We start from the raw sequence: 56,871 nt of genomic DNA, 5'->3' as shown, positions 1-56,871 counted from the left end.
AAGGAAGCACCGCGCTCGCATAGAAGCACGTTGGGGTTGCCGCTCTCGGTGAGCTTTGCCAGCACGTTCTTCATGTCCCAGGGCGCCAGGAACTGGCCCTTCTTGACATTGATGACACGGCCAGTCTTTGCGGCTGCGACGAGCAGGTCGGTCTGCCGCGAAAGGAAAGCCGGAATCTGCAGGACGTCGACAGTGGGAGCGACCTGGCCGCACTGCTCTTCCGTATGCACGTCGGTAACAACCGGGAAACCGTATTCCTTCTTCAGATCGGCAAAGACCTCCATTGCCTTTTCCAGGCCGATGCCACGCTTGCCGGCGAGAGAGGTACGGTTGGCCTTGTCATAGGAGGACTTGTAGACCAGTCCCACACCAAGCGCGCGGCACATCTCGACGAGCCTTCCGGCTATCATGAAGGCGTGGTCGCGGCTCTCCATCTGGCAGGGGCCTGCCATCAAAACCAGCTTCTCGTTCTGTGAAAAGACGACCTTGCCGAGCCCTTCGCCAGCAGTGACAATTGCGTTCGTTTTCATTGTCATTCTCCAAAAACGAAAAGGGCACCCTGCCCTGGAGCGGGCGCGACGATCAGGCAATTGCCACGCTCGGTGAATTCAATGTCATTGCGCTCAAAATGGCGACGGCAACGCGCCATGTCCGCGACGCGGAAGACCACCGCTTCACCCTTCAGGCCGCGATCGCCCCCAGCGCCCTCGATGCCGTAGAAGCCGCGCATGCCGGCGCTGTTGAGCACCGTGATCCGTCCGCGCGGCGTATCCACACTCATCCCGAACGAATGCGCTTCCACCTCGCGTTCGTCGGCGGCCAGCTGGACGAGGTACTGGAAATCCGTCGGATTCTGCTCCGAGAGCACGACTTCAGACAAGGCCACGACGCCGTTCTGGTGCTGCTCCAGCGCCGCACGGTCCGACGGCAGCGCCGCGACGCGCTGCGAGGCGAAAAAGAAGAAGTCGGGAGCGCGCAGATCGGCGGCAAATGCCAGCCGGAAACTGCCGGTCGCGCTGCGGCCGTCCGGCAACAAAATGTCGCGTGAAAACTCCAGAACCTCGCCAGCCGAACAGCCTTCCGCGCTGTAGCGCTGATCGTCGGCCCATGCGTCGCCGGTCGTCATCGCGATCGCAGAAAAGCCGTCCGCACCGCGCCGGAACCGAAAGGCCTGGTCGCGAGCGATAAAAGCGTTGCCCGCCCGCGCCGCCGCCTCGCATTCTTCCCGGTTGGCAATGCCAAGCGGCTCAAGGTAGCAGCCGTCCGACAAGAAAACGCAGCAGTTTTCCGTGCCGAACGGATGGCGCGCATCTGCCGCGACGGTAAATCCGAGCCGCGTTAGCCGCTCGCGCGCAACAGACAAATCGCAAACTGGCATGACCAGATGGTCGATCGATCGCGGCGTCGTTGGTTTTGCTTTCATGACGGCATCCGGGCTTCCATTTGCCGCGTGCTTTGCCCTTTTTGACGCGTCTTGGCAAGGGCAGGCCACCGTGGGAGCCACTTGCGCAACTCACGCAGCGTCAGGTGGAAATGCGTCGAGGCAACGCAAAAAAGTTGTTAATTACTCTTAACTCGCGACGCGGACCGCCGCCACCATTTTGACAAGATTGCCCGGAGCGTCTTACCTGCCGGTCCAGGTCAATGACGTCGCCGCCCGAACTGAAGATGCTGAAATACTGAAATATTTAAGCAATTTGAAGCCGCTGGGAAGTGTAGTCGCAGGCTGCAGAAATTTTGACTTTTGGACCCGGGGCGCAAGGGATGGTCATGAGTTTTTTTCGTCGCAGTGAAGACAATGGCAGGGTGGCGGCAAAGTTTGACGCGCAACGCCCGACGGTGAGCGCGCGGGGCAGCACTGCCCAACCCGTCGAAACCAGTGTTCCGGCCGCCTCAGCGGAAATCGTCGACTATGAAGCCTTCGGCCTGGCGCTGGAGGAGAACAAGCAATCCTCCGAGGAACTGGTAGCCAGCCTCTCCTTCGTGCAGGACCGTGTGACAACCTTGCTCACAGCCCATTCCCGCTCTTTGAACGAGGCCGGAACGCTGCGTATCGAATGCGCGCGGCTCGGTTCGCTGCTGGAATACGAAGGCACCACGCGCCGCAAGCTCGATCACGACAATGGCCGACTTGCCGTCGAGAACAAGGAAGTCCGGACCGACAATGCCCAGCTTCGGGTCGAGATCGACGCAGTCCGCCAGGAATATGTCAAGCTGCAAGCCCTGCATGGCGTGACCTGCGAAGAGCTGTCGATCATCGAAACGCGGCTGGCGGATGCCGAACGCGAAATGTCCGACCGAAGCGGGCAGTTCGACGAGGCGACCGCAATGGTGAAGCGGACGCAGCAGGAACTCGAATTGCGCGGCCGCGAACTGGCGACCTTGCGGGAAAAGCTCGACATCGAGAGCACCGCCCATCAGTTGCTGGCCGAGACGTCGCGACGGGAAAGCGCCGCTCAATCGCGCGAAATGACCCGTCTGAACGAGGAGAAGAACCAGCTCAAGAACACGCTGTCACAGCAGGAGGTCCTATTGCGGAGCCTGCAGGCCAGCGCGGCCGGGCTCCGTCAGGAGATTGCGGTTCTGGAGGAGAAAAACCGCCACCTCGAGGAGGAGCTGGAGGGACTGCAGAACTCGACTGCGCTGCAGATCGCGCACATGAACACGCGGCAGGAAGCCCTCGGCTCGAAAGCGGAACTGGCGGAGAAGCTGCTCGCAACGGCGAACGGTCGCAACCGCATGACGGACGAAGAGCTTCGCTCGGCCCGCGCCGAACTGAAGCGGCTGAAGTCGGACCTGCATTCGACCACTTCGCGCACCGAGCGGCTGTCGGAGGAGTTGTCGCGCGCACGGGCAACGGGCGCGGAAAGCGAGAACGCCCGTCGCAATCTCGCCGCGCAGAACAGCGAACTGGCCCTGAAACTGCGAGAACTGGAAGGCCTGCGCAACCAGCGGGAGCGCGACTGGGAAGGATCTCGTCGCGATTTTGAAACGCGATCCGAAATGGACCGGCACGAAATCGGGCAACTGCGGACGAGCCTTGAGATCGCGAAAGCGGAAATCCGCCAGCTCCGCACCGAAAGAGCGATCTTGAACGGTCAGCTTGAAGCCGCCCGTGGCGAACGGCCGGGTTCCACCTCGCTGCGGCAGGACGACGAACTGGAGCAATCGCTCCAGGCGGCCCGGGCTGCCCAGCCAGTCATCGACATCTCTGAAAAATCTCTGCGCGGCCGCGCCAATCCGGCCAGCGCCGAAGGAATCGGTGACAAACTGCAGACGATGGATGTCAGCGAGTTGCCGCCGGCCGAATGAGCCGGATTGCCGGCGGGGGACATGACGTGCTCCGCCGGCAACTATGACCAACCTCCGAGCATCATTCGTGCTCCGCCGGCAACTATGACCGACCTCCGAGCATCATTCGTTCGGCGAATAGTCGTGCTCGACAAGAATCGCTATGGTTGCGTCCTGCCGCATTTGCCCGATGGTCGCACCATGCTGATTGCCATTCTTTCAGACATTCATGCCAACCGCGAGGCCCTTGAATCGGTGCTGGCTTCCAGCGAGGTCGCGGGCGCTTCGGAGGTCGTTATCCTCGGCGATCTCGTCGGCTATGGCGCCGATCCCGTATGGTGCACCGAGCGCGCCATGGCGCTGACGGAAAGCGGTGCGATCGTATTGCGCGGCAACCATGACGAGGCCGTATCGGACACCGCGACCAGGATGAACCCTACCGCCGCGCTGGCGATGGAGTGGACGCGCCGGCAACTTGGCGAGGAAGCACGCGCTTTTCTCGCTGCCCTGCCGATGGAGGCGCGGGAGGGAGGCCGCTGCTATGTTCATTCTGATGCAACGGCCCCGGATCGATGGAACTACGTCCTGGACAGCGCGGATGCCCATGCACACCTCGCAGCTTGCCTGGAGCGTGTCAGTTTCTGCGGCCACGTGCACGTCCCGGCGCTTTACTGCACCGGCCCGACGAACAAGACGACGCCGTTCGAGCCGCGCGACGCCACGCCCATCCCGCTCCTGCCGCAACGCAAGTGGCTGGCGGTTGTCGGATCCGTGGGGCAACCCCGCGACGGCAATCCCGCCGCCGCCTTCTGCCTTCTCGATACAGAGACCAACGAGCTTCGTTTCATGCGCGCACCCTATGATGTCGAACTGGCCGCGGAGAAGATCCGTGCAGCCGGGCTGCCGCGCTCGCTCGCAGATCGCCTTCTGGAAGGGCGTTGACGGATGTCCAACGGTCGCGTCCACACCGGTGATGTCGTCGATGGTTTCACGATCGGCGAACTTGCCCATACCGGCGGCATGGCCCGCCTGTGGAGCGTGTCGCGCCCGGACATCGATTTTCCACTCCTGATGAAGATCCCGATGCTCGGTGAAGGCGACGATCCGGCGGCGATCGTCAGCTTCGAGATGGAGCAGTTGATCCTGCCGCGGCTCTCGGGGCCGCACGTGCCGCGCTTTGTAGGCAGCGGCGACTTTTCCTCATTGCCCCATATCGTCATGGAACGGGTCCCCGGCGCCTCCCTCGCCACGCTCTCGGACCGCCTGCCGCTGCCGCCCGACGAAGTCGCCCGACACGGCGCAAGCGTCGCGATTGCGCTCGATGCGCTACATCGCCAACACGTCGTCCATCTCGACATCAAGCCCGCCAACGTGTTGATGCGCGAAACCGGAGAAGCGGTGCTGATCGACTATGGCCTCGCCCGCCACAATCTGCTGCCGGACCTGATGCAGGAGGAATTTCGCCTGCCCTACGGGACTGCGCCCTACATGGCGCCCGAGCAGGTTCTCGGCCGGCGACACGATTACCGCAGCGACATTTTCGCCCTCGGGTCGATGTTGTATTTTTTCGCGACCGGCGAGCATCCCTTCGGCGATCCGCAGCGCCTTGGCGGTCTCAAGCGACGGCTCTGGCGCGATCCGTGGCCGCCTCGCGCCCGAAACGACGCCATCCCGCACGCTCTGCAAGAGGTCATTTTGCGCTGCCTCGAGGTCAATCCGGCCTGGCGGTACCTCACCGCGGCCGAACTTGCCGCCGACCTGCAGGACCTGTCGCGGGTCAAATTGACGGCACGCGCCTCGAGGATGAAAAGGGATCCCTATCTCGAGGTGATCCGCCGTCGTTTCAATCCCGGTCCGATCGAGACTTTGAACCCGCATCCGGATATCGCGCAGAAGGCGGACCCGCGCATGGTTCTCGTCGCCCTCGACCTTGGAGCGGCAGCGTCTGCCACGGCAGGCCCGCTGCGGCGCGCCGTCGCTTCGATCGTCGACGGCATGCCGGGCGCCCGCATCGCGTGCGTCAACGTTCTGCGCATCAATCGGGTCGCAATCGATATGTCCCTCGACGACGAGGGGCGCAACAAGCGCGTCCTGCGGCTTGCGGAATTGAATTCCTGGGCCGCGCCACTGAAGGCGCGCGGCGGGCCGATAACATTCCACGTTCTGGAGGCCGTGTCGCCAGCCGATGCGATCCTGGAATTTGCCCGGCAGAACCGCGTCGACCAGATCATCATGGGCGCCCGCAGTGAATCGCGGATGCGCTCCATGCTCGGCAGTGTCTCGGGCGCGGTGGCCGCCCACGCACCTTGCACGGTCACGGTTGTGCGGCAGCGTTTCGAGACAGATGGTCAAGCACCTGCAGACAAAGTGCCGATCCCCGGAACGGCGCCGCCCGTCACGACGGAATAATCCACGAATTCCAAACGTAAATGACAGGAACCGGGCATCACCGGTCAGAACAACAAGCAACAGCTGGCAGATCTCCACGTGGCGACAACCTTCCAATCCTCCGACGTCACGCCTGGCTCAGCTCGCCTCCGTTCGCTTGTGGCCCGCCCGGTCGCGATCTTTGTTCTGCTCTTTGCCCGAGCGATTACGGCCGTGCGCGCCGTCTGGTCGGACGAGGGGCCGCCGTCAGGGCAATGCATCTACTTCGCCAACCACAGCAGCCATGGCGATTTCATTCTCATCTGGACGGTGCTGCCACCCAGGCTGCGCCGGCAGACGCGACCGGTCGCCGGTGCCGACTACTGGCTCAAATCGAGGCTCAATCGCTTCATCGGGCGCGACGTGTTCAACGCCGTGCTGATCGAGAGGAACCGGGAAGCGCGCAGCGAGGACCCCGTCGGCCGCATGGCGCAGACGCTCGACAAGGGCGCCTCGCTCATCCTCTTTCCGGAAGGCACGCGCAACCAGACCGACGATCCGCTCCTGCCCCTCAAGAGCGGCCTCTTCCACCTCGCCTCCACCCACCCCGAAATCGATCTGGTCCCGGTGTGGATCAGCAATCTCAACCGCGTCATGCCGAAGGGTGAGTTCGTGCCGATCCCGCTCATCTGCACCGTGACGTTCGGCCAGCCGATGCGGGTTCGCCCCAACGAGGCGAAGGACGCCTTCCTCGCGCGCGCCCGCGCCGCCCTGCTGGCACTCTCACCACATCCGGACGCGATTGCATGAGCCAGGCCCGTTCGGATCTCCTCGCCCTCGTCCTCGGCATCGGCATCTTCCTGATTGTCGCCTCGGTCATCGGACAGGTGCTGCAGCGGCGCCTGTCGCCGGATCGGTCGAACGCGGCGATCGAGAACCTGAACGCGCGCATCAACGCCTGGTGGGTAATGGCGACCCTGCTGGGCGTCGCCTTCCTCGCTGGTCGAGCTGGCGTCATCGTCCTCTTTACCTTCTGCTCCTTCGCGGCCCTGCGGGAATTCGTGACCCTGACAAGCACCCGTCGGGCCGACCACTGGGCGCTCGCCGCCGCCTTCTTCGTCGTCCTGCCCGTGCAGTACTACCTTGTGGCAACGGATTGGTACGGCCTCTATGCGATCTTCATTCCGGTCTATGCCTTTCTGCTGATGCCGATCATTGCCGTACTGAGGGGCGACACGGAACGTTTCCTCGATCGCGTCGCCGAAGTGCAGTGGGCGCTGATGATCTGCGTCTTCTGCGTGTCGCATGTCCCCGCCCTGCTGACGCTGCAGATCCCGGGCTACGAAGGCCGCAATGTCCTCTTGATCGCCTTCCTGGTTATCGTCGTGCAGATGAGCGATGTGCTGCAATACATCTGGGGCAAACTTTTCGGCCGGCACAGGATCGCGCCGAAACTGTCGCCGTCGAAGACGCTCGAAGGCTTTGTCGGCGGCGTGGCGAGCGCCACGCTGATCGGCGCAGCGCTGTGGTGGATCACGCCGTTTACGCCGCTGCAAGCGGGGCTGATGGCGCTCGTCATGACGCTGATGGGCTTCTTCGGGGGGCTCGTCATGTCGGCGATCAAACGGGATCGCGGCGTGAAAGACTGGGGTCACATCGTCGAGGGGCACGGCGGGCTGATTGACCGGCTGGACTCGGTCGTGTTCTCGGCGCCGATCTTCTTCCACATCGTACGCTATTGGTGGTCACTGACATGAGCCGCCTCCGGCGCCTGTCTGACAGCAGCATGACGCGCCTGAGCCACCTGTAACTATTCGCTTTATCGCCGGAGCACCCTACGCCATGACCGACAGCGGAGACCGCCGCCCCCTTGCCAGCCGCGACACCCATTGGGCGCAGTCCATTGCCCGTTGGCTCGCCAAGCGATCGATCACGCCGAACCAGATCTCGCAGGCGAGCATGGTCGCCGCAGCCTTGGCGGGCCTCAGTTTCTGGATCGGCGGTTTGAACGAGGGTGTCAACCACACCGCCCTCCTCCTTGCCGCGGCCCTCTTCTGCCAGTTGCGGCTGCTGTGCAATCTCTTCGACGGCATGGTTGCCATCGAGGGCGGCAAGGGCGAGGCGGATGGCCCGTTCTGGAACGAGTTTCCCGATCGCGTAGCGGACATCCTGATCCTGGTTGGCGCGGGCTACGGCGCGAGCACGCCGGCGCTCGGCTGGGCGGCCGCGGCGCTCGCCATCCTGACGGCTTACGTTCGCGAACTCGGGCGCGCGACAGGGGCTGCCGCCGACTTTTCCGGCCCGATGGCAAAGCAGCACCGGATGGCCGTCATGACCGCTGCCGCGGTGATCTCTGCACTTGCGGCTACGTGGGACGATCGCTTGCCCGTTGTGGAGATAGCGCTCTGGATCGTCGCTGTCGGTGCTGCCGTCACAGCCTTGCGACGCGGGCGCAATCTCATAAGCCATCTCAAGGGCTAACGACGTCGCATCGAGCAGGCGTGTTTCCGCGGTAACACCCGGCGGCTCGCCGATGGATTGATATAGCCGACATGTACCAGCGCACGTTGACAAGCAAATCATTGCATTCGCATATCGTCACCATTGAGGGGTTATCGGGAAATTTCATGCGCAGGCTGACAGCAGGCATTGCCGCTTTGGCGGTCCTGGGCGGTGTTGCGCCGGCCTTCGCGGATCCCTATCCGCGCATCTCGGCTGCAGATGGTTCGGTGATTTCCCGCCGCTCCGGCGAGGAAGTGCGTTTCAACGATGTGCCGGATTGGCGCGGTGTCGAGGTTAACCAGGACCTGCTCGCCGGCGATACGCTGCGCACCAACGCCTATGGCAGCCTGGCCATTCTCTTCTCCGACAGCACGCAGATGCGCATGGGGCGCAACACCACACTGATCGTGAAAAAGATCGACGGCCAGTCGAACGGCGAGGTCGAGTTGTCCTCCGGCGTGATCTGGGCACGCGCCAAGCGCGGCGGCAGCGGCCTCATCGTCGAGACCCCCGCCGCCGCCGCCGCCATCCGCGGTACGGACTGGACGCTGCGCGTGGATGGCAACCAGACGACGCTGACCGTTCTGGAGGGAACGGTGGAACTCGCCAACGCGCAAGGCTCGGTGACCGTGAACCAGGGCGAAGGTGCCATCGCCGCGATCGGACAGGCGCCCCGCAAATATACGCTCGTCAACCTCGAGGAACGCGAGCAGGTCCTGCTCTATGGCGAACTGCGCGGCGCCTTCGCCACATTGCCGGCAAGCGGGATGGACGGCCCTAGCACGCGCGCCGAACGCGCCCGCATCCTTGCCGTTCCCGAAGCCGAGCGCACGCAGGCCGACTGGCTGGCGCTCGCCGAGGCCGCACTGTCCCTCGATGGCCGCGCCGCCGCCAGAACGGCACTGTCGCATCTCAAGCGGCCGCTGCCCGCCATGCTGGAAGCGCGGGCAAAACTCGTCGAGGCGATGATTGCCGGACAGGAATTGCGCTATCCCGAGGCGGCGCGCCTGTTTGCCGAGGCCCTGCCCGGCCTGCCGGCCGATCGCAAGGCATCGGCGACTTACGGCCGCTGGTTCGCGGCAACGCTCGCCGATCCCGACAGCAAGGCAAGTCCGCCGCCCGAGAACGCCTTTGCCGCGGACCCGGCGGCCGTGATCGCGCGCGCGACCGCCCTTGCCCATGTCGGCGGGACAACGGCTGCGATCGATCTTTTGCGGGAGGCAGAAAAGCGGTTTCCAAATGACGCGCGGCTGCCCGCGATGCGCGCCGGGCTTGCCTATGAACTCGATCGCCGGGATGAGGTGCGCGAGGCGCTCGAGCGCGCCCGCGGGCTCGATCCCGACGACCCGACCCTGCTGCTGATCAGCGCGCGCTCCCGCGCGACCGTTTCGAGCGATCTCGACAGCGCGCTCGCCGATCTCCGCCGCGCGGCCGAAGTTGCACCCGGCGCCGACGCGATCTGGAACGAGCTCGGGATCGTCTACCAGGACCGCAATGCCCCGATCGAGGCAAACGCGGCGTACCGGGAAGCGATCGTGCTCAATCCCGAGAATGCGGTGCTCTACGCCAACTATGCCCGTTTCCTGATGGACAACGACCAGGTGCAGGCGGCCAAGCAGCAGATCGACATCGCCGAGAAGCTGGATCCGACGTCCTATGCGGTTCTGGCGGCAAAGGGGCGCTATCTGCTGCGGATGGGCAGGACCGCCGAGGGCGAGCAGGTGCTGCTGCAGGCCTCCGCCGTCAATCCGACCTATGGCGACGCGCTGATCGGCCAGGCGATCGCCTCCTATCAGCTCGGCTCCGAGGTCGAGGCCGCCCAGGCGCTCGACAATGCCGACCGCTTCGACCCGGAGAACCCGTCGATCCCGCTGATCCGCTCCGGCATTGCGCTGGACCAGTATCGCGCCGACGAGGCCATCATCGAGGCGCGCGAAGCGCTGCGGCGCCGCATGGCCCGCGGCGGCTACTACGCCGGCTATGATCCCAACCGCCAGACCTCCTCCTTCCTGGGGATCACGCTGGAAAACATCGGCCTGGACGACTGGGGACGCTACTACGCGGACCGGGGCGCCGATCCCTTCATGGCCTCCACCTATTTCGACGAGGCTGCGAGCGGCCGCCTGAGCCCCTTTGTCCGCGAACCGTTGAATGGTGTGGAGCATGTGCAGTTGGGCGCCACAGACCGATCCGCGGAGATCCAGGGCCTGCTGCTCGATCCGCTGGCGGTGGCATCCGAGCAGAAGCGCAACTCGCTCGAACGGCGCAGCTTCTTTGAGACCGCGCTTGGCGCCGGGCTGCTCTCCGATAGCGGCAACACGGGTTGGAACGGCAACATCCTCGTCCAGGGGACCAGTTATACGGGCTTTCCGGTCAGCTACTTCCTGCAGGCGGACATCTCGCGTCCAGAAAACGAACGCGAGCATGACCGCTTCGATTTCGAGGGGGGCACCTTTCAGATCGGCCTCCGTCCGACCCTTGCGGACGGCATCGTTCTGTTCGGCGACACTGTGAATGTCGATCGGGACTTCCCTGGACAGATTTCGTTCCCGACCCCGTTCGATGAAGAAACAAACCAGGTCAGAACCATCGGTGGCGCGTGGAGCCACACCATATCCGACCACAGCATCCTGCAGGCCCTTGCCGTGGCGGCGAAAACAGAAACCGAAACACAGGTCGATCTGGAAGATGAATTTGGCCCCTTTCGGGTCAACCAGGAAGACGACAGCGACACCTTTACGCTCGGTCTGAGCCACCTTGTGGGCCTGGGCCCGGTGACGCTTCGCTACGGTGCGGAGGCGATTGCCAACCGCAGCGAGTTTACAAGCGTCTCCTACGACCTGATCCGCGACTTTTTCTTCAACCCAATCAGCGAATCAGACGACTCCTGGGCAGGCCGGACCTATGCCGACGCGATCTGGGACGTATCCGGCAATCTCCAACTCCAAGGCGGCGTCTACGTCAATTTCGACGGCGGCCGCGATACGGCCTGGGGACCGGTCGACCCACGCCTCGGTGTCGCCTGGTCGCCGGTTGAGGACCACTGGCTGCGTGCCTATTTCCGCCAGGACACGCAGCTGGGCAGCAACTACACGCTGTCCCCGATCTCCACCGTCGGATTGACGCCTCTCGAACTGCCGCTTTTCCTCGGCGGGCAAAGCCAGACTGCCGCCGTGCGCTGGGATGCGGAATGGAACGAGCGCTTCTTTACAGCGGCCGAATACCAGCACCAGCGGTTCGACGGGCTCAATCTGCAAGTCCCGGATCTGCTCGGCAGCTTCGATACGTGGAGCGGGAACCTCGATCGCATCCGCCTGAGCGCCAATTACTGGGTCGGCGACGGACTTGGGCTGTTCGGCTCCTTCAGCTGGAACGAGAGCCAGGACACGACGCCTTTCATCGGCCAGGACGAAGACATTCCGCTGGTCCCCGATTACATCGGCCGCATCGGCCTGACCTATGTCAGCCCGTGGCGCATCCAGACGACGATCGCCCAGACGTTCGTCGGTTCGCGCGTCGGCGCCCAGGGCCTCGACAGGAGCGGTGAACGGATCATTGTCGACCTCGACCCGTACACGACGACCGATGCCTCGATCTCCTGGAAGTCGCCGAGCGGCCAATTGGAACTCGGCTTCCTTGCGCAGAATATCTTCGACACGGACATCGAGATGGCGCTCGATATTCCTGCGCAGGGTCGAACCTTCCTGGCGACGATGCGGGCACGGTTCTGAGACAGGCCGCTGCGAAGTCGATCCGGAAATGAAAAGGCCCGGCATTTCGACCGGGCCCTTTATTCATGATTTGCCAATCGAGCGTCAGACCAGCCGCGACTGTTCCAGCGCCGCCTCGATGAAGCTTGCGAACAGCGGGTGCGGGTCGAGCGGTCGGCTCTTCAGTTCCGGATGATACTGGACGCCGATGAACCACGGATGGTCGGGGTACTCGATCGTTTCCGGCAGAACGCCGTCCGGCGACATGCCCGAGAAGACCAGACCGCAGCTCTCGAGCCGATCCTTGTAGTCGACGTTCACCTCGTAACGGTGGCGGTGGCGCTCGGATATTTCGGTAGAGCCATAGATGTCGGCAATCTTGGTGCCCGCCTTCAGCGACGCCCGATAGGCACCGAGCCGCATTGTGCCGCCGAGATTGCCGGAAGCGGTGCGCTTCTGCAACTCGTTGCCCTTGACCCACTCGGTCATAAGCCCAACGACGGGCTCCTCGGTCTTGCCGAATTCCGTGGACGACGCCTTCTCGATGCCGGCCAGGTTGCGGGCCGCCTCGACCACCGCCATCTGCATGCCAAAGCAGATGCCGAAATAGGGAACCTTGCGCTCGCGCGCGAACTTGACCGCCTGGATCTTGCCTTCCGAACCGCGTTCCCCGAAGCCGCCCGGAACGAGGATGCCATGCACTTTCTCAAGATACGGCGCCGGGTCTTCCTTCTCGAACACCTCGGACTCGATCCAGTCGAGCTTGACCTTCACGTGGTTGGCAATGCCGCCGTGGTACAGCGCCTCGATCAGCGACTTGTAGGCGTCCTTGAGCCCCGTGTATTTGCCGACGATCGCGATCGTCACTTCGCCTTCCGGCGTCTTGATGCGATCGGAAACGTTCTGCCAGGGTTCGAGACGGGGCTTCGGCGCCGGCTCGATGCCGAACGCGGCCAGCACCTCGTCGTCGAGGCCTTCCTTGTGATAGGCGAGCGGCACGTCGTAGATCGAGGAAACGTCCAGCGCCTGGATGACTGCAGAGGCACGCACGTTACAGAACAGCGACAGCTTCCTGCGCTCGGCCTCCGGGATCTCGCGATCGGCGCGGACCAGCAGAATGTCGGGGTGGATGCCGAGTGCCTGCAGTTCCTTGACCGAGTGCTGCGTCGGCTTGGTCTTGAGTTCGCCGGCAGCCGGAATGTAGGGCATCAGCGTCAGGTGGACGTAGACCGCAGTGCCGCGCGGCAAGTCGTTGCCGAGCTGGCGGATCGCCTCCATGAACGGCATGGCCTCGATGTCGCCGACCGTCCCGCCGATCTCGCAGATGACGAAATCGTAGTCCTCGTTGCCATCGGTGACGAAGTCCTTGATCTCGTTCGTGACGTGCGGGATCACCTGAACGGTGGCGCCGAGATAGTCGCCGCGCCGTTCCTTGTCGATGATGTTCTTGTAGATACGACCGGTGGTGATGTTGTCGGTCTTGGTGGCCGAGCGGCCGGTAAAGCGTTCGTAGTGGCCGAGGTCCAGATCCGTCTCCGCGCCATCGTCGGTGACGAAAACCTCGCCGTGCTGCGTCGGGCTCATCGTGCCCGGGTCGACGTTGAGGTAGGGGTCCAGCTTGCGAAGCCTCACCCGGTAGCCACGGGCCTGAAGCAACGCTCCGAGAGCGGCGGCCGCAATTCCTTTTCCGAGGGAAGAAACCACGCCGCCTGTGATGAATACATATCGCGCCATGGGAGTCACCGGATACCTTTTCACTAATGATTCCGCCACCGAAAAATCACCTTAGGGAAATTTTTCGTGGGGAACGCCTGGTTTTCGCACAAGAAGACGGCCGGCGGGCGAAGGCGCCGGCCGGCCGGATCACATCGTTCGCTCTGTTACTGACCGGTTGGAACGTCGGTCGACTGGCTCGGAGCTGCAGGCGCCTGGCTGCCGCCCGTGGCCGGAGCGGTAGCCGCGCCGCTATCGGTCGGAACGGCGTTGTTGTTTGCCGGAGCAGCGGGAGCGGCCGGAGCCGGGGTCTCACCACCGAGCGAGTCCAGAACCCCCGCGCCGTTGCCAGACGTGCCTGGGATCCGGTCAAGGATGTCCGTCGGCTTCGACTCGTAGCGGGACAGGATGCCCATGGCGAGCGCCAGCACGAAGAACAGCGTGGCCAGGATCGCCGTCGTGCGGGTCAGGGCGTTGGCGGCGCCACGGGCCGACATAAAGCCGGAGCCGCCGCCGATGCCGAGACCGCCGCCCTCGGACCGCTGGATCAGCACGATGCCGATCAGAGCCACGACGACCATGAGATAAATGACAAGCAAAACGGTCTGCATTTTGATATCCCGCCCGAAGGCACAAGAAAGGAGAATGCGGCTCAATATACCAAGCCGCCGGTCATTCCAAGCCCTTGCCCGGCAAAAGCCGGCGTCAGGCCGTCAACGCGTCGTATGCGCGGTAAATGGCGAGAAAGTCTTCAGACTTCAAGCTCGCCCCACCGATCAGGGCACCGTCGACGTTGGCAATGCCCATCAGTTCCTTAGCATTGCCCGGCTTGACGGAGCCGCCATAGAGAAGCCGCATCGTCGCGCCCTCCCCGCCGAACCGTGCCTTCAGTTCGTCGCGCATGAAGGCATGGGCCTCGGCAACGTCTGTAGCCGTCGGCGTCAGGCCCGTGCCGATCGCCCAGACCGGCTCATAGGCGATCACCGTATTTTCCGCCGTCGCGCCGTCCGGCACGGAGCCGGCAAGCTGAGCCTTCAGCACGTCGAGCGTCTTGCCCTCCTTGCGCTCGTCGCCTGTCTCGCCGATGCAGATGATCGCAACCAGTTCGGCCTCATAGGCCCGTTCGGCCTTCACCCGCACCAAGGCGTCGGTCTCGGCATGATCGGTGCGGCGTTCCGAGTGTCCGACGATGACGTGGGTTCCGAAACAATCGGCGATCATTTCGGCGGAAACGTCGCCGGTATGGGCGCCGGAGACCTTATGATGGCAGTCCTGCGCCCCGATCATCAACGGGCTGTCGTCGCAGAGCGCGGTCGCGACATAGAGCAGCGTCGCCGGCGGGCAGATCAGCGTCTCCACCTTGTCCGACAGCGGCCCCTTCACCCCTTCTGCCATCGCCTTGATCTGGTCGAGCGAGGCCCGAGTGCCATTCATCTTCCAGTTTCCGGCTACAAGCGGGGTCACGTCCGGGGTCATGCTGCCTCCAAGGGTATCGATCGTTTCGAGCGACCTAGCAAATCTGTGCGATCAATGTAAGGGCAAAGCGCAGCCGCTTCGCGCGCCGCACTCCCGGATCTTATTGCGCTAGGATCCAGTTAAGCGTCTCGCGCCAGTCCGTCATTCGAATCGGCGTGCCGTGCGATCCGGCTTGAAACAGAACGAACTGCGTGGGGATGCCGACTTTCAGGAGCCCGCGGAACAGCGCGATCTGGTCGTCAGCAGCGTAAACCTTGTCGCGGTCGCCGTGGGTGAAATAGATCGGCAGCTTCGCCTTGTAGGCGGCACTGTCGGCATAGTTCGGATCGGCAGCCCCACCCATGATGACCATACCGGCCAGGTCCTGCACCGCCTCGGCATCGCGCGCGATCTGCCAGCAGATGAAGCTGCCCATCGAGGCGCAGGACAGGACGACGGGCGCGCCGGGCGAGTTTCGCCGTGCTTCCGCGATGAGACCGGCAATGGGTGCGGCTCCCTTCTCGTCGAAGCTTTTGACGCTTGCGGAGTAGTAAACGCCACCGTTGCGCATCGCGAGGTTCTTCAGCCGGTTGAAGTTGCCGCCAAAGCTCCAGTCGTTGTTGCCGAGCCTTCGGTCCCCGCCGCGGCCGTGGATGAAGATCACGGTGAAAGCGGCCCCCTTCTGCTGTCCGGTCACCGCCACGTCGAGCGGCCCGCCCGGTGTATCGAGCGTCAGGTTCTCCTGTTCGCGCTTCACGGCGGTGGAAACGTATGGCGCCTTGGCGCGTCGCTCCGGCACCTGATCGCGACCGTTGATGTCGCGCATTTCCTGGTAGTCGATCACGCGCAACGCACCGCCGTCGGAGGTTTCGAGTACCGCGGGATAAGAGAAAAGCTCGTCCTTCCAGGGCTGCAATGCTGCCGCCATCGCCGTGTACGGTAGGGCGGAAAGCAGGATTGCGGCCAGAACAAGCCGTGGGCGGCAATGAATTGTGGACTGAGGCATCAAGTCTGGCTCCCTTGGGCCGGCAAGTCTTGCCATTCCGGGCCTCGCGGCGCAATCCTCGCCGGAAATTTGATCGGCGCGCGGAAAGCCTCGAAAGAGAACGAATCGCGAAACCAGTCGAATTCTGGCAGACTTGCAGTGATTCGCCGGACCGATGCGAAGCCTTGCAATTGCCAGCCAACTCGGCCTATTTCGAGGCCAACCCGGAACAAAGTCTGAACGCCCGATGGACGATAACAACGATCTTTTTGCAAACGTCGAAAGCACGCCTAAAACTGCGGCAGCAGCTGACGCAGCACCACGTCCCGCGCAGCCGGGCACCGCAGCAGCACCGGCTGCCGCGCGTCCGGCCCCGGCAACCGGCGATGGCGGAAACTACGATGCGTCAGCGATCCGCGTCCTCGAAGGGCTCGAACCGGTCCGCATGCGTCCTGGCATGTATATCGGCGGCACGGACGAGAAAGCGCTGCACCACCTCTTTGCCGAGGTGATCGACAACGCGATGGACGAGGCCGTCGCCGGCCATGCCAACTTCATTGAGGTGAGCCTCGACGCCGAGGGCTTCTTGACCGTCACGGACAATGGTCGCGGCATTCCGGTGGAAAACCATCCGCAGATGCCGGGCAAGTCCACGCTCGAGGTCATCCTGACGGTGCTACACGCCGGCGGCAAATTCGACGGCAAGGCCTACGAGACCTCGGGCGGCCTGCACGGCGTCGGCGTCTCCGTCGTCAATGCGCTTTCCGACCATCTCGAGGTCGAAGTCGCCCGCAACCGCAAGCTCTACCGCCAGCGCTTTTCGCGCGGTGTTGCGCAGGGGCCACTGGAAGAGGTCGGCGACGTGCAGAACCGTCGCGGCACGAAGGTGCGATTCCATCCGGACCCGGAGATCTTTGGCCCGCACGCTCATTTCGACCCGGGGCGCGTGTTCCGCATGGCCCGTTCCAAGGCCTATCTCTTCGGCGGCGTCGAGATCCGCTGGAGTTGCGACCCGTCGCTCTTGCAGGAGGGCTCGGACACGCCGGACAAGGCCGTCTTTCACTTTCCGGGCGGCCTGAAGGACTATCTGCAGGCCAACCTCGGCAAGGAATACACCGTCACGCGCGAGATCTTCGCCGGCAAGACCGAGAAATCCGGCGGCCACGGAGCGCTCGAATGGGCGGTCACCTGGTATGGCGGCGATTCGCTCATCCATTCCTATTGCAACACGATCCCGACCGGAGACGGCGGCACGCATGAGGCCGGCCTTCGCATCGCCCTGACGAAGGGACTGAAGAACTACGCCGAGCTGACGCAGAACAAGCGTGCATCCGTCATCACCACCGACGACGTGATGATCTCGGCCGTCGGCATGCTGTCGGTATTCATCCGCGAACCGGAATTCGTCGGCCAGACGAAGGACAAGCTTGCCACAGTCGAAGCCCAGCGCATCGTCGAGAACGCGCTGCGCGACCCGTTCGACCACTACCTCGCCGACAACCCCGCCGAAGCAGCCAAGCTGCTCGAATGGGTCATCGAACGCGCCGAAGAGCGCCTTCGCCGCCGCAAGGAAAAGGAAGTCAGCCGCAAGACGGCGGTGCGCAAACTGCGCCTCCCCGGCAAGCTGGCCGACTGCTCGCAGAACTCCGCCGAGGGCGCAGAGCTCTTCATCGTCGAGGGCGATTCGGCCGGTGGCTCCGCCAAGCAGGCCCGCAATCGCGCCAACCAGGCGATCCTGCCGCTGCGCGGCAAGATCTTGAACGTCGCCAGCGCCGGCCGCGAAAAGCTTGGCGCCAACCAGCAGATCGCCGACCTGATCCAGGCGCTGGGCTGCGGGACGCGGTCGAAGTATCGTGAAGAAGACCTGCGTTATGAGCGCGTCATCATCATGACCGACGCCGACGTCGACGGGGCACACATCGCCACGCTGCTGATAACCTTCTTCTACCAGGAGATGCCGGACCTGATCCGCGGCGGGCACCTCTATCTCGCCGTGCCGCCGCTCTATCGCATCAGCCAGGGTGCGAAAGTGGGCTATGCCCGCGACGACGCCCATCGCGAGGAACTGATGCGGACGGTATTTGCCGGCCGCGGCAAGGTCGAGATCGGCCGCTTCAAGGGCCTCGGCGAGATGCTACCGGCGCAATTGAAGGAAACGACGATGGATCCGCGCAAGCGCACGCTTCTCAAGGTCGAGGTCGATGACGTCGATTTCGAGGGTACGCGTGAGGCCGTGGACAACCTGATGGGAACCAAGGCCGACGCGCGCTTCCGTTTCATCCAGGAACGCGCCGCCTTCGCCGAAAACATCGACATTTGACCGTGTCCATCGTCGTTCCATAGCGACGGTTGGTCGGGAAATAGCACCCGGACGGAAACACCCGCAAAAAGCAAGAAACCGCGCAAAAGCCTGAGCTACGGAAGCCGGCTGCGGAAGTCAGGCGGCGACTTGGGCCTGCAAGGCAAAGGCCCGCGCGGATTGACGCTGTTCGGCGCGCGAAAATCCTTCGATCATCTCCAGCAACTCCCGCGAGGCGCCGCTGACCGCCTCGCCGGCGCGCGCGGCAAGCCGCGCGGACACGGTGGCTGGCGCCGCGCCGCGCCTTGCGTCCTTGCGCCAAAGCATGACCGCGTCGGCAAACAGGGCGCTCACATCACGCCCCAGGCCCGAGGCCTCGAACAAGGCCCGAATGGCGGCCTGACGGCCGTCGGCCAGGATCGACCGGACGCGACGTTCCTGCTGACCGGACAGGTTGACGATGGCGGAGGCAAAGAACTCGATGCGCCCCGCGCAAAGGGCCTGCATTAGGAACAGCGGGGTGAGACGACCGCAGACGCGAAGGTGCTCCACCAATTGGTCGATCTCCCCGGCTTCGGCATGGGCCGCCAAACCGATCGTCGCCACATCGCAAGCCTCGCGCGTGACGCGTTGCACGCGGCTCGTCCCGATCGCGGCCTGCACCAGAAAAGAACCAGCCAGCGCCGTTCCGACCTTCTCGACGAGCGCGTGCCGGGCGTCGCTGGGAAGATCTTCCCGCTCCAGGAGCAGGGCCCGGACCTCCGCATCGTCGCCGTGCCGCTCGCAAATCCGCTTCAGGCTCCGCTTCGAGAACGGGGCGCCGTCATTCGCCAGCAATGTCAGCACGTCGAACACGCTGCCGATCTCGATCAGAGCCGCGCAGACTGCCCGCGACAGGACGGGGCGGTGGGCAATCAGGGACCGCGTGACGTCGCCGCACTTGGCGGCAAGATCGACAAAGTCGGCGTCCGTTAGCACCTGCGAACGCAGAATGACCTGCGCGGCGATCTCGGGCTGATCCTCCGCCAGTGGCACGATCACCGCGCGGGGCGCGTCTGCGCAGTCGGCGAGCGCCTCGGCCAGCGCCAGGCGCACCTTCGGCGCGGGGTCGTCCAGCAGGAAAAGCATCGCCATCTCGGCGGCTTTGCGCTCGTCATGGCCGATGGAGCCGCTGGCATAGGCCCTGGCGAGCGCACCTGCAGCCCTCGACCGGTCGCTGGTCTTTGCGGTTTCAGCCCATCTGAGAAAGGCGTGGATGATCACGTGGCGCCCCAATGATTCAGAGTCTATCTGCGATGCGTCAACGCTAGCCAAAAATGGTTTACGATTGGTTCACCATGTCTATTAACCGCCATCCCGCCCGAAACGCGACGGCGGAGAAGCGGGTTCTCCGTCCAGTCAGTTCCGGGAAAACTCCGGCACATTGCAGACGACGGCCAGCGGACCTACAAGGAAACATGCCAAAATCGTTTCACTCGTTGCTGCTTGTCGACAAAGACGCCCCACCAGACGGCGGCGGTGCCGATGCGGTGCTGTGCAGTGCGTCGCTGGCACCGCGCTTGCCCCCCGGATTCGGCATCTTCCTCACGCTACCGGACGAGGATGAGCGGACCCTTCGCTCGCTGGTCCGGCTCGGCCCGACCGGTGTCGTCCTGACGAATTGCCATGCAGGCGCTGATGTCCAGAGGTTGGACGTGCTTCTGTGCGTCGCCGAGGCCGAAGAAGGTGTAACGCAAGGAACGACACGCATCCTGGCCTTCACCGACGGCCTCCTGCCGCCGCCGCTTTCAGAAGCCGGATTCTCCCGAAAATCGCCGCGTCTGCACGGCCTGGTCTGGGACTGGCGCGCGCTGGCGCAAACACTGGGGGCCGCACGACATCAGCAGGCGGACGGCCGCTGGACAGACGCCTTCGCCCGGGCCCGCGCTGCCACCTTGATAGCGGCGAAGGCGGCCGGTGTTTGTGCCTATGACGTCACCCCGAATCCTGTCGGCTGGGATTTTTTAAGCCAATGCCAGGCGGCACGAGCCGACGGCTTCGATGGCCGCGCAACTGTTGAGCACGGACAAATTGCGGCAATCAATGCGGCGTTCAAGGCCTAGGCCTGACGGGAGCCGGCGGCGCTGAAGCGCTACCGACGCGCTGGACGCATCATCTCGAACACGTCGCCGGCATCGCAATAGTCCATATAGCCCATGCGTCCGATCGGCCGGGCGACCGACATGTCGAAACGGCCGTCTCGCACGGCTTCGTCCTTGATGTGGATGCCGACCACCTGGCCGAAGACAACCCAGTTTTCCGACGGCAGCCCATCCAAACCGCGCGGCCGCATCACCTCGGTCATCCGGCATTCAAGCGCGGCGAGGGCTTCGGCGACCAGGGGCGCGTCAACGAGCCGCGCCGGCATCGGGGTCAATCCAGCGATCTCGAATTCGCTCTCGCCGTAGTCTGCGGGAATCGATGTCATGTTCATCTGGTCGGCCAGGCTGCGACTGGCGAAACTGCAGGTAAAGACTCCGGTCTCCTCGATATTCCGAACGCTGTGCTTGTGGCCGCTCGAAGAGAACATCACCAGCTTGGGCTTGTCGCTGATGGCGTTGAAAAAGGAATAGGGCGCGAGATTCAGACTTCCGTCCGCGCCCTTCGTGCCGATCCAGCCGATCGGCCGTGGCGACACGATCGCCTTGAACGGATCATGGCTCAAACCATGTGCGTTGGTCGCCGTGTCGTAAAACATATCCCTTTCCCTCAGTCAGGCTCCCCGACCCAGGACACGATCTCCTTGAGATCCGGACGCGGCCGCTCGGTCGGCGGAACCATCGCGGTGCCGATGTGGATGAAGCCGGCAATCTTCTCGCCCGGCTTGACGCCGAGCACCGGGTAGGCGCGCTCGTCGAAAGCGTACCATTCCGTCAGCCAGTTGGAGGCGAACCCATGGGCGTTGGCTGCCATCAGCAGGTTGAGGCACACAGCACCGGCCGACATCAGTTGTTCCCATTCGGGGATCTTCACGTGTGGTGCCGCGGTGCTGACGACAGCAACCACGACCGGGGCACGCGAAAGCCGCGTGTTTTCAACAGCAATCATTTCCGCCGAAAGATGAGGCTTGTCCGCAATGGCTATCTTGAAGAGTTCGGCGCTGATGCGTTCACGTTCGCTGCCGCGATAGACGATGAAGCGCCAGGGCGCCAGCTTGCCGTGGTCGGGCACGCGCGAGGCAAGGCGCAGCATCGATTCGACTTCCGCTTGGCCTGGTCCCGGCGATGCCATCTGAAAGGCCGGGATGGAGCGACGGTTGGAAAGATAGTCGAAAAGTCTGATATCGGTTTTCATCTAAGGGAAGTTCCACTAACGTGCGGCCGTCGGGCGGCCATCAAATTGCCATGTGCCGGGCATTCAAGTGGAGCCAACGAGTCAGGAAGTCAACCTTCGCCATGCCCACCCAACGCCTTTCCGCTTTTGCCGGAACACTCTCTCTTTGCGCCTGCATGGCAGTGGCCAGCGCCGCGCTCGCCCAGGATACGCTGGAGAGTTTTTCGCAGATCACGACACCGAAGAAGAGCGGCAAGCTGACGTCCTTCAATCCCCTCGTCACCGGCGAGTCCGAGCCGCAGAACCTGCGCGACGTCAACTGCGACGCCCTGCTGACCGAAGACGGCTCGCCGATGCAGCACGGTCTTAGCTGGCGCATTTTCTCACCCATCCCGGGTGCCGACGGCAAACTGCCGCTGCTGGCAACGTCCGAGGGTGGTTCGGCGGCGTTCCGGCTGGTGCCGGGCGAGTACTTCGTCAATGTCGCGTTCGGCCGTGCCGCGGCCACCAAGAAGCTGCTGGTGCCCGAATCAGGCTCCGTCGACAAACAGGTCATGGTGCTGGATGCAGGCGGCATCACCCTGAACGCCGTCTCCGGCTCGGACGTGCGCATTCCGCCGAACGACCTCACCTTCTCGATCTACGCATCGGAGGTCGGCGAGGACGGCGAGCGCAGCCTGATCGTCCCAGATGTAAAGCCGAACACGGTGGTTCGCCTCAACGCCGGCACCTATCACGTCGTTTCGGACTACGGCACCGTCAATGCGGTGATTCGCGCCGATATCCAGGTCGAGGCCGGCAAGCTGATCCAGGCGACCATCCAGCACCGGGCGGCGCAGCTGACACTCAAGCTCGTCTCCGAAGAAGGCGGCGAAGCGATCGCTGATACGGCCTGGTCTATCCTGACGTCCTCCGGCGACGTGGTCAGCGAAAGCGTCGGGGCCTTTCCGACGCTCGTGCTCGCCGAAGGTCAATATACGGCCGTGGCCCGCAACAAGAAGCAGATCTACCAGCGCGACTTTACCGTGACGGCCGGGCAGAACACCGACGTGGAGGTGCTCTTGACAGAAAACCCCGACCAGCAGGCGCAGGTAATAACCGACTAATTTGATTGCGTCTCGTCCCGCCGCATCGGATGGCTGCCGCCTGAACGAGGCGGTCGTTTCCGGATCTCGTCCTATCCAGATGCTGCGGAAAGTCCTGAAGTCCCAACAACGATAGAAGTCAGGCTCCACCTTCGTGACGAAGGCGGAGCCCGAGTGCGTTGCTTCAGGCGATAACGCGGGTTGCCTTCCGTTTCAGGTCCGGTGCCGTTGCCTCGTCCGTCAAGGCTGCGATGGCCTCGTCGAGCGACAGCGACGTCTGGTTCTGCGAGCCGAGCCGGCGGATGTTGACCGTCCGCTCCTCGGCTTCGCGCTTGCCGCAGACGATGATGACCGGCACCTTGGTCACGGAGTGTTCGCGGACCTTGTAGTTGATCTTCTCGTTGCGGAGGTCGGTCTCGACCGCCAGGCCGGCATCGCGCAGTTGCTCGGCGACGTCGCGGGCGTAGTCGTCGGCCTCCGAAGTGATCGTGGCGACCACCACCTGTAGCGGCGAGATCCACAGCGGCATGTGGCCGGCGAAGTTCTCGATCAGAATGCCGAGGAAGCGCTCCATCGATCCGCAGACGGCACGGTGGATCATCACCGGCTGGCGCTTCTCGGAGGCCTGGTCGATGTAGAACGCGCCGAAGCGTTCCGGCAGGTTGAAGTCGACTTGGGTCGTGCCGCACTGCCATTCGCGGCCGATCGCGTCCTTCAGCGTGTATTCGAACTTCGGGCCGTAGAACGCGCCCTCGCCCGGCAGGATGCCTGTCTTAATCTTGCCGCCGGACTGCGCCTCGATCTGCTTCAGCACGTCCATCATGACGGCCTCGGCGCGGTCCCAGAGTTCGTCGGAACCGACGCGCTTCTCCGGCCGGGTCGAAAGCTTGACCACCACCTCGGAGAAGCCAAAATCCTCGTAGACCGACAGGATCAGGTCGTTGATGCGCAGGCACTCGGCCGCCATCTGCTCGTCGGTGCAGAAGACGTGCGCGTCGTCCTGGGTGAAGCCCCGGACGCGCATCAAACCGTGCAGGGCGCCGGACGGCTCGTAGCGATGGACGTTGCCAAATTCCGCAAGCCGGACAGGAAGTTCGCGGTAGGATTTCAAGCCATGCTTGAAGATCTGCACGTGACCTGGGCAGTTCATCGGCTTCAGCGCGAAGACGCGGTCGTCGTCGGTGTCGTCACCGGCAACCGTCACCTTGAACATGTTGTCGCGGTACCAACCCCAGTGACCGGAGGTCTCCCACAGCGACTTGTCCAGCACCTGCGGCGCGTTGACCTCCTGGTAGGTGTTGGCGAGACGGCGGCGCATATAGGCCACCAGCGTCTGGAACATGCGCCAGCCCTTGCCGTGCCAGAAGACGACGCCCGGACCTTCCTCCTGGAAATGGAACAGGTCCATCTCACGGCCGAGGCGACGATGGTCTCGCTTTTCTGCCTCGGCAAGGATGTGCAGGTAGTTGTCGAGTTCTTCTTGGGTATGCCAGGCGGTGCCGTAGATGCGGGTCAGCATCGGGTTGTTGCTGTCGCCGCGCCAGTAGGCGCCGGCCACCTTCATCAGCTTGAAGGCGGTGCCGATCTGGCCGGTCGAGGCCATGTGCGGGCCGCGGCACAGGTCGAACCAGTCGCCCTGATAGTAGATCTTCAGGTCCTGGCCTTCGGGAATCGCGTCGACGAGTTCGACCTTGTAGGCCTCGCCCTTGGCAGCAAAGACTTCCTTCGCCTTCTCGCGCGACCAGATCTCCTTGGTGAACGGCTTGTTGCGGGCGATGATCTCCTTCATCCGCTTTTCGATCTTCGGCAGATCGTCGGGCGTGAAGGGTTCGTCCTTGGCGAAGTCGTAGTAGAAACCGTTTTCGATCACCGGACCGATGGTCACCTGCGTTCCCGGCCACAGCTCCTGCACAGCTTCGGCCATCACGTGCGCTGCGTCATGGCGGATCAGCTCGAGCGAGCGGGCGTCTTCGCGAGTGACGATCTCGATGCGGCCGTTGGCGACCGGATCGGACAGGTCGCGCAGTTCGCCGTCAAGCGCGATCGCAACCGCCTTCTTGGCCAGCGACTTGGAGATCGACTCGGCCACATCGCGGCCGGTCGCACCGGCTGGGAATTCGCGCAAGGAGCCATCGGGAAAAGTGAGAGAAACAGTATTCGACATCATGAACTCCTATCCAGTCCCGCCAACGAATGCGGGTGGTCGAAATAACAGATGACCAGTCGGGTGATTGATCTGCCGCCTGATTAGTTTGTTTCAGGACGCGAGTAAAGAATTTGCTCTCTGCTGCCACCAGCGCCGCGATGGCACCGAGCTCAACACCAGTTCAGAGTGTGCCGACTGCTTTGCTGGACGACACCCGCCACAGCCGCCAGGGCGCCCACCAGACAAAGCGCGTGGCCAGGCGCTCCGGAACGGGGTCGAAACCCGATGTTCCGCCCGGCCCGCAGCGGACAACGCGAAACAGGGTCATCCAGCCGCCGGACCAAAGGCCGTGCCGGGCGATCGCCTCGTAGCCGTATTCCGAGCAGGTCGGCAGATGCCGGCAGGAATTGCCGATGAAGCCGGACAGGGTCAGTTGGTATAGGCGGATGAACCCCATCCCGAACAATCGTCCCAGGGTTTTGGCGAAGGGGCCGGACCAGTTGCGGCCGCGATTTCGGGGGCGATCGGAGGTGTGGTCGCAGTCGGGGGCGTTACACATGCCGCAACGTCTCCGTCATGCCTGCCTCGAGCCGACATCCTGCAGCGCCGCGTCTGCGGCGCAAAAGTCTCGTCCGCGCTCTAGGACTTGAGCGCGCTGGATCCCGGCTCTCCGGCCGGGATGACGGAAAGGCAGGAAGCGCCCCCTCACCCCACTGTCTCCAGCCGCTTTGCCTCGATCTGGCCGATCGCGTCGACGACGGCGTCGAAGGTCAACATCGTCGAGGCGTGCCGGGCCTTGTAGTCGCGCACCGGCCGCAGGAAGCGCATGTCCTCGAAGCGTCCGCTCGGCCCGTCGCCGTCGGTCTTGAGCATCGCCAGCATGTCTTCGCGCGCCTGGCGCACCTCCATCGCCGTCGCGCCGATCACGTGGCGCGCCATGATCGATGACGAGGCCTGGCCGAGCGCGCAGGCCTTCACGTCATGCGCGAAATCGCTGATCCGGTCGCCGTCCATCTTCAGCCAGATCCGCACCCGCGAACCACAGAGCTTCGAATGCGCGGCTGCCTCCGCATCGGCGTTGTCCAGCGTCCCGATGCGCGGGATATTGCCTGCAAAATCAAGAATGCGACTGTTGTAGATATCGTCCATCGGACTTCGCGATTTCCCTGTCTCGGTTTCTGCCTTGTGCGCGATTTTGCTCCAGCCGGGCACAATTTTCCAGCGCGGCCGTGAAAAAAGCATTCGGTGTCGCCCCTGGCCTCTTCCACAGCCATCGGCCGATACTATATGCTATGTCGTGTTGGGGCGACCGTTTTGCAATCCGAAAGGTCGCCTGTTGTTTGGGAAACCGTGCCGGACGATCGAGTGCACTGAGAAGCCGAGATCTGAAAGCCCCGGAGCCCGCCAACGGAACCCAAGCCTGCAGGGTTAGGCGAATGGCCAGTGGCGAGTCCGACATTGACGCGAGTCAACCTGCAGAAAGGCCATGGATACATGGACGCCGTAATAAAGAATTTTCCGGTCGGCGACGACAAGTCCGGCCGCCCCTCGCAGAAGGAGGCGGAGGAAGCCGTTCGCGTGCTGCTGCGCTGGGCCGGCGACGATCCGGAGCGCGAGGGCCTGCTGGACACGCCGTCCCGCGTGGCAAAAGCCTACCGCGAGCTGTTTTCCGGCTATGACCTCGATCCCGAGGAGGTGCTGGGTCGCACCTTCGAGGAAGTGGCGGGGTACGACGACATCGTGCTCGTCAAGGACATCCCGTTCTATTCGCACTGCGAGCACCATATGGTGCCGATCATCGGTCGCGCCCATGTCGCCTATCTGCCGGCCGGCCGCGTCCTCGGGCTTTCCAAGATCGCGCGCGTGGTCGAGATCTTCGGCCGCCGGCTGCAGACCCAGGAAACGATGACGGCACAGATCGCCAACGCCATCGACGAGACACTTCGTCCGCGCGGCGTCGCCGTCATGATCGAGGCCGAGCACATGTGCATGGCGATGCGGGGCATCCAGAAGCAGGGCTCGACGACGCTGACGACCACCTTCACCGGCGCCTTCAAGAGCGAGCCGACCGAACAGGTTCGTTTCATGACCATGATCCGGGGTCGCGGCTGAGGCCGCCGCCCCGCCCAACCGTGAATGACGATGCAGTTTCACACCCCCTCCACCGACAAGACCGAACTGGAAAGCGGCAGAGCCTTTACGCCGCGCTTCGATGAACACGGCCTCGTAACGGCCGTCGTCACCGATGCCCGCGACGGCGAACTCCTGATGGTCGCGCACATGAATGCCGAGGCGCTCGCGCTCACGATCGAGACCGGCATCGCCCACTACTGGAGCCGTTCGCGCAAGGCGCTGTGGAAGAAGGGCGAGACGTCCGGAAACCTGCAGACGGTCGTCGAACTGCGCACGGACTGCGACCAGGATGCGGTTTGGCTGAAGGTCTCTGTGGCCGGGCACGACGCCACTTGCCATACGGGGCGCCGCTCCTGCTTCTATCGCACGGTCGCCCGCAGCGGCGGCGAAGCACAGCTCACCGTCGCCGACGATCGCATCCAGTTTGATCCGAACGATATCTACGGCAAGAAATAGCGCCAACGACCAAACCCGTTCCGAATCCGGACGAGTTCACCAATTGGCAACGCATTGGGTTCGTAATGTCTCCGACGCGCCAACGGCGCGGACGCAATCAACCTGCGTGATGCTTGTGAGCCGATTTCGGCCTCGGGCAACGCGCTGGACGGAAGACAGCCATGGCAGCCGATTTACATGACCACGCGCCGATATTTCCCGGTTGGTCTAATTCGATATTTTCCTGCGGATTATTGCCCGCTTGCCCTGACTACACCTTATTGATGAGCCAAAGCCAACGGTATTGCCTCAACGAGGCAGTTTGCGTTCATCCCGAGCCCGGTGCCACGACGCCTTCTTTGCATTATTCTTTGCAAAGAGGTGAGACGGCTGGGGAACTCATGCGCGTGTCAAATCTTCTCCACATCGGAGGGCCGTCATGTTGAACTGGAGTTTCAGCCGAAGCACGGCGGGTACGTCTGATCCGGGTGATCCGTCCGTCAACAGCCTGCCTCCGCCTGCCCCTACCGTCGACACCCGCGCGCGGATCGCGCTGGCGCTCGGTGGCGGTGCGGCCCGTGGGTGGGCGCATATCGGCGTGTTGCGCGCACTCGACGAGGAGAAAATCGAAGTCAGCATGATAGCCGGCACCTCGATCGGCGCCCTGGTCGGCGGTTGCTACCTGGCCGGCAAGCTCGACGAATTGGAAAGCTTCGCCCGGTCGCTCACCATGCGCCGGCTTGCCAGCCTGCTCGATTTCACGATCCGCGGCAGCGGCCTGTTCGGCGGCATGCGCCTGACGCGGCGCATGCAGGAGCATCTCGAAAATCTCTCGATCGAATCCCTCGGCCGGCCCTTTGTCGCGGTGGCGACCGAGATCAACAGCGGCCACGAGGTCTGGATCGGTGATGGCTCCCTCATCACGGCGATCCGTGCGTCCTACGCCCTGCCCGGCATTTTCGAGCCGATCAAGTGCAACGGCCGCACGCTGGTCGACGGCGCGCTTGTCAACCCGGTGCCCGTGTCCGTCTGCCGTGCCTATGAGCAGCCGCTCGTCGTTGCCGTGAACCTGAACTACGACCTCTATGGCCGTTCCGCGGTCATCAAGCATGTCGCGAGCGCGCAGCCGGTGGACACTGCTGCACGACAGGAGAGCGGTGCGGCACGCCTCGGATTGACCGGCGTGATGGTGCAGTCGTTCAACATCATCCAGGACCGCATTGCCCGAGCACGCCTGGCCGGCGACCCGCCGGATCTGGCCCTGCATCCACGCTTGAGCGACATCGGATTGTCCGAATTTCATCGCGCCGGAGAAGCCATCGACCGGGGCTATGTCGAGACCAAGTCGAAGATCGCCGAGATCAAGCGCATGCAGGAAGCGCTTGTACGATAGCCGCCCGCGCGCTGGCTTTCTCGCCGTCCAACACCATGCAGCGCCGCCTGCCCCAGTCGGGCACGCCAGACGCTAATCGTTTTTCAGCCCGGCTCAGCGGGAAATGTAGGCTTTGATTTCTTCCGCTTCACGTTCGATCGAGCGAATATGGGCCTTGACGACGTCACCGATCGAAATGATCCCCACGAGGCGACCGTCCATCTCCACCGGAATGTGACGTGCGCGCAACCTGCTCATCATCTCCATGATCTCTTCCACGGTGGTATTTTCTTCACACCGATGGACATTGCCCCACATCACCGAGGAAATAGGCCTATCCAGACAATCGGCCCCGCTCTTGGCGACTGCGGCGACGATGTCGCGCTCCGTCAGGATGCCGGCGATCCGATCATTTCGGTCGACGACAACGATGGCTCCGATGTGATTGTCTCGCAGGTAGACGGCAGCTTGACGAACTGTCAGTTGCGGACCAGCAGTAACGACATTCCGGCCCTTTTCATCAAGTATCGATTTTACATACATGCCTTCCTCCTGTGCAACATGACGCAGAGTGGCAGGAAATCCGACAGGATCGCCCTGCCAGCAGAAGGGTCCCCAACGGGGGCCTCCTTCCCTTCCGGCCTGCATTCGCAAACGGGAAACCGTGCCATGGTGCGCCACGAGACCACCGAATGCAAGTCAGCCAGTTGACCGGCCGTCAGCTCGGTCGGCGCGGCGCCTCACCTTCGGAGCGAAGACTGTCGAACAGCGGAAAGCAGAAGAAGCCGAACAGAAAACCGCCGATATGCGCTTCCCAGGCGATCGTGGCGCCATCGGTACCGCCGAAGAACTGCCCGAATCCGATTGCGAAGTTGGTCAAGAACCAGATGGCCGAAAAGACCAGGACCGACCGATTCGACAGGGATTCGCGCACTGACAGCAAGCGGTTGAGGTGGGCGAACTGGCGGCTGATGCGACCGCTTGGCGAAAAGACGAAGCGCGCGGCGGCGCCCATCAGGCCGGAAACAACGCCTGATGCGCCGATGACGACAACCATCTCCCCCCAATGCAGGGCGCAGTGGAGGGCAACCGACGCTGCGGCCGACAGACACCAGAAAAGGATGAAGCGCAGGGGACCGATGCGACGAACGACAGGTGCGCCGAAGGCCACCATCCAGAACCCGTTGAACAGCAGGTGCTCCCAACTGCCGTGCAGAAACGAATAGGTCACCGGTGTCCAGATCCACGCCCAATCCGCCGCCATCAGTTGGGGCACGTAGCGGGCAGAGATGAAGGCGAATTTCAGAAGCACCCACTCGTCCGTTTCAAGCGAAAGCAGATAGGTGCGGACCACATGGATGAATGTGAGAACCGACAGCGCGAGGACCAGGCTTCCGGGCAGATTGAATGCAGGTTCCCGCTTACGGGCCGCTCCGGGCAAAACGTCCTTGCTGTCAGTATCCATCGTATCCGCCGCTTCCCGGAAGGTGAGCACGGCGGCGTTTAACAGATAAAAGACGGGCCGTACAGCTTTCGCAGTACGGCCCCGAGCCCCCAAAACCCCGGCCCGACAATTGTGCTGAAGGTTTCCCTTCGAGATGGGGATGGTGTGCCATGGCCCGCCGCCACGCACAATCGAAACCAATGATTAACCTTAACACCGCTGTTGGCACGATCTTCGCTACGAATCGTTCAGACGGAGACCGCCGGCACATGACGTGTCGCATCGGCACACCGCTGAATGGAAATGCAATGCAGACGACAACAGCACAAACGGTCTACGATTACTGGTCGCGGGTACGCGGAGGCCGGGACGTTCCCGATCGGCGCGACATCGAGCCCGCTGATCTCCGGCATTTTCTGCCCGATCTCTTCATCCTGGAACAGGCCAACGATCCCGGCGCCCTCTTCCGGCTTGCGGGAACCCGCGTGTGCACCCTGTTCGGCCGCGAGCTTCGCACGACCAGCTTTCCGGGGCTGTTCGCGCCCGACGTCCGCACCCAAATTTCGCGGATCTGTGCCAACATCCTGGCTCAGCGCACACCGGCAGCACTGAAGGCCAGCGCCTACGGGCGCGCAGCCCAGCCGACCGCAATCGAGATCCTGCTCCTACCGATGACCTCGCAATCGGCGCATGCGGATCGCATCTTCGGCGCCTTGTGTCCGGTCGGCCCCGTCCAGCCGCTGGACGTTCCGTTTCGGTACATGACGATCGATACGGTCGGGGTCATTGATCATGAACAGCAGAACGCATTCCTGCAGGCACGCCCGCCGATTCCCATGCCGCGATCATCGATGGCCGTCAGCAGGCACGACTTCGGCCAGGTGGTGCGCCGCGTCCTGCACCTGCGGGTCTTCGACGGCGGAAGATAGTACCTGCCAGCCGACATGGTCGTTCAGACTGCTAACAACGACAATGCCGCGGAACGAACTGTTAACCTCGAAAGGTTACAAGTTGGAAAGAGATTTCCATCAGGCCCTGTCTGCCCATGTATTCGTTTCAGCAAGCATCGCCGGCAGACCGCAGACCGCATCCCGAACAGCGGAACTTCCAGCGTGTTTCGGTGAATCTGCCGGGCCGCCTCATGCTGCCCAATCATGAGGAATACGACTGCGTCGCGCTCTCCATGTCGCCGGGCGATGTCTTCTTCGCCTGCCACGCCCGTCCCCGCGCCGGCGAGCGGATCATCGCCTATGTCGACCACCTCGGCCGCATCGAGGGTACTGTCGAGAGGCTTACCGAAGATGGCTTCGTCATCACGGTCAACGCCACGGACCGCAAGCGGGAAAAGCTGGCGGCACAATTGACCTGGATTGCAAACAAGCACGAGCTGGGCCTTCCCGAAGACCGCCAGCACGATCGTTTGACGCCGCGCAACACCCGAACCGAACTGGCGCTCGACGACGGCCGCCACTACCCGTGCCGCATCATCGACCTGTCATTGTCGGGCGCCGCCGTCGATATCGAGGTTCGGCCGGCCGTCGGCACGCCGGTTCAGCTCGGCAACATGCGCGGACGCGTGGTTCGCCACTTCCAGGAAGGCGTGGCAATCGAGTTCTCCAGTGTGCAGCCGAAGGAAGCACTCACCGAATTCCTGTAACCTTGGCGACGGCGACTTGTATCCCGGGGGCTTCACGCCCCTTTTTCTTTTTCCCGCATGACACTGTGAATTTTCCCGCGTGGCCGGCGGCGACCGGATCCAGCACGGATTGATGCATCATTCCGACCATCTGCTGTCGGCCGAAAGTCCCTGCTCGAACACCGATCCGTCGGGCGCGCCCGCCGATAACCTCAACGCGCGAACCCGAATCTGCTTACAAAGCAAGCGATTTCAGCAGGTTACAGATTCGCTCAAACGAGCAGCCGCGCCTTGGCCAGCATATTGATCGTTACAATTTTAGACAAATTTGCATCAACTTAAAATCAAAGTTGATTTTGATTTTATTCTTAATTGACTACAGATCATCGAAATTTTGCACTTAATTATACTTCGGAACTTCGCGTGAGATAAAAAAATACCTGTCATTGTCCAACCAACACGGGGACAGGACAATGACAAAAAAAGCAACTTGGACAGGGATATTCGGGGTTCTCGCTTCGCTCGCATTCGGCTCGGCTGCCCAGGCGCTTCCGGCAAGCATGACGATCACCGGCCCGACCAACCAGCCGATCGGTCATTACGAATTCTGCAAGCAGTACGCCGACGAGTGCAGCGCCCAGTCCGCCGGCGATCCACTTGCGCTGGATGAGACGAACTGGAAGCAAATCCTCGAAGTCAACTACACCGTGAACAGCACAGTCGAGCCGCTCACCGATGACGAGATCTACGGCGTCGAAGAGCGCTGGACCTATCCGGGCGTCGCCGGCGACTGCGAAGACTACGTCCTGCTGAAGCGCAAGATGCTGATCGAAGCCGGCATTTCCCCGTCCGACCTGCTGATTACGGTCGTGCTCCAGCCCAATGGCGAAGGCCACGCGGTTCTCACCGTGCGCACCGATCGCGGCGACTTCGTTCTCGACAACATGCGCGACAAGGTCCTGCTCTGGTCGGAGACCGAATACCGCTTCCTCAAGCGCCAGTCCGTGCGCAACGCCGGCAAGTGGGTCAAGCTCCAGGACGGACGCGCCACCGCGGTCGGCAGCGTCCGGCAATAACCCGCACCCTGCAAACCCGCCGACGGCTTGTACCGGCTGGATGGCAAAGGGCTGGCCAGATCGAAACAAAGAGTTCCGGTCATTTCCCAGACCCGTGCCGACCAAGGTCACTTGCGGCCGGCTCACCTGTCCCTGAGCCGGACGCTTTTCGACTGCCGGGCCGCCTTTGGCTTTACGGCCGCCGGGCGCTCCTCCCGGTTACCGATTGTTAACCACGATCAGTGAAGCTCCCCGTCATCGAGCAAGCTCTGCGCCGGACCACCGCACTACTGAGTCTGGTGTGTGCGAGGCTGCTGCGGGAGAACCATGCACGCCAAATCCCATCTCCGTGAGACCGACGAGGCCGCGCTGTTCTCGCCCCGCTTTCTGAAGCGCCTCACCATCGGAATCGCCGCGCTTGCAACCCTGACGATCGCCATCAGTCTTGGCGGCCGCACCCTTGGCGAACACATCGCCCTGGCTGGCCACACCGAAAGCCGCGAGATGCACGAGATCCTGATCGGTCAGGATCGCCTTCGACTGACCGCCAACGCTATCCGTTTCGAGGAACAGCGCCACAGCGGACGGACGGACCGCGTCGACCTCTATCTCACATGGCCTGAAATGGAGGGCTACTCGAACGCAAACCGGCTGCGCTTCAACGATGTCGGGCGTCCGGAGAGCCTTGTGTTCGTGCAACTCTCGCAAAGCACCATGTCGCGGGACATGTCCGGCCGGGTCGAACCAATTTTCTCGCACCTGCTCCAAGGCGAACCGGAAACTGGCCCTGGCGGCCTGACGCTGCGTCGCCTGAAGCAAGATTCCGGCTATGCCGACGAGGTCTTGCTGCTGGGAGCTTTGCCGGGTGGCACGACCTACGCGGTGCGTTGCGTCCTACCCGAAGCCGGACAGCCGTCCACCGGCGCGGACTGTCAGAGGGATATCCACATCGGCGACGATCTGTCGCTGCTCTATCGGTTTTCGAGCAGACTTTTGCCGCAGTGGCAGGAGATGGAACACGCCATCCGAAATTTTGCCCAAACCGCGCTCGCGGACCCCCACCTCTTGGGCAAAAGCAGCCGATAAAAACCGAACCAACCGCACAACGAATGATTCATCATAAACCGATTGGTAACCCTGCCCCGATAGTCTCTCTCCAATCGCCGCCCGCGACTCTCATCCGGCCGGCCCAACAATCCGAGACCTGAAGAGTAACAGCGTGTTCCGTTCCCTATCCTCTGTCATCTTTTCACGCGCAACCGGGATCGCAGCTGCCGCAGCCAAGGCTCTCCTCGTGGCTGGCGGCCTGGCCGTCGCCGCGTCTGCCGGCACCGCGTACGCAAACCCGAACTATGCCGGGATCGTGATCGACGCGAAGACCGGCAAGGTGCTCTATAGCGAAGCGCCGGACGAGCAGCGCTATCCCGCCTCGCTCACCAAGATGATGACGATCTATCTTACCTTCGAAGCACTCGAGGCTGGTAAGATTCGCAAAGACACGCTCGTTCCGGTTTCAAAAAACGCGGCGCAGGAACCTCCGTCCAAGCTCGGGGTGCGCCCCGGCAGCAAGCTGACGGTGGAGCAGGCGATCCAGGCGCTGGTGACGCGGTCGGCCAACGATGTCGCAACGGCGCTTGGCGAGTTTTTGGGCGGCTCCGAAGAGCGCTTCGCTCGTCTGATGACGCAGAAGGCCCGCGCGCTCGGCATGACCCGCACCGTCTATCGCAACGCCCACGGCCTTCCGAACACCGCGCAGGTCACGACGGCCCGCGATCAGGCGCGCCTTGGGCTGGCGCTGCGCCAGCATTTTCCGCAGTACTACGGCTATTTCAATACCCGCAGCTTTAGCTACGGCAAGGCGACGATCGGCAACCACAACAGGCTGCTCGGGGTTGTTCGCGGGGTCGACGGCATCAAGACCGGTTACACCCGTGCCTCGGGCTTCAACCTGGTCACGTCCGCCCAGGCAGACGGCCGCAGCGTCGTCGGCGTCGTGCTCGGCGGGCGCTCGGGCGCCTCTCGCGACCAGCAGATGAAGCAACTCATTGCCCGCTACATGCCTACGGCCTCCCGCCGCGGCGGTGGCAATCTGATCGCTGAAACTGCCGATGCCCCGACGCTCACGGCAAGTGCGGCGGCAAACACCGTGCCCGCAAACGCAGGCGGCGCTGTAGAGACCGCCCGAACCTTTGAACTGCCCGAAAATGGCCCGGTACCTGCCTACCGCTACGAAGAATCGCGCATCGAGATGGCCTATGCCGCGACCACCGACACAAGCGCCGCTCGCGTCGTCGGCAAGGACGCGCTTGCGGCAACCCTTCGCGTCCAGCGTAACGTCGCCGCACCCACGCCAACCCCAGCAGAAGCGGTCGTGGAAGAAGGTGATATCGATCCGGCAGTCGACGCCTTGACGACCTCGTCCACTGCCGCTTCGAAAGACAAATCCATTCCCTCCGGCTGGGTCATCCAGATCGGCGCCACCCCGGATCGCGATCAAGCGCAGGCACTCCTTAACAAGGCGCAGGATAGCGGCGGCAAGGCGTTGCGTGGTGCCCAACCCTTCACCGTCGCCTTCGGCAGCGGAAGCGAACAGCTCTACCGCGCCCGGTTTGGCGGCTTTTCCGGCCAGGACAGCGCAGTCAACGCCTGCAAAGTTCTGAAGAAGAAAGGCATTGCCTGCTGGGCGAGCCAGCAGTGACGAGCATGGCTGCGTGGGACGCTTTTTCATGAACCAGCGCAGCAAAGATATCAGCCTGGCCGCGACAGCCACCGGATGGGTCAGATTACCGGTGACGGCGGCAAGGCCGGGGACGCCCGACAGCGGCGTCCGCCGTCCTCGATAGAGTATTGCGTACGAGGCACGTTATGGCGATGAACGAGAATGTGATTGGCTCCCCGCCCGGATCGGGTGGCAAACGCGGCAACAGGAACGGTCTTCACCCTCTCCACGAGGCAGCGCTTCGGATCGCCGACATTGGCCTCGCGCGCTCGCGCAACAGGACCAAGGACCTGGTCGGCATGCTGCTGGCCCATGGCGCGCGCGCCTGGCGCACCGGACAGCCACAGGCCGGAATTCACCTGCATGTGGGCCGTTCCGGCGGCTGCCATCCTGTCCGGATGCGCCTGCGTTGAATTAACCTGCGGCTATCGTCTCTGGATGAGGCGCTTTAGCGCTCGGGGGCGATCCGGCCGGAGCGGCTGCGCTGGCGAAGCCAGCCTTTGCCACAGCAGGCCTTGTACTTTACCCCCGATCCGCATGGGCATGGGTCGTTGCCGCGACGCTGCAGTCTGCCGATCAACGGCAGCAAGATCGCCGTCGGCAGAACCGATGCCAAGAAAGCCGTCAGCTTCGCGGATACACCCGGCACCACCAGCCGGCGGCCGGCCTTGAAGGCTCGCCAGGCGCTTTCGGCCACATCGACGGCGTCCGCTCTCGGCAGCACCTTGAACAACATTGCCCGGCCGGCCCCGGATCGATCGAGAAATTCTGTCTCCACCGGGCCGGGCGCCACGCAGGTCACGGTGACGCCGGTGTGGCGCAACTCTTCATGCAGGGCGTCGGAGAAAGAGCGCACGAAGCTCTTGCTGGCATAATAGAGCGCCATGTTGGGGCCGGGGGTAAAGCCGGCAATCGAACCGAGGTTGATAACCCCTCCACGCCGGCGCGCAAGCATGCCCGGCAGGAAACGAAGCGTCAGCTCGCTGAGTGCCCGTATGTTGAGATCGACGATCCCCAGTTGCTCGCCGATCGGCAGGATTGTCGCTGCGCCGCGCAGGCCATAGCCGGCGCTATTGACGAGAATATCGCACGACAGTCGGTTTTCGGTGAGGAACGCCTGCAGACGCAGCGACGCATCGGCCGAAAACAGATCAAGTTCAAGGGTGAAGGCCTCGCCGCCTGCCGCTTGCACTTCAGTTGCGGCCGCCAGCAAGCTCTCGTGCGAGCGAGCGACAAGCACCACGGGACCGCCCTCCCGCGCCGCGACGGTCGCGATCGCCTTTCCAATACCGCGGGAGCCCCCGACGACGACGACCGCCGGCCTCAACTGGGAATCGAGGCTCATCCGGCCGTCCTCGCCGCCTGGACAGGTCCCGCCCCGTCCTGGGCAAGGCCATTCACTTCCATGGCGATTTCTCCGTTCAATATCTCCTCGAAACGTTCCAGCGCCCGCGCGACATTCGCCCCGTCCATGACCCTGTGGTCGTAGAGGATGCGGACATTGACCGTGCCGTCTTCGGCAATCGGACCATAGTTGAGCAGGGTGGTCAGCGGCGTGAGCGGATTGAACGACTCCGCCCCGAGACCGGAATAGACGGAGAACTGGAACGTGCCGAAATGGCGGCCGCGCTGCCGGGCGATGTTCAGTCCCAGCCACATCAGCAGCCATCTGACCGGCCCCGGCAACCGGGCGAACTTCAGCGCGCGCCGGAATTCCTTGATCTCGAGGACCGGACGCGCGCGGGCTGCTGCGATCATCGCCTGGAGGTCGGGTATGGTGCGGCGCTCGGGAGCCTTGATGGTCGCCAAAAGGACGATTCGCTCCCCGTCATGTTCACGCTCATTCGCGACGGAGGCGACACTGACGGGATACTCGTAGAAATGCGGACGCGGGAGCTTGACATAGGCTCGGCGCAGTTCCGGCGTCTCCTGCGAAAGCAGCCCGTAACCCTTCAAAAACAGCACGGTCCATGACGGCCGCTCCGGCTGCGCCGCCCTGGCGCTAACAAGCGGGCCGAGGTTCATTTGCCGCTGCACCGTGACACGCGGAATGCCGATCGAGAACCGCATGAGGTCGCCGACGAGGCGTCGCGGTGCCGAAATCTTCAAAGCGCGGCCGCGCATCATGCCACCTCTAGTAGATGTAGGGGATAAGTCTCTTGGTCCGATCCATGTAATCGCGATAGCTGACCCCGAAACTGTCCAGCATCATACGCTCCTCCTTGTCGACCCTCAGGAAGAACAGGAACGCAAATCCGACAAAGCCGGCCAGTGCGACGATCCAATTCGGCAGCAGGAAAGCCTGGCCGAGCGCCATCAGCAGAAACGAGGTGTACATGGGGTGGCGAACCAGCGCGTATGGCCCGCCGCTGACCAGTTGATGCTTGTCGCGAATTTCCAGGGTGATCGACCAGTTCTTGCCGAGTTCCTTGTGGGTCCGGCGAAAAAGCCACATCGCGGAGAAGAACGAAACCGCCCCGACTGGAATGGCCCACATGTGGGCGGGATAGTCGGCCGCCTCAGGAAAGCCGGTGGCGACGTAGATGCCGGGTATGATAGCGAGCCCTAGCGTGGCCGCGACCAGCCCGAACATGTCGACGAACGAACGGCGGTTCGTGACGATCCGAACGCGCTTGGCGCGGCGCTCGAACGGGTAGCGGATAACGTACCAGGCAATAACGCCGAGCACCCATAGTGTTTGACCGATTGCGGCAGCAGATAAGTTCATTTAGATTCAGGGCCTGCTAAATTTCGCTCATACTGCACAGCGGATTTTGTCTCTGACAAGACGAAAAGTGAATAGTCCGCAACGATATACAGACGTGGCCGGATGAAGCCCGAGACGAAACGATCCCCCAGCAGGGCTCCCTTCCTCCCACTCCAACGGCAATCAGCGCGCAGAACCAGGTGCATCACTAGGCCCAGAGCGCGTCGCGGTCTTTGAGATAAGCATGCCGTGCCACAGGGCTTGGCATTTCACCGGTCTTTGTACGATGCCCGTTTCCCGTCGATCCCAGGCAACCGATTCAGCCAGTATTCATCTCGCGAAGCTCTGTGATGTACTGCTGCGGCCTGAGCCAGATTGGCGGGGTTTTGAAACCCATGGACTTTGCGATTTCCCCGGTCCAGGCGTTGCAGTTGTTGACGGTCGCCTGCCAGAACTTGGACTTAGCCTTCAATTGCCGAATGAATGCGACGGTCTTCTGGTACTCGGCCTCGGTCAACTTGACGCGCCAACTTGCAGAGCGATATTCCTCCTCGAGATCGCCATCACTCGCTCCGGTCTCAGCCGGCACCGGCAGGAAATGACCGAGAACGTAGGGGGCTGCATCCGTAGAAGCCGGCGCAAGGCCCGCGACTTCGGGATTGATCATCCTGCCGGACTTGTCGGCGCGCCCGAAGATCACATAGGTGTGCCCGTAACTCAGAGCATAGCGTGAGCGGAACTCGATAAAATAGAGCTTCTCGCTGCGCTGCGTTGCCCCCTCGGGTGCCCCGGTATAGCCGCGGTAATCCGAAACGTAACGGGGTTGCGGCGGCTTGTCCTCGGATTGGCAGGATGCAAGCACAAGCGCGAGGGCGGCTATAAGCAATGCATGGCTCTTTCCCAGCGTCATAGAACACGCTCCATTTACCGGTGCCACGGTCAAGGTAGCCTAAATTTGGCTGGAAAGCACCCTCGCCTGCCATCGGCAACAGCCGTTAGCGTTTTGCCGGAGAGAGCGCACAGAAAGGGGAAGTGCCGCCAGGCACTTCCCCGATCCAAGGCTGGTTGTCACTTATATACGGGTGCCGGCTGCTCGACCGGTGGCGGGGCTTTGCCCTTGCCTTTGCCGACTGTGCCGCAGGCACTGAGACTGACAACGGAAAGTACTGCTACTGTCACGATTAGAAGTCTGCTCATCAACATGTCCTTTCCTTGGAACGGAATAGGTTTTGGAAGGCAACGCTACTACTAATAACCTCAAAAGCAACAAAGGCATAGTGCGGAATGGACACAAAGTTAATCGCTGCAAAGAGCTGACAAGATCAGATTTATCAACGAATTGTTTCAAGCCGTGATCAATGACTAGCCTGCGCGCTCTTGCAGGGTGCGATTCCGCTTCCTGCGGCGGCTCTTTGCGAAAGGACCGTCGCTTCCGATTGTTCAGTAGACCGTGTCCCCCATCAACTAGGGGCCCGTAAGGGTTTGCATGACAGCGCCAAGTCGGAATAACCGTGGCGCAAAACTGGCGGAAGGCTTGGAATTTATAGCCTGGAACACAGGAAACACATGGAGCTTGGCCTATTCCTTCCGGATGTATTGTCAAATGACCTTCACTCGCGTTCCCACGGGCGCACGGCTGTAGAGATCGACGATATCCTCATTCGTCAGGCGCACGCATCCGTTCGAGACCGCATGTCCGATCGACCACGGCTCATTTGTTCCATGCAGCCGGTACATGGTGTCCTGTTTGCCCTGGTAGAGATAGAGCGCGGCCGCTCCAAGGGGATTGTGCGGTCCGCCTTCCACGCCGCCCGCATACTGCGCCAGCCGCGGTTTGCGCCGAATCATGTCGTCTGTCGGCCTCCAGGAGGGCCATTCCGCCTTGCGACCCACGGTCGCCTCCCCCCGGAACGTCAGCCCCTCTTCGCCGACGGCAACGCCGTAGCGGATCGCACGGCCACCGCCCTCGACGAGATAAAGGTACCGTTCGAAGGTATTGACGACAATTGTGCCAGGCGCCTCGTTTCCATCATACGCGACCTGACGACGACGGTATTGGGAGGCTACGCGATAGGTCGACATGGAGGGATATCCCGCCGACCCGAAGGTCGAACTGCATCCAGAAGCCAGCAAACCCAGCCCCAGGAACACGAATCCCCGACGTGTCATGAAGTTCCTGTCCATTTGCACCTGCTAGCGATCAGACGAACCCCTGCCTTTTTTAGGCATACCATTGCGGCGCGCTCCGGCCAAGTCTCTCCCTTTGATTGAAGCCGGAAGAAAAAATGTGCCGACTAACCATGTCGGTTCCGCTTCCGACGAATCCCCTTGCGTCGAAGGGCGGCCTCTGTTCGACTGGCCGTGGCAGTCAACAGGGATGAAATAATGGCGTTTGCCTTCGACGGAAAAGTCGCGATCGTGACGGGCGCTGGTTCGGGAATAGGCGCCGCGATATCGCGACGCCTAGCCGCCGAGGGCGCCGAGGTTGTCCTTGCCGATATCGACCATGACGCCGCAGAGGGCATTGCAGCCGAGATTCGTGGTGCGCACGGAGACAAGGCCCATGCGGTCGCGGTGGACGTCACTGACGCCGAAGCGGTCAGGAGGCTGGTCGAAACGACGGTGGAAAGATGCGGCGGCTTGCATCTGGCGGTTAACAATGCCGGCATCCACGGGCCGCGGCTCCCCAGCGGGGACTATCCCATCGACGGCTGGCAGAAGGTGATGGACGTCAACCTGAACGGTGTCTTCTACGGCATGAAGCATCAGATTTCCGCCATGATGGCATCCGGTGGCGGCGCGATCGTCAACGTCTCCTCCGTGCTCGGTTGCGTCGGGCTGCCGTTCACGGTGGCCTATACCGCGGCAAAGCACGGCGTAACGGGACTGACCAAGGTCGCGGCAATCGAGTATGCCAAGTTCGGTATCCGCATCAACGCCGTCGGTCCCGGCTGGATCGAAACCCCGCTCCTGACGGAGCATCCGCAACTGGCGAGCAGCCGTCGGATGGAATCGCTGCAGCCGATGGGGCGACGAGGGCGCCCGGAGGAAGTCGCCGCACTCGTCTGCTTCTTGCTTTCGGACGAGGCGAGCTTCATCACGGGCAGCTATCATCTCGTGGACGGTGCCTATAGCGCACACTAGCGTGTCCGACGGCTGACCTGGCAGATCGAAGGGGTACTGAACGAGGTCTTGCGGTCCGCATCGGACCCCGCGTAAAGTCTTGCCGACCAAGATCGGGAACTGTGGATGGTCAAAGAACAAGGACAAATGACCGGACTGATAACCGCCGGCATACTCGTTCTTGCGCTGCTGCACGCCGCACAATCGGTCTTCGTTCCGTTCGCGTTTTCCATTCTGGTCATCGCGTTGATATGGCCGGTCCAGGCCGCCCTCCAGAAGGTGATGCCGCGGCTGCTTGCGCTGCTCATAGCGCTGACCGTGACGATCATCGCGGTGGTCTCCGTGGGGTCGTCGATTGCCTGGGGGCTGGGTGTCCTCGGGCATTGGCTGTTCCTCAACGCCGGCCGTTTTCAGACGATCTACCTCGATTGGGCCCAATGGCTGGAAGAGCATGGTGTGGCGATCGCCGGCCCGTTGGCAGAGCGGTTCAACGTCGGCACGCTCGTCGGATTGCTGCAAGGGGTCGCCGGACGCATGAACAGTTTCGCCGGTTTCACGCTGGTGATCTTCATATCCGTCATGCTCGGCCTTCTGGAAGTGGAGGACGTCAAGCGACGCCTGCTGTTGCCGAGCGTCCAACCGCACGGTGCGCGGATTCTGGCGGCGAACAGAAGGATCGGTGCCAAGCTTCGACGCTTCATGGCCGTGCGTACGTTTGCCAGTATCCTGACGGGGTTGGTCGTTTGGATATTCGCCCGGTTCGTTGGTCTTGAGTTGGCTGCGGCCTGGGGAGCGATTGCGTTCGCCCTCAATTACATTCCTTTCCTCGGGCCATTCGTGGCGACGGTCTTCCCCACCTTGTTTGCGATTGCCCAGTTCGATTCGTGGCAATCCGCAGTGTTCGTCTTCGTCGGACTGAACCTTATCCAATTTGTCATCGGCAGCTACCTGGAGCCACGGCTGACCGGTGCTTCGCTCGCGATTTCACCGTTCGCCGTGATTTTCTCCGTGTTCTTTTGGAGTTTCATGTGGGGCCTTCCGGGTGCCTTCATTGGCGTTCCCATCCTGATTTGCCTCATCGAATACGCAGCACAGGTGCCGGCGACCCGCTGGATCGCCGTGCTCCTGTCCAGTACCGTGAATGATGACGCTGTTGCCGCTTTGGACCGCCGCGACAGGACTTGAGCTGCCTGACCGGAATGGCCGCGGATACTAGCTCACCGCGGGAACTGTAACGCCGATCAACAATCGTGGTGTCAGCACAAAATCGGAAAAGCGGGCTTTTTTGCCCCGTACTTGCCGGCCGCCGATTGAGAAGAGACAGAACCAATAACCTGCCTGGGCCGCCGCGCCACGAGCGGTTGTACCTGGCCGAAAAACCGGATTACACTTGACCGTTCGTTCGGATGGACAAGATTACGAGAGGCAAGAGAATCAACGAGAGAGGAAGGAATGGACATGACCAAGATTTCCCTAGTGCTCGTTCTGGCCGGGCTCGCAGCCGTCGGCTGCACGCCAACCGAGAGGGGCGCCGGCATCGGCGCAGCCACCGGCGCCGTGATCGGCGGCGCCATCACCAATGACGTCCGCGGCGCCGCCGTCGGAGCCGCCATCGGCGGTGTTTCCGGCGCGGTCATCGGCCATGTGGCCGGACAGCCTGGTCGTTGCTACTACCGCGATCGCTACGGCCGCCGCTACGTCGCCGCGTGCCCATAACAGCCTCACCGGCCGTGTCGCAGTTGAACAGGGAAAGACCTTGTCCCTCATAAGGTCTTTCCCGGACAATGGAATTTCCCGCCGGTATCACAGCTTAGAATTTCAAACGAGCGACTGCACCTTTGATTGAAATTTGCCCCCTTGCGGAACACATATGGAACAGATAGTGTCTGTTCTGGATTTGTTTCACGATTCTGGGTGACGAGCCATGCTGACCCGCAAACAACAGGAACTGCTCCTGTTCATCCACGAGCGGATGAAGGAGACCGGCATTCCGCCGTCATTCGACGAGATGAAGGATGCGCTCGATCTCGCCTCGAAATCGGGCATTCACCGGTTGATCACCGCCCTCGAGGAGCGCGGCTTTATCCGCCGGCTGCCAAATCGGGCGCGCGCACTCGAGGTGATAAAGCTGCCCGAGGCCTATTCTCCGAGCCTGAAGGCGCGGCGTGGCTTTTCCCCGTCCGTCATCGAAGGAAGCCTTGGCAAGCCGGCGACGGCGCCCTCCCCGGCCAAGCCCGCGGCCGCGGACGGGTCGGCTTCGGTTCCGGTCATGGGGCGCATCGCCGCCGGCGTGCCGATCTCGGCAATCCAGAACAACACCCATGACATCGCGGTTCCCATGGAGATGCTCGGCGCTGGCGAGCATTATGCGCTTGAAGTCAAGGGCGACTCGATGATCGAGGCCGGGATCCTCGACGGAGATACCGTCATCATCCGCAACACCAACTCCGCCAACCCGGGAGAGATCGTCGTGGCTCTCGTCGACGACGAGGAGGCGACGCTGAAGCGTTTCCGCCGCAAGGGCGCCTCCATTGCTTTGGAAGCCGCCAATCCTGCCTACGAGACCCGCATCTTCGGCCCCGACCGGGTGAAGATTCAAGGCAAGCTCGTCGGCCTCATTCGCCGGTATCACTGACTGCGTCTTCTAAGTCGAGATATGTGTTCGTCCGCCAGTCGTACAGACGGTGCCGGCTCCAGGGGCGATGAAGCGTCGTGACAGCATTGCGGACGCTGTAACTTGCGCGGCCGGTCGGATCGACCGGCTGCGGCGTTATTTCAAGGGCGCCGGTGCGGCGCAGGCTGCGCGCCGAAACGAGTCGAGCGCCCGAACGGCAGGTTTCCATTCGAAGGTATCGTGGCACGACCACGAGATCGGCACTGTCGCAGGCAGTTCCGAGAAAGGCCGGGTCCTCGACCGCGAGGACACGCCAACCGGCCGGCGCAACACCGGCGCACCACGCCTTGCGGCGGCAAACGAATCGCTTGTCGTTGGCGGCTGTGGCGAACGCCGCACGCATGTCAGCGCGCGCACGCGCCATCGCAGCAGCGTCAAGCACCACTTCCCGTTCCGTACTTCGGCGCTGTCGTGCACCCGAGCTCGCTTCCGGTGCTGCTTGGCCGACCAAGTTCTCCGAGCGACCGATGCCCGCGCCACCTCCGCCCGCGGGCTCCCGTTGCGCGGCATCTTCATCGGTCAGGAACAATGGCGAACGATGGCTTTCGATGCGAAGGGCGCGACGCCATTGATCGTAGATGAAATCGGGCGGCTTCGACCGATTCGTGGCGGCCTCTCCCGGCGTGACGAGCGCCACCAGCCGACCGTCCTCCGATACGAGAAGCTCGGGCGGCGCATCCGAAGGACGGACGGCCACAACGGCCACGCCGAAGACGAGTGGTAAAAGGCCGATGAGCGCGAGACGGGTGCGAAGCAGACAGAGGAACCCGCCACCTGCTGCAATGAGCGCGAATGCCAGCGGGGGCAATCTGCCGGTGACTACCTCTCCGCCCCAGCCGGAAACCCAATTGGCCATGGCGATGATCCAGTCGACGCCCCGTCCCATGATCGCGAGCGGAATGCCGTCCAGCCCGAGCGGCATGAGCAGCATGGCGATGACGGCCGTCGGCATGACGATGAACGAAGTGATCGGCATCGCAAGAAGGTTTCCGGCAAGGCCATAGGCCGGGATGCGATGGAAGTGTCCGATGGAATAGACGAGCGTTGCGACCCCGCCGATCAGGGACGACAGCAGAATCCCACCGGCAAACGCAGATGCAACCGAAAGCATCCGTGATCGATCGCCGATCCACCTGTGGCGCCGCGCGGACCAGTCGCGCCAGGCAGCATAGCCCGCAACCAGACCGAGGGTTGCCGCATAGGACATCTGGAAGCCGGGACCGGTGACCGCGGAAGGCGTCACCGCCAGAATGATCAGTGCCGACAGCGCGACATTGCGCAGGCTGATGGCGGTGCGGTCGAACAGGACAGCGAACAGCATGACGACGATCATCAGCCACGAGCGGACCGCCGAAACCGCCCCGCCGGAGATCAGGATGTAAAGGGTGACCGTGATCAACCCGCCGATGGCTGCGATTTTCTTGATCGGGAACTGTTCGGCTGCGCCCGGAACCAGCGCCAGCAGCAGTCGGGCGCCGACCAGAAAAGTGCCCGCCGCAAGCACCATGTTGAGCCCTGAAATCGCCAGAACGTGCGCGAGGCCCGATTGGCGCAAGGCCTCCACCGTTTTCGGGCTGATGCCGCGCTGTTCGGCCGTGATCAAGGCGGCAGAAATTGCGCCTGCATCGCCGCCGATGCGGCCACGAATGTGTTGCGTGATAGCACTCCGCCATTCGGCCACCACTCGGCTTGCTGCACCGTATGCGGTTTCACTTCGCGCCGGCGGGTTCAACTCCGTCGCCGCCGGTTTGCCGTAAAAGTATCCGATAGCCCCGGTTCCGGCGAAATAGGCGTCGAAAGCAAAGTCGTTGAGACCCGGCAACGCCGGTCCCGACGGCGGATTCAGCCGCGCGCGTCCGACGATCCCGCTGCCGATCGGCAGCGGCGTATGGGGACTGCGCGCAAGGAGACTGACGTGGTCGGGCGGACGCCGCAATGTCGGGCCGTCGGTCGTCAGCAGCGCCACCCGGTACCGCAGGCGGCCGCGGTCATCGGCTTCGCGAGACAGCACCCTCCCCGTAATCGTCGTCGTCACCGGCTGATCCAGCATGACGGTGGAAAGCCGCCAGCTTTCGACCGCGGAGAGCGCGATTCCGAGAAGCAGCAGGAATGCCGCGCGCGTGACAAAGGACAGGAGAGTCTGGCGATGCCGCAGGACCACCGCGATCAGCCCGAATCCAAGCAGTACGATCAGCAGCGGCACCAGCGGCGGATCGCGGGCGAGCGCGTACCAGGTCCATGCCCCTGTGCCGATGAATACGGGAACGAACAGAAAGACGCTGCCATGGTCTCGCTCCCGCTCCCAGGCTGCTAACCCCGACGACAGGGCGCCAGCAAACCAGCGCTTTGCACCACCCCGCCGCCCCGCAAGCATGACCGTTCGGCCGCTCGCGATTGCGACCGGCTGGCTCGCCGTCTGCAGGTTCTGCGGGGTCCGGGCCGCGCTGGCGGCCGGGACTGCGACTTTGGTAGCGTTTCCCTCCCCCATGGCCTCCGCCCCAGCCACATCCAGCAGCATAATGCAACTTCAGATTGTGATTTGCAATTGCCAATTCGGCGCCAATGCGCCTGATCTCCGAGAAAGAATGCCCCCTCCACAATTCTCGAATCTCGCCCATAAGTTGCTTGCAACTGGCGAGGAAGAGTAGATATTGCGATGCCGGAATGTTTGTTTTTGCATTGCACAAATGCAGCCTTCGTCTTGCTTGGCACGTGAGGCAATTTGGGCTAGCAAAGCGGCACGCCCACGATCGGCACTGCCTGTGCCACACCAGCAGATGGAGATCCTCATGACGGGAAAGAGCGCGGAAGTCACTGTCAGTGACAAGAAGGTGGAGTTGCCATTGCGATCCGGATCAATCGGTCCGTCGGTGATCGACATCGGCACGCTCTACAAGCAGACCGGCACTTTCACCTATGACCCGGGCTTCACCTCGACGGCCTCGTGCGAGTCCAGAATCACCTACATCGACGGTGACGAAGGCGTTCTCCTGCATCGCGGCTATCCGATCGAGCAACTGGCGGAGCACGGCGATTTTCTGGAAGCGTGCTACCTGCTCCTCTACGGCGAGCTGCCGACCAAGGCGCAGAAGGATGACTTCGACTATCGCGTCACCCACCACACGATGGTGCACGAGCAGATGTCGAAGTTCTTCACCGGCTTCCGCCGCGACGCCCACCCGATGGCGGTGATGTGCGGCGTCGTCGGCGCGCTGTCGGCCTTCTACCACGACTCCACCGACATCACCGATCCGCACCAGCGCATGGTTGCATCGCTACGCATGATCGCCAAGATGCCGACGATCGCGGCGATGGCCTACAAGTACCACATCGGCCAGCCGTTCGTTTACCCGAAGAACGATCTCGACTACGCGTCGAACTTCCTGCGCATGTGCTTTGCCGTGCCCTGCGAGGAGTACACCGTCAACCCAGTCCTGTCGCGGGCGATGGATCGCATCTTCATTCTCCACGCCGACCATGAGCAGAACGCGTCGACGTCGACGGTACGCCTCGCCGGCTCTTCGGGAGCCAACCCGTTTGCCTGCATCGCAGCCGGCATCGCCTGCCTCTGGGGTCCGGCTCACGGCGGCGCGAACGAGGCGGCGCTGAACATGCTGGCGGAGATCGGCACGGCTGATCGCATCCCGGAATTCGTTGCCCGCGCCAAGGACAAGAACGATCCGTTCCGCCTGATGGGCTTCGGCCACCGCGTCTACAAGAACTACGACCCGCGCGCCCGCATCATGCAGAAGACGACGCACGAGGTTCTTGGCGAACTCGGCATCAAGGACGACCCGATGCTGGAAGTCGCCATGGAACTGGAGCGCATCGCGCTCACCGATGAATACTTCATCGAGAAGAAGCTGTACCCGAACATCGACTTCTATTCCGGCATCACGCTCAAGGCGCTCGGCTTCCCCACCACGATGTTCACCGTGCTGTTTGCACTGGCCCGCACCGTCGGCTGGATCGCCCAGTGGAACGAAATGATCGAGGATCCGGAGCAGCGCATCGGCCGCCCGCGCCAGCTCTACATCGGCGCCCCCAAGCGCGACTACGTGCCCGTCTCGAAGCGCTGAGGCTGACATCGATGCGGTCCGGTCAACCAGACCGGACCTTGTCCACCGGCAAACCCGTCGATGTATTTCGACGGGTTTTTGTTTGGCGTCCGCAAACGAGAATGCGGCTGCTCGCCCTCATAGCAACCGCTGGGCAGAACCAGGTGTTGGGGCGATTTTGAGAACGACAACGCAGCGACGGCTTCCATTTGCGGCACCAGAATCCGCTATGCGACAAAGGACGACAAATATTTGCTCCGCGGCGACGCAACGCTCTTGCCAAAATTGCGCCGACGCTCTTATGTGGCGATGACCTCGCTGGGAGAAACCGGCCGCCCGAAACGGGATGGCTGGTGCCGAAGGAGCAACCGCCCCGGAAACTCTCAGGCAAAAGGACCAGCAAGGTGCCGACAGGACTCTGGAGAGAGGCGTTCACACGCCCGCCGAAGGGATAACAATCTCAGGCGAAGGGACAGAGGGGGCTCACAAAAGCGGCGCACAAGCGCCGTAGGGATGAGCCGGCGTGCAGACGCACGCCAATAGACTGGAGGGCGCCTTTTGGACGGTACGTCTGAGCTAAAGAAAACCCCGTTGTACGACCTCAACGTCTCGCTTGGTGCCCGCATGGTGCCATATGCGGGCTACGAGATGCCGGTGCAGTTTCCCGCAGGCGTCATGAAGGAACACCTTCACACGCGCACTGCCGCAGGGCTTTTCGACGTCTCCCACATGGGACAGATCATCATTCGCGCTCGTTCCGGCAACAATGCCGACGCGGCGCGCGCGCTGGAGGCGCTCGTGCCGGTGGATGTGCTCGGCATTGCCGAAGGCCGTCAGCGCTATGCCCTTTTCACCAACGACACCGGCGGCATCCTCGACGATCTGATGATCACCAATCGTGGCGATCATCTGTTCCTCGTCGCCAACGCCGCGTGCAAGGACGCCGATTTCGCACATTTGCAAAAGCATCTGGGGTCAACCTGCGAAGTCACGATGCTGACCGACCGGGCCCTGGTTGCCCTGCAGGGACCCCGGGCCGAAACGGTGCTCGCCGAATTCTGGGCGGACATCACCGAAATGCGCTTCATGGACGTGCGCAGCTGCGACCTTCACGACGCCGAATGCATCGTCTCCCGTTCCGGCTATACGGGCGAGGACGGCTTCGAGATTTCCATTCCGGCTGCGCAGGCCGAAATGGTCTGCCGTCGCCTGCTCGATCACCCGGACGTCCAGCCGATCGGCCTCGGCGCCCGCGACTCGCTGCGCCTCGAGGCTGGCCTCTGTCTCTACGGCAACGACATCGACACTGCGACGACACCGGCTGAGGCCGGGCTCGGATGGGCAATCCAGAAGGTGCGCCGCCGGGGTGGCGATCGTGCCGGCGGTTTTCCGGGGGCCGATGTCATCCTGGATCAGCTCGAAAAAGGTACCGCCCGGCGCCGCGTCGGCCTGAAGGTCGACGGCAAGGCTCCGGTCCGCGCGCCGGCAAAGCTGTACTCCGATGCCGAGGGCAAGACCGAAATTGGCCACGTCACCTCCGGCGGATTCGGCCCGACGGTCGAGAACCCCATTGCCATGGGTTACGTCGCGGCCGCACTCGCAGCCCCCGGCACCCCGCTTTTCGCAGAGGTACGCGGCAAATTCCTGCCCGTCGCCGTAAGCGCCCTTCCCTTTGTTTCAAACACCTTCAAACGCTGATCAGAAAGGCCCACCCATGCTGAAATTTACCGCAGAACACGAGTGGCTGAAGATTGATGGCGACGTCGCCACCGTCGGCATCACGACCCATGCCGCCGAACAGCTCGGCGACCTCGTGTTCGTTGAACTGCCGGCCGTTGGAACGTCCTTCTCCAAGGGCGGCGACGCGGCGACAGTCGAATCCGTCAAGGCCGCATCCGATGTCTATGCCCCGCTTGACGGCGAGTGCCTTGAGGTCAACCAGGCGATCGTCGACGACCCGTCTCTCGTCAACAGCGACCCACAGGGCGTCGGCTGGTTCTTCAAGATGAAGCTCGCCAACAAGGCCGACGCCGATGATCTTCTTGACGAGGCCGCCTACAAGGAGCTCGTCGGCTGATGAACCTGCCCAAGGACTTCACCTTTACCGACTACCAGCCCTACGACTTCGCCAATCGTCGCCATATCGGCCCCTCGCCGAAGGAGATGGAGGACATGCTGAAGGTCGTGGGCTACGCCAGCCTCGACGCACTGATTGACGACACGGTGCCGTCGTCGATCCGTCAGCAGAAGCCGCTCGAATGGGGCGCGCCGATGACCGAGCGCGAGGCGCTCGACAAGCTGCGCGAGACAGCGAACAAGAACCAGAAACTGGTATCCCTGATCGGCCAGGGCTATTACGGCACCATCACGCCACCGGTGATCCAGCGCAACATCCTGGAAAACCCGGCCTGGTACACGGCCTACACGCCCTACCAGCCGGAAATCAGCCAGGGCCGGCTCGAGGCGCTGCTCAACTACCAGACCATGGTCTGCGACCTGACCGGCCTCGACATCGCCAATGCATCGCTTCTCGACGAGGCGACCGCCGCCGCTGAGGCCATGGCCATGGCGGAGCGCGTTTCGACCTCCAAGGCGACGACGTTCTTCGTCGACGAAAATTGCCACCAGCAGACGATTGCGCTGCTGAAGACCCGTTCAGAGCCGCTCGGCTGGTCGATCAAGGTCGGCAACCCCTTCAAGGATCTGGTCCCGTCGGAAGTCTTCGGCGCGATCTTCCAGTATCCGGGCACCTATGGCCATGTGCACGACTTCACCGACGTGATCGCTTCGCTGCATGCGGCTGGCGCGATCGCCACCGTGGCGGCAGACCCGCTGGCGCTGGCGCTTCTGAAGTCGCCGGGTGACATGGATGCCGACATCGCCATCGGCACCACCCAGCGCTTCGGCGTTCCGGTCGGCTACGGCGGGCCGCATGCCGCCTACATGGCCGTCAAGGACGCCTACAAGCGCAACATGCCGGGCCGCCTCGTCGGCGTTTCCGTCGATGCCCGCGGCAACCGCGCCTATCGCCTGTCGCTACAGACGCGCGAGCAGCACATCCGCCGCGAAAAGGCGACGTCGAACATCTGCACCGCTCAGGTGCTGCTCGCCGTCATGGCCTCGATGTATGCGGTCTTCCACGGCCCGCAGGGCATCAAGGCGATCTCGCAGAGCGTCCACCAGAAGACCGTCCGCCTCGCCATGGGCCTGGAAAAGCTCGGCTATACGGTCGAGCCTGAGGTGTTCTTCGACACCATCACCGTCCATGTCGGCAAGCTGCAGAACATCATCCTCAAGACGGCGGTCGCCGAGGAGGTGAACCTGCGCAAGATCGGCGACGACCGGATCGGCATCAGCCTCGACGAGCGCTCGCGGCCGGTGACGCTCGAAGCCGTCTGGCGGGCCTTCGGCGGCGATTTCGAGGTCTCGGATTTCGAGCCGGGTTATCGCCTGCCGTCGAACCTGCTGCGGACCAGCGGCTACCTCACCCACCCGATCTTCCACATGAACCGCGCCGAAAGCGAGATGACCCGCTACATCCGCCGGCTGTCGGACCGCGACCTGGCGCTCGACCGCTCGATGATCCCGCTCGGCTCCTGCACGATGAAGCTGAACGCGACGGCCGAGATGCTGCCGATCACCTGGCCGGAGTTCTCGGAGATCCATCCCTTCGTGCCGGCCGAGCAGGCGGAAGGCTATCGCGAACTGATCGACGACCTGTCGCAGAAGCTCTGCGCCATTACCGGCTATGACGCGATCTCCATGCAGCCGAATTCCGGTGCGCAAGGGGAATATGCCGGCCTGCTGACGATCCGCGACTACCACATCGCCAACGGCGACGCCCATCGCGACGTCTGCCTGATCCCGACCTCGGCGCACGGCACCAACCCGGCCTCGGCGCAGATGGCCGGCATGAAGGTCGTCGTCGTCAAGGTGAGCGACAACGGCGATATCGACATGGAGGATTTCCGAGCGAAAGCAGAGAAATACGCGGAAAACCTCTCGTGCTGCATGATCACCTACCCCTCGACCCACGGCGTGTTCGAGGAGAATGTGCGCGAGGTTTGCGAGATCGTCCACAAGCACGGTGGCCAGGTCTATCTCGACGGCGCCAACATGAACGCCATGGTCGGCCTCGCCCGCCCCGGCGACATTGGCTCCGACGTCAGCCACCTCAACCTGCACAAGACCTTCTGCATTCCGCATGGCGGCGGCGGCCCGGGCATGGGACCGATCGGCGTGAAGGCGCACCTGGCGCCGTTCCTGCCGAAGGATCCGCGCACCGCCGAGGCCGGCGCGGTCTCCGCCGCCCCGTTCGGCTCGGCGTCGATCCTGCCAATTTCGTGGAGCTACTGCCTGATGATGGGCGGCGAAGGCCTGACGCAGGCGACGAAGGTGGCGATCCTCAATGCCAACTACATCGCCGCCCGGCTGAAGGGCGCCTATGACGTGCTCTACAAGTCGGCCAAGGGCCGGGTGGCGCACGAGTGCATCATCGACACACGCCCGCTGGTCGACAGCGCCGGCGTCACCGTCGACGACGTCGCCAAGCGCCTCATCGACTGCGGCTTCCACGCCCCGACGATGAGCTGGCCGGTGGCCGGCACGCTGATGATCGAGCCGACCGAGTCCGAGACGAAGGCCGAGCTCGACCGCTTCTGCGATGCGATGCTGGCGATCCGCGAGGAAGCCCGCGCCATCGAAGACGGCCGGATGGACAAGGTCAACAACCCGCTGAAGAACGCTCCCCACACGGTGGAGGACCTCGTCGGCGAGTGGGACCGTCCCTACACGCGCGAACAGGCCTGCTATCCGCCGGGCGCCTTCCGGGTCGACAAGTACTGGTCGCCGGTCAACCGCGTCGACAACGTCTACGGCGACCGCAACCTCGTCTGCTCTTGCCCGCCGTTGGAAGACTACGCGGAAGCGGCCGAATAACGACAGCCAACGATCGACCCCGGCCCGAAAAGGCCGGGGTTTTTCTTGCGTCGTGGCATCGTATGGCAACGCGCAAAAGAGCTGCGCGCCCGGACGCCGACTTGAATTTCATCTGTCCTTTCGACGCAGCATAGCCTTGTCGGCCGAACCTCACTGCCGCGGAAGGGTTACGACAAACCGTGCGCCGTCGCGATAGTCCGGATCGAGCACAATCGTGCCGTGGTGACTGTCAACGATGCGTTTGGCGAGCGCCAGCCCGATACCCGTTCCGGCAAACTTGCTTTCGTCCCGATGCAGACGCTGGAATAGATCGAATATCCTGTCTGCATGTTTGGCATCGATCCCGATCCCCTCGTCCTCAACGACGATCCTCACTCCATCCTGCACGCGGTCGCCATAGACCCGTACCTTCGGCACGGTATCGGCATGGCGGTACTTGATAGCGTTTCCGATCAGGTTCTGCATCAACCTGCGGAGAAGCTCCGGATCGCCGGTCACGGCGGGGAGCGGCCGCGTATCCACTTCGGCGCCCGTTTCGCGGACGTGCCCCGCCAGCATGGATAGCGCGTCGGCAACGACCGCGTCTAGGGAAACCCTCTCGAAATGGCGTATCTGGTAGGCGATCTGCGAGTATTCGAGCAGACGTTCCACCAGTATCTGGAGGCGAGAGGCGGCCCGCTGCAGATAGCGGGCGTGAACCGCCAGTTCGTCAAGCCGTCCTTCATCGACTTCTTCGGTGATCAATTCAGCGAACGAGGCGATCTGTCGGATCGGCGCTTTCAGGTCATGCGAGACTGTTCCCGTGAACTGGTTCAGCGCCTCGTTCTTTCGCTGCAACTCCACCGCTTGCCTGGAAAGCTGCTCGTGTTGCAGCTTCGTTTCGGTGACGTCCCTGCCCACCGCCAGATAGTCAACCGGCTTGCCGTCCTCGAAACTCGCGATCGCGGTCCACAGCACCCAGGTCGGCAGTCCATCGGCGCCCGTATAGCAGACCTCACGCGTGCGCAGCGGCGTCTTCGGCGTGTAGTCGCTTGGCCTGCCGATGGCCTCGCGCTGATCTTCGGTTCGGGCCGATTCCCAGAAGCTCATTCCCACCAGCTTTTCCGCCGTCGACCCGAGAAACGCCGCACACTGATCATTGGCAAACCGGATCACCATCTCGCCATCGGTGCGTACGAGCATGTCCGGAAAGATCTTCAGGAAACTCAACTGCTGCCTGTGCTTTTCGTGCAGAATTTGTTCGGCGCGCTTGAGTTCGGTCACGTCGATGCGCAGAGCGACAACCTCGCCGCCCTCGGCAGCGTAGCTCTCCGAGCGAATCCAACGTCCATCGCTGTACGGGATCACCTGCGGCGCGCTACACACGCGATGGTGGCGCAGACGTGACTGCACCCAGGCTTCGGCCTCCGGCGTTCCCTCCGCAAGGTCCTGATAGAGGCCGCCGCGAAGATTGGCGCGAACGATGTCTTCCATCGTTGCCCCAACCTGCACCGCATCTCTTGCCGGATGGCAGCGATTGCGGAAAGCCCTGTTGAACGCCAGCAGTTTCTCGTCGCAATCGAAGATAGCGATTCCTTCGGGAATCGCCTCAAGCGCTGCATGGATCCGGCTGCCCGGAAGGGTCTGCTCCTCGTGGCTGCCCGCGTCCACGAGGTCGCGCAGAACCAGCGCGTAGCCGGTCTCGCCGTCGTCCGCGGCAACGGCCAACACATGCGTCATCGCTGCGAATGACGAACCGCTCGCCCTCAGAAACCGCAGGAGATGGACATCGGCACGCTCGCCGAGCGAAAGTCGGTGGAGAAGAAGCGGAAGGTCGGGCTCATCGATCAGCGCAGCCAGCGGCTCGGGGCCAGCCTGACGCTGATCGCGTCCCAGCGCGCGCCTTGCCGCCTCGTTCAGGGTAAAACCACTCAGGTCTGCCGCTGTAACGATCACGGGCAGAGGCAACGATTCGTAGACCGACGTTGCAAAGCCCTCCAGCGCGTCAGTCCCTTTCAATGTCACCTCCCGGCTGTATGGTCGGCATCATACACGGTTGGTGGTGCTTTCGACATGGTGCCTGAGGCTCCGGGGGCGACACGCAAGCAGCACGCGGGCAACGAAAAGCAGGCCGCGTCAGCGGTTGCCGCAGATCATGGGGAGACAGAACAGGCAGGCAGATTCCGCGAAGCAAACAGCTCACGTCAACGGTAAGTGATCAACCGATCCGCACCGTCGCATTGCCGGCGGCAGCAAGCGCCGCAAGATCGGCGGGCTTCAGTTCGACTGATTCGCCGCAGCCGCAGGAAGACGTCTGATTCGGATTCCTGAAGGTGAAGCCCGACCGAAGCGTGGTCACCTCGAAATCCATCTCGGTGCCCAGCAGATACAGGACGGCCTCCGGCGCGACCCAAACGCTGGCCCCCGCGTGCTCGACGAGATCGTCCTTGGGGTTCGCGTCGGTCACGAGATCGACGGAATACTCCATCCCCGCGCAGCCGCCCTTCTTGACACCGACCCGGATGCCCTGGGCGTCGCCGCCGGCGTTGTCGACGATCGCCTTGACGCGATCGGCCGCGGCATCGGTTAGGGTCATTATTGCAAAGGCCATCAGCCATCTCCTTCGCCAGCCGGGTTCAAGGCCCGATGGGTCTGAATAGAATGTAGTGGGACCGGGTAAACGGATCAATACTCTCGTGCAGCCGGGCCCTCTCCGAAGCCTGCAGCCGCTAGTACCAACCGACCGCGACCTGCGCCTCTTCGGACATGCGGTCCGGGGTCCACGGCGGATCGAAGGTCATCTTCACCTCCACCCCGGAAACGCCTTCGACCGCGCTGACCGCGTTCTCCACCCAGCCCGGCATTTCGCCGGCGACCGGGCAGCCGGGCGCGGTCAGCGTCATGTCGATCTTCACCATCCGATCGTCCTCGATGTCGATCTTGTAGATCAGGCCGAGTTCGAAGATGTCGGCAGGGATTTCCGGATCATAGACCGTCTTCAGGGCGGCGATGATGTCGTCGCTGAGGCGGGCCAACTCGTCCGCCGGAATAGCGGAGGTGACGATGCCCTCGCGGACGTCGGCTTTTTCTTCGGTGGCTTCGAGTGACATTTCCAACTCCTCAGGCGAAGAACTTTCGGGCGTAGTCCAGGGCGTCGGCCAGGACATCCACCTCGGCACGCGTATTGTACATGCCAAACGATGCCCGGCATGTGGAGGTTACGCCGAAACGCTTCAAGAGCGGCTGGGCGCAATGGGTACCGGCACGCACCGCGACGCCTGCCCGGTCGATCACCATCGAGACGTCGTGCGAATGAATGCCTTCAAGCTCGAAGGCGAAGATCGAGCCCTTGTCGGGCGCGGTCCCGAAGATCTTCAGTGAATTGACCCTGGACAGGCGCTCGAACGCATAGGCCGTCAGGTCCGCCTCGTGTGCGGCGATCGCCGCCCGGCCGACCTTCTCCATGTAGTCGAGCGCGTAGCCGAGTCCGATGGCCTGGACGATCGGCGGCGTGCCGGCCTCGAAGCGGTGCGGGGGGTCATTGTAGGTGACGATGTCCTCGGTCACTTCGACGATCATTTCGCCGCCGCCCTGGAACGGACGCATCTCCTTCAGCCGTTCAGTCTTGCCGTACAGCACGCCAATGCCGGAGGGGCCATAGAGCTTGTGGCCGGTCATCACGTACCAATCGCAATCGATGTCCTGCACGTCGACCGGCAGGTGGACCGCGCCT

General features: G+C 62.9%; 52 protein-coding genes and 1 riboswitch (2 of these 53 cut by a window edge). Of the genes, 27 read left to right on the top strand and 25 right to left on the bottom strand.

What is annotated here, in order from left to right; translation table 11 throughout:
- Both kdsA and AC1DDS_RS20435 read right to left on the bottom strand, forming a co-directional pair.
- Window positions 1–530, bottom strand: partial view of a 3-deoxy-8-phosphooctulonate synthase gene (gene kdsA, locus AC1DDS_RS20440; RefSeq protein WP_477480520.1) — the 5' portion only. It extends 313 nt beyond the left edge of the window; 530 of the gene's 843 nt are visible here — the first part of the coding sequence; the start codon lies at window positions 528–530; its stop codon lies off the left edge, out of view.
- Window positions 531–532: 2 nt separating this feature from the next.
- Complete coding sequence (locus AC1DDS_RS20435) at window positions 533–1,423, bottom strand: VOC family protein (RefSeq protein WP_477480519.1); 891 nt, start codon at window positions 1,421–1,423, stop codon at window positions 533–535.
- 347 nt (window positions 1,424–1,770) lie between these two features.
- Between AC1DDS_RS20435 and AC1DDS_RS20430 the strand changes: the two genes are divergently transcribed.
- The 7 genes from AC1DDS_RS20430 to AC1DDS_RS20400 all read left to right on the top strand — a co-directional run bounded on the left by AC1DDS_RS20430 (window position 1,771) and on the right by AC1DDS_RS20400 (window position 11,891).
- Entirely contained in the window at window positions 1,771–3,312 is a 1,542-nt protein-coding gene (locus tag AC1DDS_RS20430) for a hypothetical protein (protein WP_477480518.1), read from the top strand.
- A gap of 180 nt (window positions 3,313–3,492) precedes the next feature.
- Window positions 3,493–4,233 (top strand): metallophosphoesterase family protein, encoded by a 741-nt coding sequence (locus AC1DDS_RS20425; RefSeq protein WP_477480576.1) that lies wholly within the window; start codon window positions 3,493–3,495, stop codon window positions 4,231–4,233.
- A 3-nt stretch (window positions 4,234–4,236) separates the two neighbouring features.
- Entirely contained in the window at window positions 4,237–5,700 is a 1,464-nt protein-coding gene (locus AC1DDS_RS20420) for a serine/threonine protein kinase (protein WP_477480517.1), read from the top strand.
- A 138-nt stretch (window positions 5,701–5,838) separates the two neighbouring features.
- The gene (locus tag AC1DDS_RS20415) at window positions 5,839–6,468 is read left to right on the top strand and encodes a lysophospholipid acyltransferase family protein (protein ID WP_477480575.1); all 630 of its coding nucleotides are present in this window, start codon (window positions 5,839–5,841) and stop codon (window positions 6,466–6,468) included.
- Entirely contained in the window at window positions 6,465–7,415 is a 951-nt protein-coding gene (locus AC1DDS_RS20410) for a phosphatidate cytidylyltransferase (RefSeq protein WP_477480516.1), read from the top strand. Before AC1DDS_RS20415 ends, AC1DDS_RS20410 begins: the two co-directional genes overlap by 4 nt.
- Window positions 7,416–7,500: 85 nt before the next feature.
- Window positions 7,501–8,139, top strand: coding sequence for a CDP-alcohol phosphatidyltransferase family protein (locus AC1DDS_RS20405; RefSeq protein ID WP_477480515.1), 639 nt, complete (start codon window positions 7,501–7,503; stop codon window positions 8,137–8,139).
- 146 nt (window positions 8,140–8,285) lie between these two features.
- Window positions 8,286–11,891 carry a FecR domain-containing protein gene (locus tag AC1DDS_RS20400; protein WP_477480514.1) on the top strand — a complete coding sequence of 1,202 codons (3,606 nt, stop codon included), beginning with the start codon at window positions 8,286–8,288 and terminating at the stop codon, window positions 11,889–11,891.
- Between the two features lie 84 nt (window positions 11,892–11,975).
- Here AC1DDS_RS20400 and AC1DDS_RS20395 read toward each other — a convergent pair whose 3' ends face one another.
- The 4 genes from AC1DDS_RS20395 to AC1DDS_RS20380 all read right to left on the bottom strand — a co-directional run bounded on the left by AC1DDS_RS20395 (window position 11,976) and on the right by AC1DDS_RS20380 (window position 16,044).
- The gene (locus AC1DDS_RS20395) at window positions 11,976–13,604 is read right to left on the bottom strand and encodes a CTP synthase (protein ID WP_477480513.1); all 1,629 of its coding nucleotides are present in this window, start codon (window positions 13,602–13,604) and stop codon (window positions 11,976–11,978) included.
- 146 nt (window positions 13,605–13,750) lie between these two features.
- The gene (gene secG, locus AC1DDS_RS20390) at window positions 13,751–14,194 is read right to left on the bottom strand and encodes a preprotein translocase subunit SecG (RefSeq protein WP_477480512.1); all 444 of its coding nucleotides are present in this window, start codon (window positions 14,192–14,194) and stop codon (window positions 13,751–13,753) included.
- Between the two features lie 94 nt (window positions 14,195–14,288).
- Window positions 14,289–15,059, bottom strand: coding sequence for a triose-phosphate isomerase (gene tpiA, locus AC1DDS_RS20385; RefSeq protein WP_477480511.1), 771 nt, complete (start codon window positions 15,057–15,059; stop codon window positions 14,289–14,291).
- Between the two features lie 100 nt (window positions 15,060–15,159).
- Window positions 15,160–16,044, bottom strand: coding sequence for an alpha/beta hydrolase (locus tag AC1DDS_RS20380; protein WP_477480510.1), 885 nt, complete (start codon window positions 16,042–16,044; stop codon window positions 15,160–15,162).
- A 226-nt stretch (window positions 16,045–16,270) separates the two neighbouring features.
- Between AC1DDS_RS20380 and parE the strand changes: the two genes are divergently transcribed.
- On the top strand, window positions 16,271–18,343 hold the full coding sequence (gene parE / locus AC1DDS_RS20375; protein ID WP_477480509.1) for a DNA topoisomerase IV subunit B: 2,073 nt from the start codon (window positions 16,271–16,273) through the stop codon (window positions 18,341–18,343).
- A gap of 117 nt (window positions 18,344–18,460) precedes the next feature.
- On the opposite strand, the gene AC1DDS_RS20370 is transcribed toward parE, so the two are convergent.
- The gene (locus AC1DDS_RS20370) at window positions 18,461–19,585 is read right to left on the bottom strand and encodes a DUF2336 domain-containing protein (protein ID WP_477480508.1); all 1,125 of its coding nucleotides are present in this window, start codon (window positions 19,583–19,585) and stop codon (window positions 18,461–18,463) included.
- A 194-nt stretch (window positions 19,586–19,779) separates the two neighbouring features.
- On the opposite strand from AC1DDS_RS20370, the gene AC1DDS_RS20365 reads away from it, so the two are divergent.
- Window positions 19,780–20,424, top strand: a complete 645-nt coding sequence (locus AC1DDS_RS20365; protein ID WP_477480507.1) for a hypothetical protein — start codon at window positions 19,780–19,782, stop codon at window positions 20,422–20,424.
- 29 nt (window positions 20,425–20,453) lie between these two features.
- Here the strand turns inward: AC1DDS_RS20365 and AC1DDS_RS20360 are convergent, their stop codons facing one another.
- Both AC1DDS_RS20360 and AC1DDS_RS20355 read right to left on the bottom strand, forming a co-directional pair.
- Window positions 20,454–21,059, bottom strand: a complete 606-nt coding sequence (locus tag AC1DDS_RS20360) for a flavin reductase family protein (RefSeq protein ID WP_477480506.1) — start codon at window positions 21,057–21,059, stop codon at window positions 20,454–20,456.
- Window positions 21,060–21,070: 11 nt separating this feature from the next.
- On the bottom strand, window positions 21,071–21,655 hold the full coding sequence (locus AC1DDS_RS20355) for a nitroreductase family protein (protein ID WP_477480505.1): 585 nt from the start codon (window positions 21,653–21,655) through the stop codon (window positions 21,071–21,073).
- Between the two features lie 155 nt (window positions 21,656–21,810).
- Between AC1DDS_RS20355 and AC1DDS_RS20350 the strand changes: the two genes are divergently transcribed.
- A complete protein-coding gene (locus AC1DDS_RS20350; RefSeq protein WP_477480574.1) occupies window positions 21,811–22,740 on the top strand; it encodes a hypothetical protein in 930 nt (309 codons plus the stop codon).
- A 163-nt stretch (window positions 22,741–22,903) separates the two neighbouring features.
- On the opposite strand, the gene thrS is transcribed toward AC1DDS_RS20350, so the two are convergent.
- The 3 genes from thrS to AC1DDS_RS20335 form a co-directional block, all read right to left on the bottom strand.
- Window positions 22,904–24,883 (bottom strand): threonine--tRNA ligase, encoded by a 1,980-nt coding sequence (gene thrS / locus AC1DDS_RS20345; protein WP_477480504.1) that lies wholly within the window; start codon window positions 24,881–24,883, stop codon window positions 22,904–22,906.
- Between the two features lie 163 nt (window positions 24,884–25,046).
- Complete coding sequence (yidD, locus tag AC1DDS_RS20340; RefSeq protein ID WP_477480503.1) at window positions 25,047–25,424, bottom strand: membrane protein insertion efficiency factor YidD; 378 nt, start codon at window positions 25,422–25,424, stop codon at window positions 25,047–25,049.
- A gap of 146 nt (window positions 25,425–25,570) precedes the next feature.
- Window positions 25,571–26,014, bottom strand: coding sequence for an iron-sulfur cluster assembly scaffold protein (locus tag AC1DDS_RS20335; protein ID WP_477480502.1), 444 nt, complete (start codon window positions 26,012–26,014; stop codon window positions 25,571–25,573).
- A 345-nt stretch (window positions 26,015–26,359) separates the two neighbouring features.
- On the opposite strand from AC1DDS_RS20335, the gene folE reads away from it, so the two are divergent.
- The 3 genes from folE (at window position 26,360) to AC1DDS_RS20320 (ending at window position 28,826) form a co-directional block, all read left to right on the top strand.
- Window positions 26,360–26,977: a GTP cyclohydrolase I FolE gene (gene folE, locus AC1DDS_RS20330; RefSeq protein ID WP_477480501.1), complete on the top strand. Its 618-nt coding sequence runs from the start codon at window positions 26,360–26,362 to the stop codon at window positions 26,975–26,977.
- Between the two features lie 24 nt (window positions 26,978–27,001).
- The gene (gene hisI, locus AC1DDS_RS20325) at window positions 27,002–27,454 is read left to right on the top strand and encodes a phosphoribosyl-AMP cyclohydrolase (protein ID WP_477480500.1); all 453 of its coding nucleotides are present in this window, start codon (window positions 27,002–27,004) and stop codon (window positions 27,452–27,454) included.
- A 418-nt stretch (window positions 27,455–27,872) separates the two neighbouring features.
- A complete protein-coding gene (locus AC1DDS_RS20320) occupies window positions 27,873–28,826 on the top strand; it encodes a patatin-like phospholipase family protein (protein WP_477480499.1) in 954 nt (317 codons plus the stop codon).
- A gap of 93 nt (window positions 28,827–28,919) precedes the next feature.
- On the opposite strand, the gene AC1DDS_RS20315 is transcribed toward AC1DDS_RS20320, so the two are convergent.
- Together AC1DDS_RS20315 and AC1DDS_RS20310 are read right to left on the bottom strand one after the other, a co-directional pair.
- Window positions 28,920–29,348 (bottom strand): CBS domain-containing protein, encoded by a 429-nt coding sequence (locus tag AC1DDS_RS20315; protein ID WP_477480573.1) that lies wholly within the window; start codon window positions 29,346–29,348, stop codon window positions 28,920–28,922.
- A gap of 175 nt (window positions 29,349–29,523) precedes the next feature.
- Window positions 29,524–30,270: a rhomboid family intramembrane serine protease gene (locus AC1DDS_RS20310; protein WP_477480498.1), complete on the bottom strand. Its 747-nt coding sequence runs from the start codon at window positions 30,268–30,270 to the stop codon at window positions 29,524–29,526.
- Between the two features lie 149 nt (window positions 30,271–30,419).
- Between AC1DDS_RS20310 and AC1DDS_RS20305 the strand changes: the two genes are divergently transcribed.
- The 6 genes from AC1DDS_RS20305 to AC1DDS_RS20280 all read left to right on the top strand — a co-directional run bounded on the left by AC1DDS_RS20305 (window position 30,420) and on the right by AC1DDS_RS20280 (window position 36,072).
- Window positions 30,420–31,178 (top strand): PAS domain-containing protein, encoded by a 759-nt coding sequence (locus AC1DDS_RS20305; RefSeq protein ID WP_310420595.1) that lies wholly within the window; start codon window positions 30,420–30,422, stop codon window positions 31,176–31,178.
- A 116-nt stretch (window positions 31,179–31,294) separates the two neighbouring features.
- Window positions 31,295–31,906 carry a PilZ domain-containing protein gene (locus AC1DDS_RS20300; protein WP_477480497.1) on the top strand — a complete coding sequence of 204 codons (612 nt, stop codon included), beginning with the start codon at window positions 31,295–31,297 and terminating at the stop codon, window positions 31,904–31,906.
- Between the two features lie 452 nt (window positions 31,907–32,358).
- A complete protein-coding gene (locus tag AC1DDS_RS20295) occupies window positions 32,359–32,961 on the top strand; it encodes a transglutaminase-like cysteine peptidase (RefSeq protein ID WP_310420599.1) in 603 nt (200 codons plus the stop codon).
- A 306-nt stretch (window positions 32,962–33,267) separates the two neighbouring features.
- On the top strand, window positions 33,268–34,026 hold the full coding sequence (locus AC1DDS_RS20290; RefSeq protein WP_477480496.1) for a hypothetical protein: 759 nt from the start codon (window positions 33,268–33,270) through the stop codon (window positions 34,024–34,026).
- A gap of 133 nt (window positions 34,027–34,159) precedes the next feature.
- The gene (locus AC1DDS_RS20285) at window positions 34,160–35,638 is read left to right on the top strand and encodes an SPOR domain-containing protein (RefSeq protein WP_477480495.1); all 1,479 of its coding nucleotides are present in this window, start codon (window positions 34,160–34,162) and stop codon (window positions 35,636–35,638) included.
- A 167-nt stretch (window positions 35,639–35,805) separates the two neighbouring features.
- Entirely contained in the window at window positions 35,806–36,072 is a 267-nt protein-coding gene (locus AC1DDS_RS20280; RefSeq protein ID WP_477480494.1) for a hypothetical protein, read from the top strand.
- Window positions 36,073–36,107: 35 nt separating this feature from the next.
- Here AC1DDS_RS20280 and AC1DDS_RS20275 read toward each other — a convergent pair whose 3' ends face one another.
- The 6 genes from AC1DDS_RS20275 to AC1DDS_RS20250 all read right to left on the bottom strand — a co-directional run bounded on the left by AC1DDS_RS20275 (window position 36,108) and on the right by AC1DDS_RS20250 (window position 40,550).
- Window positions 36,108–37,004: an SDR family NAD(P)-dependent oxidoreductase gene (locus AC1DDS_RS20275; RefSeq protein WP_477480493.1), complete on the bottom strand. Its 897-nt coding sequence runs from the start codon at window positions 37,002–37,004 to the stop codon at window positions 36,108–36,110.
- Window positions 37,001–37,783 (bottom strand): hypothetical protein, encoded by a 783-nt coding sequence (locus tag AC1DDS_RS20270; protein WP_477480492.1) that lies wholly within the window; start codon window positions 37,781–37,783, stop codon window positions 37,001–37,003. Before AC1DDS_RS20270 ends, AC1DDS_RS20275 begins: the two co-directional genes overlap by 4 nt.
- A 10-nt stretch (window positions 37,784–37,793) precedes the next feature.
- Window positions 37,794–38,387: a protein-S-isoprenylcysteine O-methyltransferase gene (locus AC1DDS_RS20265; protein WP_477480491.1), complete on the bottom strand. Its 594-nt coding sequence runs from the start codon at window positions 38,385–38,387 to the stop codon at window positions 37,794–37,796.
- 298 nt (window positions 38,388–38,685) lie between these two features.
- Window positions 38,686–39,276, bottom strand: a complete 591-nt coding sequence (locus AC1DDS_RS20260; protein WP_477480490.1) for a hypothetical protein — start codon at window positions 39,274–39,276, stop codon at window positions 38,686–38,688.
- A 158-nt stretch (window positions 39,277–39,434) separates the two neighbouring features.
- Entirely contained in the window at window positions 39,435–39,563 is a 129-nt protein-coding gene (locus AC1DDS_RS20255) for an ABC transporter (RefSeq protein ID WP_310420613.1), read from the bottom strand.
- Between the two features lie 402 nt (window positions 39,564–39,965).
- Window positions 39,966–40,550 carry a L,D-transpeptidase gene (locus tag AC1DDS_RS20250; RefSeq protein WP_477480489.1) on the bottom strand — a complete coding sequence of 195 codons (585 nt, stop codon included), beginning with the start codon at window positions 40,548–40,550 and terminating at the stop codon, window positions 39,966–39,968.
- Between the two features lie 201 nt (window positions 40,551–40,751).
- On the opposite strand from AC1DDS_RS20250, the gene AC1DDS_RS20245 reads away from it, so the two are divergent.
- The 4 genes from AC1DDS_RS20245 (at window position 40,752) to lexA (ending at window position 44,124) form a co-directional block, all read left to right on the top strand.
- Window positions 40,752–41,510 carry an SDR family NAD(P)-dependent oxidoreductase gene (locus tag AC1DDS_RS20245; RefSeq protein WP_477480488.1) on the top strand — a complete coding sequence of 253 codons (759 nt, stop codon included), beginning with the start codon at window positions 40,752–40,754 and terminating at the stop codon, window positions 41,508–41,510.
- Between the two features lie 126 nt (window positions 41,511–41,636).
- A complete protein-coding gene (locus AC1DDS_RS20240) occupies window positions 41,637–42,674 on the top strand; it encodes an AI-2E family transporter (protein ID WP_477480487.1) in 1,038 nt (345 codons plus the stop codon).
- A gap of 273 nt (window positions 42,675–42,947) precedes the next feature.
- Window positions 42,948–43,205: a YMGG-like glycine zipper-containing protein gene (locus tag AC1DDS_RS20235; protein ID WP_310420622.1), complete on the top strand. Its 258-nt coding sequence runs from the start codon at window positions 42,948–42,950 to the stop codon at window positions 43,203–43,205.
- A gap of 208 nt (window positions 43,206–43,413) precedes the next feature.
- Window positions 43,414–44,124, top strand: a complete 711-nt coding sequence (gene lexA / locus AC1DDS_RS20230) for a transcriptional repressor LexA (RefSeq protein WP_310420624.1) — start codon at window positions 43,414–43,416, stop codon at window positions 44,122–44,124.
- On the opposite strand, the gene AC1DDS_RS20225 is transcribed toward lexA, so the two are convergent.
- Window positions 44,105–46,681 (bottom strand): ComEC/Rec2 family competence protein, encoded by a 2,577-nt coding sequence (locus tag AC1DDS_RS20225; RefSeq protein WP_477480486.1) that lies wholly within the window; start codon window positions 46,679–46,681, stop codon window positions 44,105–44,107. The genes lexA and AC1DDS_RS20225 overlap by 20 nt on opposite strands.
- Window positions 46,682–46,952: 271 nt before the next feature.
- On the opposite strand from AC1DDS_RS20225, the gene gltA reads away from it, so the two are divergent.
- The 4 genes from gltA (at window position 46,953) to gcvP (ending at window position 53,159) form a co-directional block, all read left to right on the top strand.
- Window positions 46,953–48,242 carry a citrate synthase gene (gene gltA / locus AC1DDS_RS20220; RefSeq protein ID WP_310420629.1) on the top strand — a complete coding sequence of 430 codons (1,290 nt, stop codon included), beginning with the start codon at window positions 46,953–46,955 and terminating at the stop codon, window positions 48,240–48,242.
- A 288-nt stretch (window positions 48,243–48,530) separates the two neighbouring features.
- Window positions 48,531–48,630, top strand: a riboswitch (glycine riboswitch).
- A 149-nt stretch (window positions 48,631–48,779) separates the two neighbouring features.
- Window positions 48,780–49,919, top strand: a complete 1,140-nt coding sequence (gene gcvT / locus AC1DDS_RS20215) for a glycine cleavage system aminomethyltransferase GcvT (protein ID WP_477480485.1) — start codon at window positions 48,780–48,782, stop codon at window positions 49,917–49,919.
- A 16-nt stretch (window positions 49,920–49,935) separates the two neighbouring features.
- Window positions 49,936–50,298, top strand: a complete 363-nt coding sequence (gene gcvH, locus AC1DDS_RS20210) for a glycine cleavage system protein GcvH (RefSeq protein WP_477480484.1) — start codon at window positions 49,936–49,938, stop codon at window positions 50,296–50,298.
- Window positions 50,298–53,159: an aminomethyl-transferring glycine dehydrogenase gene (gene gcvP, locus AC1DDS_RS20205; protein ID WP_477480483.1), complete on the top strand. Its 2,862-nt coding sequence runs from the start codon at window positions 50,298–50,300 to the stop codon at window positions 53,157–53,159. Before gcvH ends, gcvP begins: the two co-directional genes overlap by 1 nt.
- A 150-nt stretch (window positions 53,160–53,309) precedes the next feature.
- Here the strand turns inward: gcvP and AC1DDS_RS20200 are convergent, their stop codons facing one another.
- The 4 genes from AC1DDS_RS20200 to AC1DDS_RS20185 form a co-directional block, all read right to left on the bottom strand.
- On the bottom strand, window positions 53,310–55,157 hold the full coding sequence (locus AC1DDS_RS20200; RefSeq protein WP_477480482.1) for an ATP-binding protein: 1,848 nt from the start codon (window positions 55,155–55,157) through the stop codon (window positions 53,310–53,312).
- A 199-nt stretch (window positions 55,158–55,356) separates the two neighbouring features.
- A complete protein-coding gene (gene sufA / locus AC1DDS_RS20195; RefSeq protein WP_477480481.1) occupies window positions 55,357–55,749 on the bottom strand; it encodes a Fe-S cluster assembly scaffold SufA in 393 nt (130 codons plus the stop codon).
- A gap of 118 nt (window positions 55,750–55,867) precedes the next feature.
- A complete protein-coding gene (locus tag AC1DDS_RS20190; RefSeq protein ID WP_310420641.1) occupies window positions 55,868–56,248 on the bottom strand; it encodes an SUF system Fe-S cluster assembly protein in 381 nt (126 codons plus the stop codon).
- Window positions 56,249–56,258: 10 nt separating this feature from the next.
- Window positions 56,259–56,871, bottom strand: the end of a protein-coding gene (locus tag AC1DDS_RS20185) for a cysteine desulfurase (RefSeq protein WP_477480480.1). 629 nt of this gene lie beyond the right edge of the window; the window shows 613 of its 1,242 coding nt (coding positions 630–1,242); its start codon lies beyond the right edge, outside the window — the gene reads right to left on this strand; the stop codon is at window positions 56,259–56,261.

It is taken from the genome of Mycoplana sp. 10N416 (assembly GCF_056394765.1).
The sequence above is the reverse complement of the archived record's forward strand: the minus strand, read 5'-3'. Positions and strand labels throughout refer to the sequence as shown.

Coding starts and splice junctions, on each gene's coding strand:
- AC1DDS_RS20435 (WP_477480519.1), bottom strand. CDS start 1,423: ATGAAAGCAAAACCAACGACGCCGCGATCGATCGACCATCTGGTCATG.
- AC1DDS_RS20430 (WP_477480518.1), top strand. CDS start 1,771: ATGAGTTTTTTTCGTCGCAGTGAAGACAATGGCAGGGTGGCGGCAAAG.
- AC1DDS_RS20425 (WP_477480576.1), top strand. CDS start 3,493: ATGCTGATTGCCATTCTTTCAGACATTCATGCCAACCGCGAGGCCCTT.
- AC1DDS_RS20420 (WP_477480517.1), top strand. CDS start 4,237: ATGTCCAACGGTCGCGTCCACACCGGTGATGTCGTCGATGGTTTCACG.
- AC1DDS_RS20410 (WP_477480516.1), top strand. CDS start 6,465: ATGAGCCAGGCCCGTTCGGATCTCCTCGCCCTCGTCCTCGGCATCGGC.
- AC1DDS_RS20405 (WP_477480515.1), top strand. CDS start 7,501: ATGACCGACAGCGGAGACCGCCGCCCCCTTGCCAGCCGCGACACCCAT.
- AC1DDS_RS20400 (WP_477480514.1), top strand. CDS start 8,286: ATGCGCAGGCTGACAGCAGGCATTGCCGCTTTGGCGGTCCTGGGCGGT.
- AC1DDS_RS20395 (WP_477480513.1), bottom strand. CDS start 13,604: ATGGCGCGATATGTATTCATCACAGGCGGCGTGGTTTCTTCCCTCGGA.
- secG (WP_477480512.1), bottom strand. CDS start 14,194: ATGCAGACCGTTTTGCTTGTCATTTATCTCATGGTCGTCGTGGCTCTG.
- tpiA (WP_477480511.1), bottom strand. CDS start 15,059: ATGACCCCGGACGTGACCCCGCTTGTAGCCGGAAACTGGAAGATGAAT.
- AC1DDS_RS20380 (WP_477480510.1), bottom strand. CDS start 16,044: ATGCCTCAGTCCACAATTCATTGCCGCCCACGGCTTGTTCTGGCCGCA.
- parE (WP_477480509.1), top strand. CDS start 16,271: ATGGACGATAACAACGATCTTTTTGCAAACGTCGAAAGCACGCCTAAA.
- AC1DDS_RS20365 (WP_477480507.1), top strand. CDS start 19,780: ATGCCAAAATCGTTTCACTCGTTGCTGCTTGTCGACAAAGACGCCCCA.
- AC1DDS_RS20360 (WP_477480506.1), bottom strand. CDS start 21,059: ATGTTTTACGACACGGCGACCAACGCACATGGTTTGAGCCATGATCCG.
- AC1DDS_RS20355 (WP_477480505.1), bottom strand. CDS start 21,655: ATGAAAACCGATATCAGACTTTTCGACTATCTTTCCAACCGTCGCTCC.
- AC1DDS_RS20350 (WP_477480574.1), top strand. CDS start 21,811: ATGGCAGTGGCCAGCGCCGCGCTCGCCCAGGATACGCTGGAGAGTTTT.
- thrS (WP_477480504.1), bottom strand. CDS start 24,883: ATGTCGAATACTGTTTCTCTCACTTTTCCCGATGGCTCCTTGCGCGAA.
- yidD (WP_477480503.1), bottom strand. CDS start 25,424: ATGTGTAACGCCCCCGACTGCGACCACACCTCCGATCGCCCCCGAAAT.
- AC1DDS_RS20335 (WP_477480502.1), bottom strand. CDS start 26,014: ATGGACGATATCTACAACAGTCGCATTCTTGATTTTGCAGGCAATATC.
- folE (WP_477480501.1), top strand. CDS start 26,360: ATGGACGCCGTAATAAAGAATTTTCCGGTCGGCGACGACAAGTCCGGC.
- hisI (WP_477480500.1), top strand. CDS start 27,002: ATGACGATGCAGTTTCACACCCCCTCCACCGACAAGACCGAACTGGAA.
- AC1DDS_RS20320 (WP_477480499.1), top strand. CDS start 27,873: ATGTTGAACTGGAGTTTCAGCCGAAGCACGGCGGGTACGTCTGATCCG.
- AC1DDS_RS20315 (WP_477480573.1), bottom strand. CDS start 29,348: ATGTATGTAAAATCGATACTTGATGAAAAGGGCCGGAATGTCGTTACT.
- AC1DDS_RS20310 (WP_477480498.1), bottom strand. CDS start 30,270: ATGGATACTGACAGCAAGGACGTTTTGCCCGGAGCGGCCCGTAAGCGG.
- AC1DDS_RS20305 (WP_310420595.1), top strand. CDS start 30,420: ATGGCCCGCCGCCACGCACAATCGAAACCAATGATTAACCTTAACACC.
- AC1DDS_RS20300 (WP_477480497.1), top strand. CDS start 31,295: ATGTATTCGTTTCAGCAAGCATCGCCGGCAGACCGCAGACCGCATCCC.
- AC1DDS_RS20295 (WP_310420599.1), top strand. CDS start 32,359: ATGACAAAAAAAGCAACTTGGACAGGGATATTCGGGGTTCTCGCTTCG.
- AC1DDS_RS20290 (WP_477480496.1), top strand. CDS start 33,268: ATGCACGCCAAATCCCATCTCCGTGAGACCGACGAGGCCGCGCTGTTC.
- AC1DDS_RS20280 (WP_477480494.1), top strand. CDS start 35,806: ATGGCGATGAACGAGAATGTGATTGGCTCCCCGCCCGGATCGGGTGGC.
- AC1DDS_RS20275 (WP_477480493.1), bottom strand. CDS start 37,004: ATGAGCCTCGATTCCCAGTTGAGGCCGGCGGTCGTCGTCGTCGGGGGC.
- AC1DDS_RS20270 (WP_477480492.1), bottom strand. CDS start 37,783: ATGCGCGGCCGCGCTTTGAAGATTTCGGCACCGCGACGCCTCGTCGGC.
- AC1DDS_RS20265 (WP_477480491.1), bottom strand. CDS start 38,387: ATGAACTTATCTGCTGCCGCAATCGGTCAAACACTATGGGTGCTCGGC.
- AC1DDS_RS20260 (WP_477480490.1), bottom strand. CDS start 39,276: ATGACGCTGGGAAAGAGCCATGCATTGCTTATAGCCGCCCTCGCGCTT.
- AC1DDS_RS20255 (WP_310420613.1), bottom strand. CDS start 39,563: ATGAGCAGACTTCTAATCGTGACAGTAGCAGTACTTTCCGTTGTCAGT.
- AC1DDS_RS20250 (WP_477480489.1), bottom strand. CDS start 40,550: ATGGACAGGAACTTCATGACACGTCGGGGATTCGTGTTCCTGGGGCTG.
- AC1DDS_RS20245 (WP_477480488.1), top strand. CDS start 40,752: ATGGCGTTTGCCTTCGACGGAAAAGTCGCGATCGTGACGGGCGCTGGT.
- AC1DDS_RS20240 (WP_477480487.1), top strand. CDS start 41,637: ATGACCGGACTGATAACCGCCGGCATACTCGTTCTTGCGCTGCTGCAC.
- AC1DDS_RS20235 (WP_310420622.1), top strand. CDS start 42,948: ATGACCAAGATTTCCCTAGTGCTCGTTCTGGCCGGGCTCGCAGCCGTC.
- lexA (WP_310420624.1), top strand. CDS start 43,414: ATGCTGACCCGCAAACAACAGGAACTGCTCCTGTTCATCCACGAGCGG.
- AC1DDS_RS20225 (WP_477480486.1), bottom strand. CDS start 46,681: ATGCTGCTGGATGTGGCTGGGGCGGAGGCCATGGGGGAGGGAAACGCT.
- gltA (WP_310420629.1), top strand. CDS start 46,953: ATGACGGGAAAGAGCGCGGAAGTCACTGTCAGTGACAAGAAGGTGGAG.
- gcvH (WP_477480484.1), top strand. CDS start 49,936: ATGCTGAAATTTACCGCAGAACACGAGTGGCTGAAGATTGATGGCGAC.
- gcvP (WP_477480483.1), top strand. CDS start 50,298: ATGAACCTGCCCAAGGACTTCACCTTTACCGACTACCAGCCCTACGAC.
- sufA (WP_477480481.1), bottom strand. CDS start 55,749: ATGGCCTTTGCAATAATGACCCTAACCGATGCCGCGGCCGATCGCGTC.
- AC1DDS_RS20190 (WP_310420641.1), bottom strand. CDS start 56,248: ATGTCACTCGAAGCCACCGAAGAAAAAGCCGACGTCCGCGAGGGCATC.